Source organism: Modestobacter sp. VKM Ac-2977, from assembly GCF_026968045.1.
Lineage (GTDB): Bacteria > Actinomycetota > Actinomycetes > Mycobacteriales > Geodermatophilaceae > Modestobacter.
Map to the genome: position 1 here is coordinate 446,369 of NZ_JAPVBQ010000002.1, position 55,246 is coordinate 501,614.

59 protein-coding genes and 1 riboswitch (2 of these 60 cut by a window edge) are annotated in these 55,246 nt (G+C 74.0%); of the genes, 27 read left to right on the top strand and 32 right to left on the bottom strand.

All coding sequences use genetic code 11. The features are described 5' to 3' along the window. The 5 genes from O2V63_RS09750 to O2V63_RS09770 form a co-directional block, all read left to right on the top strand. A protein-coding gene (locus O2V63_RS09750; RefSeq protein ID WP_269167341.1) for an acyl-CoA dehydrogenase family protein crosses the window boundary here: on the top strand, positions 1-363 show its 3' end. The gene continues 813 nt to the left of window position 1, outside the view; only the last 363 of its 1,176 coding nucleotides appear in the window; its start codon lies beyond the left edge, outside the window; its stop codon occupies positions 361-363. Between the two features lie 7 nt (positions 364-370). After that, on the top strand, positions 371-1,507 hold the full coding sequence (locus tag O2V63_RS09755; protein WP_269167342.1) for an acyl-CoA dehydrogenase family protein: 1,137 nt from the start codon (positions 371-373) through the stop codon (positions 1,505-1,507). A 148-nt stretch (positions 1,508-1,655) separates the two neighbouring features. Next, entirely contained in the window at positions 1,656-2,801 is a 1,146-nt protein-coding gene (locus O2V63_RS09760) for an LLM class flavin-dependent oxidoreductase (RefSeq protein ID WP_269167343.1), read from the top strand. Further along, a complete protein-coding gene (locus O2V63_RS09765; RefSeq protein ID WP_269167344.1) occupies positions 2,798-3,418 on the top strand; it encodes an FMN reductase in 621 nt (206 codons plus the stop codon). The genes O2V63_RS09760 and O2V63_RS09765 overlap by 4 nt, the downstream gene beginning before the upstream one ends. A 102-nt stretch (positions 3,419-3,520) precedes the next feature. Continuing rightward, positions 3,521-4,372: an alpha/beta fold hydrolase gene (locus O2V63_RS09770; protein WP_269167345.1), complete on the top strand. Its 852-nt coding sequence runs from the start codon at positions 3,521-3,523 to the stop codon at positions 4,370-4,372. A gap of 29 nt (positions 4,373-4,401) precedes the next feature. On the opposite strand, the gene O2V63_RS09775 is transcribed toward O2V63_RS09770, so the two are convergent. The 6 genes from O2V63_RS09775 to O2V63_RS09800 all read right to left on the bottom strand — a co-directional run bounded on the left by O2V63_RS09775 (position 4,402) and on the right by O2V63_RS09800 (position 10,243). Further along, positions 4,402-5,541, bottom strand: a complete 1,140-nt coding sequence (locus O2V63_RS09775; RefSeq protein ID WP_269167346.1) for a serine hydrolase domain-containing protein — start codon at positions 5,539-5,541, stop codon at positions 4,402-4,404. Positions 5,542-5,650: 109 nt separating this feature from the next. After that, positions 5,651-6,880 carry a pre-mycofactocin synthase MftD gene (mftD, locus tag O2V63_RS09780; RefSeq protein ID WP_269167347.1) on the bottom strand — a complete coding sequence of 410 codons (1,230 nt, stop codon included), beginning with the start codon at positions 6,878-6,880 and terminating at the stop codon, positions 5,651-5,653. A 145-nt stretch (positions 6,881-7,025) separates the two neighbouring features. After that, on the bottom strand, positions 7,026-7,625 hold the full coding sequence (locus O2V63_RS09785; RefSeq protein WP_269167348.1) for a YceI family protein: 600 nt from the start codon (positions 7,623-7,625) through the stop codon (positions 7,026-7,028). A 150-nt stretch (positions 7,626-7,775) separates the two neighbouring features. Then, positions 7,776-8,696 (bottom strand): transglycosylase SLT domain-containing protein, encoded by a 921-nt coding sequence (locus O2V63_RS09790; protein ID WP_269167349.1) that lies wholly within the window; start codon positions 8,694-8,696, stop codon positions 7,776-7,778. Between the two features lie 16 nt (positions 8,697-8,712). Then, positions 8,713-8,861, bottom strand: a riboswitch (cyclic di-AMP (ydaO/yuaA leader). 174 nt (positions 8,862-9,035) lie between these two features. Then, positions 9,036-9,683: a class I SAM-dependent methyltransferase gene (locus O2V63_RS09795; protein ID WP_269167350.1), complete on the bottom strand. Its 648-nt coding sequence runs from the start codon at positions 9,681-9,683 to the stop codon at positions 9,036-9,038. Positions 9,684-9,688: 5 nt separating this feature from the next. Next, positions 9,689-10,243, bottom strand: coding sequence for a universal stress protein (locus tag O2V63_RS09800; protein ID WP_269167351.1), 555 nt, complete (start codon positions 10,241-10,243; stop codon positions 9,689-9,691). Positions 10,244-10,459: 216 nt separating this feature from the next. On the opposite strand from O2V63_RS09800, the gene O2V63_RS09805 reads away from it, so the two are divergent. The 4 genes from O2V63_RS09805 (at position 10,460) to O2V63_RS09820 (ending at position 13,757) form a co-directional block, all read left to right on the top strand. Further along, positions 10,460-10,852 carry a cupin domain-containing protein gene (locus tag O2V63_RS09805; RefSeq protein WP_036335220.1) on the top strand — a complete coding sequence of 131 codons (393 nt, stop codon included), beginning with the start codon at positions 10,460-10,462 and terminating at the stop codon, positions 10,850-10,852. Between the two features lie 34 nt (positions 10,853-10,886). Then, positions 10,887-11,798 carry a Dyp-type peroxidase gene (locus O2V63_RS09810; protein WP_269167352.1) on the top strand — a complete coding sequence of 304 codons (912 nt, stop codon included), beginning with the start codon at positions 10,887-10,889 and terminating at the stop codon, positions 11,796-11,798. Positions 11,799-11,806: 8 nt separating this feature from the next. After that, positions 11,807-11,947 carry a hypothetical protein gene (locus O2V63_RS09815; protein WP_269167353.1) on the top strand — a complete coding sequence of 47 codons (141 nt, stop codon included), beginning with the start codon at positions 11,807-11,809 and terminating at the stop codon, positions 11,945-11,947. Between the two features lie 73 nt (positions 11,948-12,020). Beyond that, complete coding sequence (locus O2V63_RS09820) at positions 12,021-13,757, top strand: pyruvate dehydrogenase (protein ID WP_269167354.1); 1,737 nt, start codon at positions 12,021-12,023, stop codon at positions 13,755-13,757. A 31-nt stretch (positions 13,758-13,788) separates the two neighbouring features. Here the strand turns inward: O2V63_RS09820 and O2V63_RS09825 are convergent, their stop codons facing one another. Together O2V63_RS09825 and O2V63_RS09830 are read right to left on the bottom strand one after the other, a co-directional pair. After that, on the bottom strand, positions 13,789-14,082 hold the full coding sequence (locus tag O2V63_RS09825) for a hypothetical protein (protein WP_269167355.1): 294 nt from the start codon (positions 14,080-14,082) through the stop codon (positions 13,789-13,791). 225 nt (positions 14,083-14,307) lie between these two features. Further along, positions 14,308-15,873, bottom strand: a complete 1,566-nt coding sequence (locus O2V63_RS09830) for an HNH endonuclease signature motif containing protein (RefSeq protein ID WP_269167356.1) — start codon at positions 15,871-15,873, stop codon at positions 14,308-14,310. A 231-nt stretch (positions 15,874-16,104) separates the two neighbouring features. On the opposite strand from O2V63_RS09830, the gene O2V63_RS09835 reads away from it, so the two are divergent. Beyond that, entirely contained in the window at positions 16,105-16,527 is a 423-nt protein-coding gene (locus O2V63_RS09835; RefSeq protein WP_269167357.1) for a hypothetical protein, read from the top strand. A gap of 1 nt (position 16,528) precedes the next feature. Here O2V63_RS09835 and O2V63_RS09840 read toward each other — a convergent pair whose 3' ends face one another. Then, positions 16,529-17,299, bottom strand: a complete 771-nt coding sequence (locus O2V63_RS09840; RefSeq protein ID WP_269167358.1) for an SDR family NAD(P)-dependent oxidoreductase — start codon at positions 17,297-17,299, stop codon at positions 16,529-16,531. Positions 17,300-17,360: 61 nt separating this feature from the next. Between O2V63_RS09840 and O2V63_RS09845 the strand changes: the two genes are divergently transcribed. Both O2V63_RS09845 and O2V63_RS09850 read left to right on the top strand, forming a co-directional pair. After that, on the top strand, positions 17,361-17,957 hold the full coding sequence (locus tag O2V63_RS09845) for a hypothetical protein (protein WP_269167359.1): 597 nt from the start codon (positions 17,361-17,363) through the stop codon (positions 17,955-17,957). A gap of 85 nt (positions 17,958-18,042) precedes the next feature. Continuing rightward, a complete protein-coding gene (locus O2V63_RS09850; protein ID WP_036335229.1) occupies positions 18,043-18,879 on the top strand; it encodes an HpcH/HpaI aldolase/citrate lyase family protein in 837 nt (278 codons plus the stop codon). 51 nt (positions 18,880-18,930) lie between these two features. Here O2V63_RS09850 and O2V63_RS09855 read toward each other — a convergent pair whose 3' ends face one another. After that, entirely contained in the window at positions 18,931-19,701 is a 771-nt protein-coding gene (locus tag O2V63_RS09855) for a putative protein N(5)-glutamine methyltransferase (protein WP_269167360.1), read from the bottom strand. Between the two features lie 84 nt (positions 19,702-19,785). On the opposite strand from O2V63_RS09855, the gene O2V63_RS09860 reads away from it, so the two are divergent. Together O2V63_RS09860 and O2V63_RS09865 are read left to right on the top strand one after the other, a co-directional pair. Further along, entirely contained in the window at positions 19,786-20,493 is a 708-nt protein-coding gene (locus O2V63_RS09860) for a sigma factor (RefSeq protein ID WP_269167361.1), read from the top strand. Continuing rightward, positions 20,490-21,521, top strand: a complete 1,032-nt coding sequence (locus tag O2V63_RS09865) for a hypothetical protein (protein ID WP_269167362.1) — start codon at positions 20,490-20,492, stop codon at positions 21,519-21,521. Before O2V63_RS09860 ends, O2V63_RS09865 begins: the two co-directional genes overlap by 4 nt. 6 nt (positions 21,522-21,527) lie before the next feature. Here O2V63_RS09865 and O2V63_RS09870 read toward each other — a convergent pair whose 3' ends face one another. Further along, positions 21,528-22,313: a putative hydro-lyase gene (locus tag O2V63_RS09870; RefSeq protein WP_269167363.1), complete on the bottom strand. Its 786-nt coding sequence runs from the start codon at positions 22,311-22,313 to the stop codon at positions 21,528-21,530. Beyond that, entirely contained in the window at positions 22,310-23,023 is a 714-nt protein-coding gene (locus O2V63_RS09875; protein WP_269167364.1) for a GntR family transcriptional regulator, read from the bottom strand. The genes O2V63_RS09870 and O2V63_RS09875 overlap by 4 nt, the downstream gene beginning before the upstream one ends. A gap of 164 nt (positions 23,024-23,187) precedes the next feature. Between O2V63_RS09875 and O2V63_RS09880 the strand changes: the two genes are divergently transcribed. From O2V63_RS09880 to O2V63_RS09900, 5 genes are read left to right on the top strand one after another with little or no spacing between them, the layout of a single operon-like run. Further along, positions 23,188-24,435, top strand: coding sequence for an NRAMP family divalent metal transporter (locus O2V63_RS09880; RefSeq protein WP_269167365.1), 1,248 nt, complete (start codon positions 23,188-23,190; stop codon positions 24,433-24,435). Positions 24,436-24,449: 14 nt separating this feature from the next. Further along, a complete protein-coding gene (locus O2V63_RS09885) occupies positions 24,450-25,211 on the top strand; it encodes a LamB/YcsF family protein (protein ID WP_269167366.1) in 762 nt (253 codons plus the stop codon). Beyond that, a complete protein-coding gene (locus O2V63_RS09890; protein WP_269167367.1) occupies positions 25,211-25,825 on the top strand; it encodes a 5-oxoprolinase subunit B family protein in 615 nt (204 codons plus the stop codon). Before O2V63_RS09885 ends, O2V63_RS09890 begins: the two co-directional genes overlap by 1 nt. After that, positions 25,822-26,664: a biotin-dependent carboxyltransferase family protein gene (locus O2V63_RS09895; RefSeq protein ID WP_269167368.1), complete on the top strand. Its 843-nt coding sequence runs from the start codon at positions 25,822-25,824 to the stop codon at positions 26,662-26,664. Before O2V63_RS09890 ends, O2V63_RS09895 begins: the two co-directional genes overlap by 4 nt. Further along, entirely contained in the window at positions 26,661-27,380 is a 720-nt protein-coding gene (locus O2V63_RS09900) for a hypothetical protein (protein ID WP_269167369.1), read from the top strand. Before O2V63_RS09895 ends, O2V63_RS09900 begins: the two co-directional genes overlap by 4 nt. Here O2V63_RS09900 and O2V63_RS09905 read toward each other — a convergent pair. Together O2V63_RS09905 and O2V63_RS09910 are read right to left on the bottom strand one after the other, a co-directional pair. After that, positions 27,332-28,699 (bottom strand): MFS transporter, encoded by a 1,368-nt coding sequence (locus O2V63_RS09905; RefSeq protein WP_269167370.1) that lies wholly within the window; start codon positions 28,697-28,699, stop codon positions 27,332-27,334. The genes O2V63_RS09900 and O2V63_RS09905 overlap by 49 nt on opposite strands. A 73-nt stretch (positions 28,700-28,772) precedes the next feature. Continuing rightward, complete coding sequence (locus O2V63_RS09910; protein ID WP_269167371.1) at positions 28,773-30,095, bottom strand: alpha-amylase family glycosyl hydrolase; 1,323 nt, start codon at positions 30,093-30,095, stop codon at positions 28,773-28,775. Between the two features lie 123 nt (positions 30,096-30,218). Here O2V63_RS09910 and O2V63_RS09915 point away from each other — a divergent pair, with 123 nt between their 5' ends. Next, positions 30,219-31,652 (top strand): MFS transporter, encoded by a 1,434-nt coding sequence (locus O2V63_RS09915; RefSeq protein ID WP_269167372.1) that lies wholly within the window; start codon positions 30,219-30,221, stop codon positions 31,650-31,652. 64 nt (positions 31,653-31,716) lie between these two features. On the opposite strand, the gene O2V63_RS09920 is transcribed toward O2V63_RS09915, so the two are convergent. Next, positions 31,717-34,839 (bottom strand): efflux RND transporter permease subunit, encoded by a 3,123-nt coding sequence (locus O2V63_RS09920; RefSeq protein WP_269167373.1) that lies wholly within the window; start codon positions 34,837-34,839, stop codon positions 31,717-31,719. Positions 34,840-34,953: 114 nt separating this feature from the next. On the opposite strand from O2V63_RS09920, the gene O2V63_RS09925 reads away from it, so the two are divergent. Then, a complete protein-coding gene (locus tag O2V63_RS09925; protein WP_269167374.1) occupies positions 34,954-35,454 on the top strand; it encodes a MarR family winged helix-turn-helix transcriptional regulator in 501 nt (166 codons plus the stop codon). 22 nt (positions 35,455-35,476) lie between these two features. On the opposite strand, the gene O2V63_RS09930 is transcribed toward O2V63_RS09925, so the two are convergent. From O2V63_RS09930 to O2V63_RS09945, 4 genes are all read right to left on the bottom strand, one after another. Beyond that, the gene (locus O2V63_RS09930) at positions 35,477-35,893 is read right to left on the bottom strand and encodes an ankyrin repeat domain-containing protein (protein ID WP_269167375.1); all 417 of its coding nucleotides are present in this window, start codon (positions 35,891-35,893) and stop codon (positions 35,477-35,479) included. A 43-nt stretch (positions 35,894-35,936) separates the two neighbouring features. Further along, a complete protein-coding gene (locus O2V63_RS09935) occupies positions 35,937-36,689 on the bottom strand; it encodes a dienelactone hydrolase family protein (protein WP_269167376.1) in 753 nt (250 codons plus the stop codon). 44 nt (positions 36,690-36,733) lie between these two features. After that, the gene (locus O2V63_RS09940) at positions 36,734-37,336 is read right to left on the bottom strand and encodes a hypothetical protein (protein WP_269167377.1); all 603 of its coding nucleotides are present in this window, start codon (positions 37,334-37,336) and stop codon (positions 36,734-36,736) included. A gap of 91 nt (positions 37,337-37,427) precedes the next feature. Then, entirely contained in the window at positions 37,428-37,640 is a 213-nt protein-coding gene (locus O2V63_RS09945; RefSeq protein WP_269167378.1) for a hypothetical protein, read from the bottom strand. A 74-nt stretch (positions 37,641-37,714) separates the two neighbouring features. Here O2V63_RS09945 and O2V63_RS09950 point away from each other — a divergent pair, with 74 nt between their 5' ends. Next, the gene (locus tag O2V63_RS09950) at positions 37,715-39,259 is read left to right on the top strand and encodes a helix-turn-helix domain-containing protein (protein ID WP_269167379.1); all 1,545 of its coding nucleotides are present in this window, start codon (positions 37,715-37,717) and stop codon (positions 39,257-39,259) included. Positions 39,260-39,296: 37 nt separating this feature from the next. Here O2V63_RS09950 and O2V63_RS09955 read toward each other — a convergent pair whose 3' ends face one another. From O2V63_RS09955 to O2V63_RS09965, 3 genes are all read right to left on the bottom strand, one after another. Beyond that, positions 39,297-39,818, bottom strand: a complete 522-nt coding sequence (locus O2V63_RS09955; RefSeq protein ID WP_269167380.1) for a hypothetical protein — start codon at positions 39,816-39,818, stop codon at positions 39,297-39,299. Next, entirely contained in the window at positions 39,815-40,399 is a 585-nt protein-coding gene (locus O2V63_RS09960) for a hypothetical protein (protein ID WP_269167381.1), read from the bottom strand. The genes O2V63_RS09955 and O2V63_RS09960 overlap by 4 nt, the downstream gene beginning before the upstream one ends. 79 nt (positions 40,400-40,478) lie before the next feature. Continuing rightward, complete coding sequence (locus O2V63_RS09965; RefSeq protein ID WP_269163489.1) at positions 40,479-40,943, bottom strand: PPOX class F420-dependent oxidoreductase; 465 nt, start codon at positions 40,941-40,943, stop codon at positions 40,479-40,481. A gap of 112 nt (positions 40,944-41,055) precedes the next feature. On the opposite strand from O2V63_RS09965, the gene O2V63_RS09970 reads away from it, so the two are divergent. Further along, positions 41,056-42,381, top strand: a complete 1,326-nt coding sequence (locus O2V63_RS09970; protein WP_269167382.1) for an AI-2E family transporter — start codon at positions 41,056-41,058, stop codon at positions 42,379-42,381. Between the two features lie 95 nt (positions 42,382-42,476). Then, positions 42,477-43,430, top strand: coding sequence for a proteasome assembly chaperone family protein (locus O2V63_RS09975; RefSeq protein WP_269167383.1), 954 nt, complete (start codon positions 42,477-42,479; stop codon positions 43,428-43,430). Between the two features lie 9 nt (positions 43,431-43,439). Here the strand turns inward: O2V63_RS09975 and O2V63_RS09980 are convergent, their stop codons facing one another. Further along, the gene (locus tag O2V63_RS09980) at positions 43,440-43,742 is read right to left on the bottom strand and encodes a hypothetical protein (RefSeq protein WP_269167384.1); all 303 of its coding nucleotides are present in this window, start codon (positions 43,740-43,742) and stop codon (positions 43,440-43,442) included. A gap of 39 nt (positions 43,743-43,781) precedes the next feature. Beyond that, entirely contained in the window at positions 43,782-44,123 is a 342-nt protein-coding gene (locus O2V63_RS09985) for a cupin domain-containing protein (protein WP_269167385.1), read from the bottom strand. A gap of 584 nt (positions 44,124-44,707) precedes the next feature. Here O2V63_RS09985 and O2V63_RS09990 point away from each other — a divergent pair. Beyond that, positions 44,708-45,964, top strand: coding sequence for an FAD-binding oxidoreductase (locus tag O2V63_RS09990; RefSeq protein ID WP_269167386.1), 1,257 nt, complete (start codon positions 44,708-44,710; stop codon positions 45,962-45,964). A 105-nt stretch (positions 45,965-46,069) separates the two neighbouring features. Here the strand turns inward: O2V63_RS09990 and O2V63_RS09995 are convergent, their stop codons facing one another. From O2V63_RS09995 to O2V63_RS10025, 7 genes are all read right to left on the bottom strand, one after another. Next, on the bottom strand, positions 46,070-47,737 hold the full coding sequence (locus O2V63_RS09995; RefSeq protein WP_269167387.1) for a catalase: 1,668 nt from the start codon (positions 47,735-47,737) through the stop codon (positions 46,070-46,072). Next, a complete protein-coding gene (locus tag O2V63_RS10000) occupies positions 47,734-48,204 on the bottom strand; it encodes a Fur family transcriptional regulator (protein WP_269167388.1) in 471 nt (156 codons plus the stop codon). Before O2V63_RS10000 ends, O2V63_RS09995 begins: the two co-directional genes overlap by 4 nt. Positions 48,205-48,287: 83 nt before the next feature. After that, entirely contained in the window at positions 48,288-49,169 is an 882-nt protein-coding gene (gene purU / locus O2V63_RS10005) for a formyltetrahydrofolate deformylase (RefSeq protein ID WP_269167389.1), read from the bottom strand. Between the two features lie 62 nt (positions 49,170-49,231). Continuing rightward, a complete protein-coding gene (ligD, locus tag O2V63_RS10010; RefSeq protein WP_269167390.1) occupies positions 49,232-50,143 on the bottom strand; it encodes a non-homologous end-joining DNA ligase in 912 nt (303 codons plus the stop codon). Continuing rightward, on the bottom strand, positions 50,140-51,210 hold the full coding sequence (gene ligD, locus O2V63_RS10015; RefSeq protein ID WP_269167391.1) for a non-homologous end-joining DNA ligase: 1,071 nt from the start codon (positions 51,208-51,210) through the stop codon (positions 50,140-50,142). Before ligD (O2V63_RS10015) ends, ligD (O2V63_RS10010) begins: the two co-directional genes overlap by 4 nt. A gap of 6 nt (positions 51,211-51,216) precedes the next feature. Then, complete coding sequence (ku, locus tag O2V63_RS10020) at positions 51,217-52,221, bottom strand: non-homologous end joining protein Ku (protein ID WP_269167392.1); 1,005 nt, start codon at positions 52,219-52,221, stop codon at positions 51,217-51,219. A gap of 190 nt (positions 52,222-52,411) precedes the next feature. Beyond that, a complete protein-coding gene (locus O2V63_RS10025; RefSeq protein WP_269167393.1) occupies positions 52,412-53,002 on the bottom strand; it encodes a DUF1360 domain-containing protein in 591 nt (196 codons plus the stop codon). Positions 53,003-53,179: 177 nt separating this feature from the next. Here O2V63_RS10025 and O2V63_RS10030 point away from each other — a divergent pair, with 177 nt between their 5' ends. After that, positions 53,180-53,698: a hypothetical protein gene (locus O2V63_RS10030; protein ID WP_269167394.1), complete on the top strand. Its 519-nt coding sequence runs from the start codon at positions 53,180-53,182 to the stop codon at positions 53,696-53,698. Positions 53,699-53,945: 247 nt separating this feature from the next. Beyond that, on the top strand, positions 53,946-54,344 hold the full coding sequence (locus O2V63_RS10035) for an STAS domain-containing protein (protein ID WP_036338397.1): 399 nt from the start codon (positions 53,946-53,948) through the stop codon (positions 54,342-54,344). Between the two features lie 80 nt (positions 54,345-54,424). On the opposite strand, the gene O2V63_RS10040 is transcribed toward O2V63_RS10035, so the two are convergent. Continuing rightward, on the bottom strand, positions 54,425-55,246 hold the 3' portion of the coding sequence (locus tag O2V63_RS10040) for a DNA topoisomerase IB (RefSeq protein ID WP_269167395.1). It continues 186 nt past the right edge of the window; 822 of the gene's 1,008 nt are visible here — the last part of the coding sequence; its start codon lies off the right edge, out of view; it ends in the stop codon at positions 54,425-54,427.

Consider the following 55,246-nt stretch of genomic DNA (forward strand, 5'->3'; position numbering starts at 1 on the left):
AACGGGGCCCCGCTGTCGGAGGACCCGTACATGACCGCCCGGATCGCCGAGCTGGAGAACGAGCTGCTGGCGCTGGAGCTCACCGCCCTGCGGGTGGTGGCCAACTCCGCCGGCGGTCGCCCGCACCCGGCGTCCTCGGTGCTGAAGCTGCGTGGCTCGGAGCTGCAGCAGGCCGCCACCGAACTGCTGGTGGACATCGCCGGCCCGCTGTCGGTGGCCTCGTTCGCCGACGACGAGTCCGACGTGCCGGAGTGGGCGCAGGTGGCGACGCCGTCGTACCTGAACTACCGCAAGGTCTCCATCTACGGGGGCTCGAACGAAGTGCAGCGCACCATCATCGCCGGCTCGATCCTGGGGTTGTGAGGTCACCGTGGAGTTCAGCTACGACGACGAGCAGAACGGTCTCCGGGAGGCAGTGAGCGCACTGCTGTCCCGGGCCTACGGGGACAGTGAGCAGCGCCGGCGGGTGGTCGGCACCGACCCCGGCTTCGACGAGAAGACCTGGGGCCAGCTGGCCGAGATGGGCCTGCTGGGGCTGCCGTTCGCGGAGGCCGACGGGGGCATGGGCGCCGGTCCGGTGGAGGTGTCCATCGTGGCCGAGGAGATCGGCCGGGTGCTGGCGCCCGAGCCGTTCGTGGAGGCCGTCGTCCTCGCCGGTGGGCTGGTGGCCGACCTGGGCACCGACGCGCAGCGCGCCGAGGTGCTCGGGGCACTGGCCGAGGGCACGTTGCTCCCGGCGTTCGCGCACACCGAGGTCGGCTCCCGCTGGCAGGCCTCGGCCCAGTCGGTCACCGCGACCGAGGACGGCGGCTCCTGGCGGCTGACCGGGGTCAAGGAGCCGGTGCCGAATGGCGCCCGCGCCGACCTGCTGGTGGTCAGCGCGCTCGTGGACGGCGCGACCCGGCTGTTCCTGGTGCCGGGCGACGCCGAGGGGCTCACCCGCACCGGGTACCGCAACCACGACGGCACCCGCTCGGCGAAGGTCGCGTTCGCCGGTACCCCGGCCCAGCCGCTGGGCGAGGGCACCGGCGACCAGAGCGCCGCCATCGAGAAGGCGCAGGCCCGCGCCCGGGTCGCCTACGGGCACGAGGCGCTCGGGGCGATGGAGACGGCGCTGACCACGACGGCGGAGTACCTCAAGGCCCGCAAGCAGTTCGGGGTGCCGCTGAACAAGTTCCAGGCGCTGACCTTCCGGGCGGCGGACATGTACGTCTCCCTGGAGCTGGCCCGCAGCACCGTCATGTGGGCGACCCTGGTCGTCGATGCCGACGGCGACGTGGTCGCCGCGGCCGACCGCGCCCGGCTGCAGGCCAGCCGGGCGTCGCGGCACATCGGCAAGGAGGCGATCCAGCTGCACGGCGGGATCGGCGTCACCGCCGAGTACAAGGTGGGCCACTACACCAGCCGGCTCACCGCGATCGACCACCTGCTCGGCGACGGCGACTGGGCCCTGGCCCGGCTGGCCGGCTCGGTCGCCGAGCACCAGACGGTCGACGCCCTCCAGTAACCAGCATCCGCTCGACAGCGCCCCCCGGCCCACCCGGCCGGGGGGCGCTGTCGCGTCCGGGGCCGGGAATGCACCCGGGTGCCGTACGGTTCTCCACAGCAGTAGTTGCGCTCTCAACCAGTGCGGCTCAGACGAGAGGGAGCACGAGATGCAGTTCGGGATCTTCACCGTCGGCGACGTCACCCCCGACCCGACCACCGGCCGGGCCCCCACCGAGGCCGAGCGGGTCAAGTCGCTGATCACGATCGCGCTCAAGGCCGAGGAGGTCGGGCTCGACGTCTTCGCCCAGGGCCAGCACCACAACCCGCCGTTCGTGGTCTCCTCCCCCACCACCACGCTGGGCTACATCGCGGCCAAGACCGAGAAGCTGGTCCTGTCGACGTCCACGACGCTGATCACCACCACCGACCCGGTGAAGATCGCCGAGGACTTCGCCACCCTGCAGCACGTCGCCGACGGCCGGGTCGACCTGATGATGGGCCGGGGCAACACCGGCCCCGTCTACCCCTGGTTCGGCAAGGACATCCGGGACGGCATCCCGCTGGCCGTGGAGAACTACCAGCTGCTGCGCCGGCTGTGGCGGGAGGACGTGGTGGACTGGGAGGGTCAGTTCCGCACCCCGCTGCAGGGCTTCACGTCCACCCCGCGCCCGCTGGACGGCGTCCCGCCGTTCGTCTGGCACGGCTCGATCCGCAGCCCGCAGATCGCCGAGCAGGCCGCCTACTACGGCGACGGCTTCTTCCACAACCACATCTTCTGGCCGCCGGAGCACACCGAGCGGATGGTCGAGTTCTACCGCCGCCGGTTCGAGCACTACGGCCACGGCAGCGCCGACCAGGCGATCGTCGGCCTGGGTGGCCAGGTGTTCATGCGGAAGAACAGCCAGGACGCCGTCCGCGAGTTCCGCCCGTACTTCGACAAGGCACCCGTGTACGGCGGCGGCCCGTCGCTGGAGGAGTTCACCTCCCAGACCCCGCTGACCGTCGGCTCCCCGGAGCAGGTGATCGAGCGGACGCTCGGCTTCCGCGACTACGTCGGTGACTACCAGCGGCAGCTGTTCCTCATCGACCACGCCGGGCTGCCGCTGAAGACGGTGCTCGAGCAGCTGGACATCCTGGGCGAGGAGGTCGTGCCGGTGCTCCGCCGCGAGTTCGCCGCGCTCAAGCCGGCACACGTGCCGGACGCGCCCACCCACGCCGGCCTGGTCGCCGCCGCCGGCGGCGGGCACGACAGCACCGTGCACGCCGCCGACGACGTGACCGGCCGGACCGTGGAGACGGCGGCGCAGGCATGACCACCCGCACCCTCGCCGTGGTCAGCGCCGGGCTGAGCGACCCCAGCTCGACCCGGCTGCTGGCCGACCGGCTCACCGCCGCCACGGTCGAGGCGCTGCGCGCCCGCGGGGAGGACGCCACCGTCGAGGTGGTGGAGCTCCGCGGGCACGCCCGCGACCTGGCCGACAACCTGACCAGCGGCTTCGGCAACGGGTCGCTGCAGACGGCGATCGACACGGTCGTCGGCGCCGACGCGCTGATCGCGGTCACCCCGGTGTTCTCCGCCTCCTACAGCGGCCTGTTCAAGACGTTCTTCGACGTCCTGGACAAGGACGCGCTGACCGGCAAGCCCGTGCTGCTCGGCGCCACCGCCGGGACCCCGCGCCACTCGCTGGTCGTGGAGCACGCGATGCGCCCGCTGTTCGCCTACCTGCGGGCGGTCGTCGTGCCCACCGGCGTCTTCGCCGCCGCGGAGGACTGGGCCGGCGGCGGCGTCGACCGGTCGCTGGCCGGCCGGGTCGAGCGGGCGGCCGGTGAGCTCGCCGGGCTGGTGAGCGGCCGCCCGGTGGCCACCCGGCCGGCCGACCCGTTCGCCGACCCGACCACCTCGTTCGAAGAGCTGCTGAAGGGCCGCTGATCCCCACCGCGGCTCGACATCGGGCTGGGAGCTGCCTCCGCGTCCTGGAGGGAGCTCCCAGCCCGTTCTCGTCGAGCTGCGGCCGTCGGGCAGGATCCGGGGATGACCCCGCCGACGTGGTTCACCCAGGCCCTCGCCCAGCAGCCGGAGCACCGGGACGTCGTCGTCTCGGGCGCGCGGGTGCACTACCGGGCCTGGGGGCCGGCCGGGGCGCCGGGGGTGGTGCTGGTGCACGGCGGCGCGGCCCACTCCGGTTGGTGGGACCACGTCGCGCCCCTGCTCACCGGCCGCCGGGTGGTGGCCCTCGACCTGACCGGCCACGGCGACAGCGACCGGCGCGAGGACTACGACCCGCTGCTGTGGGCGCGGGAGGTGGTGGCCGTCGCCGCCGACGCGGGACTCGACCGGCCTGTGGTCGTGGGCCACAGCATGGGCGGCTGGGTGGCGGTGACCGTCGGCGTCGAGCACCCGGGCGACATCGGCTCGGTCGTCGTCGTGGACTCCCCGCTCAACGACCGACCGCCGGACGAGCGTCGGCTGCGGGAGCGCCGCCGGCCACACCGGGTGTACCCGGACCCGGACGAGGCGCGGGCCCGCTTCCGGACCCTGCCGCCGCAGGACGTCCTGCTCCCCTTCGTCCGCGAGCACGTGGCCGCCGGCTCGCTGCAGGCCGTCGAGGGCGGCTGGACGTGGAAGTTCGACCCGGACTTCTTCGGCACCCGGCTGCGGCTGCGCGACCTGCTGCCCGGCGTCGCCGTCCCGCTGACCTTCCTGCGCTGCGAGCACGGGCTGGTCAGCCCGGAGATGGCCACCGAGATGGTCGGGCTGACCCGGGCCGGGATGCCCGTGGTCGACCTGCCCGACAGCGGCCACCACCCGATGCTGGACCAGCCGCTGGCGTTGGTCACCGCGCTGCGCACGGTGCTGGCGCTGGGCGGTGACCGGCCCCGCTGAGCCGCCGGGCGAGCTGCCGCAGGGGTGGGTCAGAGGCAGCGGTACAGCGCCCGCCAGAACCCGTCCATGCCGTCCTCCGGCCCGGCCATGCCCCGGTTGGTGAGCAGCACCGCGACGAGGTCTGCGGCCGGGTCGGCCCAGCCGGTGGTGCCCGTCCCGCCGTCCCAGCCGAACCGGCCCGGTTGCGCCCACGGCTCCCCCGGCTCGACCTGCACGCCGACCTGCAGGCCCCAGGAGCGGCCGGCGCCGAGGAAGTCGGCGGCCTCGACCCGTTGCGCCGTGGTCAGCGCTCCAGTGGTCATGGCGGCCACCGATCCCGGGCTCAGCAGCGGCCCGCCCCCGTCGGCCAGCGCGCCGAAGAAGGCCAGCACGTCCGGTGCGCTGGAGACCAGCCCGGCCGCCAGCCCCTCGAAGGCCGGCGGCACGGACGACCGCCCGTCGGCGGGGTCGAGGAGCTCGAACCCGCCACCGGCCGGCAGGTAGGCCGGGCCGAGCCGCGCGGGGTCGGTCGCCCAGAAGCCGGTGTCGGCCAGGCCCAGCGGACCGGTGACCCGGGCGCGCAGCAGGCCGTGCAGCGGGCAGTCGGCGACCCGGCTCAGCAGCACCGAGAGCACCTCGGTGCTGAGGTGGTACAGCCAGCTGGCCCCGGGTTGCGCGGCCAGTGGCAGCTCGCCCAGCCGGGCCAGGTACTCCTCCGGCGGCAGCTCCGGCGGCAGCGGACCCGGTCCGAGGCCGGCTCGGTACACCGCCTGGTCCAGCGGCGAGCCGTCCCACAGCCCACCGAACCCCGGCGTGCTGGTGAGCAGGTGGCGGACGGTGATCGGGCGGTCAGCGGGCACCGTGTCCGCGAGGGCGCCGGCCCGGTCGACCAGCACCCGCGGTTCGGCCAGCTCGGGCAGCCACCCCCCGACCGGGTCGTCGAGGTCCAGCAGCCCGTCCTCGACCAGCGACATCGTCAGCACCCCGGCGAACGGCTTGGACAGCGACGCCAGTCGGAACAGCGAGTCCGGACACACCCGGGTGGTTCCCCCCAGCTCGAGGGAGCCGCCGGTGTGCACCTCGACGTCGCCGCGGTACCGGACGGCAGCGGCGTAACCGGGCAGCCGGCCGCTCTCCACCTCGGCCTGCAGCCGCGACCAGACGGTGACGAACCGGGACAGCTGGGTCATGCCGGCCTCCTGCGTCCGAGGGACGGCGCACCCGGCGTCCGGGGACGGTGCGCTCAGCAGGGGGGACCGCGGCGGCCGGCGGAAGTCATCGCGCCGGCCGCCCGGACCCTCAGGCGGTGGTGCCCTTGCCGGAGGACCGCTGCGCCTCCGGGGCGTCGGCGCCGTCCTCGCCGAGGTGTCGCTCGAAGTGCGGCGGGACGACGAGGTCGGCCGGGCCGAGCTCGTCGATCGAGCGGTGGCCCAGGCCGACCAGGGCCGAGCCGAGCCCGTCGCGCAGCAGGTCCAGCACGTTGCCCACCCCGGCCTCGCCGTTGGCGGCCAGGCCCCACAGGTAGGCGCGGCCGATCATCACGGCCCGGGCGCCCAGGGCGAGGGCCTTGGCGACGTCGCTGCCACGCCGGATGCCGCCGTCCATCAGCACCTCGACCTGCTCGCCCACCGCCCCGACCACCGCGGGCAGCGCGCGGATCGCCGCCGGGGTGCCGTCGAGGTTGTTGCCGCCGTGGTTGGACACCGAGATCGCGGTGACCCCGGCGTCCACGGCCCGCTTCGCGTCGTCCACGCGCATGACGCCCTTGAGCATGAACGGCCCGTCCCACTGCGAACGCAGCCAGGCGACGTCGTCCCAGGAGGGCATGGGCGAGGCGCTCCACTGCCCGTAGGCCCCGAAGAAGGTGGGCGCCGGGTCACCGGGGGTCGCCACCATGTTCGGCACCGTGAGGTCCGGGAGCTTCCGGGTACGGGCGAAGTCGAGCAGCCACCGCGGCCTGGCCAGCACCTGCGGGGCGTACCTGCGGGCCGCCTCGAAGTCGATCTTCTCAGGGATGAACGGGCTGCCCCAGTCCCGGCCGTAGGCGAACGACCAGTCCAGCGTGGCGATCATGCCGACCGCGCCGGCGTCCTTGGCCCGCTGCATCCGGCCGAGCATCTCCTCGCGGGTGCCGACCCAGTACATCTGGAAGAAGGTCTGCGGGTTGGCCGCCACGACCTCCTCGATCGGCTTGCTGGCGAAGGAGGACAACCCCATCGCCACGCCCCGGGAGGCGGCGGCGCGGGCCACGGCGACCTCGCCCTCGGGGTCGACCGCCTGCACGCCGGTCGGGCTGATCATGATCGGCATGGACACCTGCTGGCCCATGATCGTGGTGCCCAGCTGCCGCTCGTTGCTCAACCCGGCGGTGTGCGGGGCGAACCCGAGCTCGGCGAAGGCGGCGAGGTTGTCCTCCGCGGTCAGCCCGCGCTCGGAGCCGGCCACCAGCGCCCCGTAGACGCCCTTCGGCAACCGCCGCTTCGCGCGCCGCTGCGCCTCCGCCACCGACTCGAACCACGCGTTCGCCACCTGCGGACCCCCTGCTGCTCACTCGTCCCGGGCGACGCCGTCGTCGCCGGGGTTGCCGTCGCGGAACCGGCCGGTCCACCGGTGGCCCACGTGGCACTGAGTGCCACCCTAGCGGCCGAGGGTGGCCTGGGACACAGTGCGCCGGTCAGGCGTCCTTGATCGCCGAGACGTCGAACTCCACCTGGATCCGGTCGCTGACCAGCACGCCGCCGGTGTCGAGGACCGCGTTCCAGGTCAGGTCCCACTCGCTGCGCTTGATCGCCAGCGCACCCTCGAAGCCCACCCGCATGTTGCCGAACGGGTCCAGCGCCGAGCCGGTGAGCGTGAAGTCGATCGAGACCGGCTGGGTGACCGCCTTGATCGTGAGGTCGCCGGTGACCCGGTAGACGTCCCGGTCGACCTGCTCGACCGACGTGGAGACGAACACCATCTCGGGGTGCTGCTCGACGTCGAGGAAGTCGGCCGAGCGCAGGTGCGCGTCCCGGTCCGGGGTGCCGGTGTCGATGCTCGCGGTCGCGATCCGCAGCTGGACGCTGCTGGCTGCCGGCGTCGCGGTGTCCAGGTGGGCGGTGCCGGAGAAGTCGGTGAAGGCACCCCGCACGGTGGTCACCATGGCGTGCCGGGCCCGGACGCCGATCCGGGTGTGCGTGACGTCGACGGTGTAGTCGCCGGTGACGTCCGCCAGAGCGCTGGTGGCGGCGTCGAAGTCCGTCGCGGCGCCCTCGGGTGCGCGGTGCTTGCCCACGGGTCAGCGCTCCTCGTCTCGGTGGTCCAACCCCTCGATCCTCCCCGATGGTCCCGCGCCGGCGCACAGGAGGGCCACCCGCGCGGGGGCCGGGACGCAGCGAGGCCCGGGTCCAGCCGGACCCGGGCCTCGCTGCGCACCACCGGTGGCTCAGTACCAGCCGGTGGCCTTCGAGTGCGACCACGCGCCGCACGGCGAGCCGTAGCGGTTGTTGATGTAGATCAGCCCCGCGTCGATCTGCCGGTACCCGTCAGAGGTCTTGGCGATCCCGGTGCTCTTCCAGGTGGAGTCCAGGAACTGCGGGATGCCGTAGGCGGTGCTGGTCGGGTTCTGCGCGTTCGGGTTCCAGCCGCTCTCCTTGCCCCACAGGCTCTCCAGGCAGGAGAACTCCGTCTGGTCACCGCCGAGCTTGCCCAGGGCGTAGTCCTGGAAGGAGCCCGAGCCGGACGAGGCGGCCGGGGCTGCGGGGGCCGCCGGGGCTGACGGCGCCCGGGCGGGACCGGAGGCGGCCGGCGCGGGCGCGCGGGCGGCGGCCCGCTGGGCGGCGGCCGCCTCCTCCGCGGCCTCGGCCTCCGCAGCGGCCTGGGCCTCGGCGGCGATCCGGGCCTCCTCCGCGGCCTGTGCCTCGGCGGCGAGGCGCGCAGCCTCGGCGGCCTGGGCGTCCAGCACGGCCTGGTCGGCGGCGGCCTGCGCCTGAGCGGCGGCGACCTGCTCGGCCTCGCGCTGGCTGCGGTTGGCGGCCAGCTGGCCGAGCCGGTCGGTCAGTCGCCCGTCGACGAGGGCGGTCGCGGTCTGCTGCGAGCTCAGGTCGAGCTGGGCGGCGACGGCGGCGGGCTCGACGGCTGCCTCGGCCCGGGCATCCGGCTCACCGCCGACGAGGACGTTCACCAGGATCGCGCCGGCGGCGGCGACGCTCAGGTACAGCGTCGGCCGGCGCAGCCCACCCGGGGGCTGGCGACGACGGGTCTGCCGGGCGGGCGGGGCGTCACCGACACCGGCCGAGTGCAGTGGGAGCACCTCGGTGGTGGGCAGCTGCTCGTCCGACGAGGACGCGGTGGTGCGACGGGACATGAAGAGAGAGGCTCCGTGGGTCTTCCGCGGCCGCCTACCGAGTCAGCTGACGGGTTCGGGCGGGAAGCGGCCCTACCCGGCCGAGCGGCTGCCCGGGCGGGATTCACCCCAGTGGTGCGGTGGGTCCCCGGTTCGCTGCGTGCAGCGACTCGGCGGCATCCGGTGCGGGCTCCCCGGGTGGGGACGAGACGTCCGACCGGACCTGGCCAAGGTAGAGGCCGTGACCCGGCCGTGACAATGCCCGGGGCCGTCTTTCGTCGCCATGTGCCACGACTCGCACCCTGCGGTGGGGCGCGATGGGAGCAGAGTGACAGCTGGGGCCGGTGGGACGGCGCAGGTTCAGGGGAGCCGCCACACCGTCGTCCGGCGCACCGCGCCCCCGGCGGCGTCGGGGACGTCGTACTCCGCCTGCGCGAGCAGGCCCTCCTTCGGGACGTACGCGCGCCCGGGGTCGCCCAGCAGCACGGTGGCCCCGCCCAGCCAGGCCGCACCGAGGAAGGGCAGCACCCGGGCGGTCATCTCGCGGTCGTAGCAGACGTCGCCGGCCAGGACGACGTCGATGGCCGGCAGCTCCTCGTCCAGCACGTCGCCGACCACCTCGATCCCGGTGACCCCGTTCACCTCGGCGTTCAGCCCCACCGCTGCGTGCGAGTACGGGTCGACGTCGCTGGCCAGCACCCCGCTCGCCCCGGCGAGCACCGCGGCGACGGCGACCAGGCCGCTGCCGGCCCCCAGGTCGAGCACCCGGCGGCCGGCGACGAGCTCGGGGTGGTCGAGCACGTGCCGGGCCAGCGCCTGCCCGCCGGGCCAGGCGGCGGCCCAGAACGGCGGGTCCTCGCCGGCGCCGCCGCCCTCGGTCTCCATCGCCTCCCAGAGGGCGACGACGTCGTCGGCGACGTGCAGCTGTACCTCGGGGACGAGCGAGGGGCGGTCCAGCCGGGTGTGCGCCCGCAGGAAGGCCGGTGGGACGGGGTGCTGGACCGCCACGCGGGTCAGTCCTCGCGCTGGCTGCGCACGACGGTGACCGGGCACGGGGCGTGCCGGGTCACCTGGTCGCTGACCGAGCCGAGCAGCAGCCCGGCGAAGCCACCCCGCCCGCGGGCACCGACGACGAGGAGGTCGGCGTCCTGGGCTGCCTCGATCAGGGACCGCACCGGGGCCGCGTGCACCACGTGACAGGTGACCCCGCCGGCCCGCTCGGCGCCGAGCACGGCCCGGACGTCGGCCTCCAGGTCGGCCTGGACCGCCTGCTCGTACTCGCCGATCGGCGGCACGTAGCCAGGCTCCCAGCTGGCCGGCTGCGGCGCGGTGGCGATCCGCCAGCCGCGGACGACGTGCAGCGGCCAGGAGGCGCGCTCGGCCAGCCCGGCTGCCCACTGCAGCGCCTCCTGCGCGCAATCCGAGCCGTCGTGCCCGACGACGACGCCACCCGCGACCACGGCGCGGGTCGACACCTCACCCTCGACCGCGGCGAGCTCGGTGGCCGCCTCGTCCCGCTCGGCCGCGAGGGCTGCGTTCTCCGGCTGGGCTCCTGACTGCTGCGTCAACGCCGTCCTCCTGTGCTCGTCTGCGTGTGCTCTGCCGGTACCCGGCACCGGACAGCTTGTCCTACCCGCCCGGTGGACGGCAGGGTCGGAGGGCCCGTCCGGCTCGTGTCGCCCGGTCGGCGGGCTCGGATCGCGCCGGAGGCCGCGCTGCTCTTCACTGATCATGGGCCGGCGCACGCCGGCAGGAGCGACTGGATCAGAGGAGGAACGGCAGCCATGGAGCACTTCACCATCGCCACCGTCGCCGAGGAGAGCGCCGACTTCCGTCGGGTGCTGTGGACCGGCGAGCACACCCAGCTGGTGATCATGACGATCCCGCCGGGTGGGGAGATCGGCGAGGAGGTGCACGAGGAGATCGACCAGATCCTCACCTTCGTCAGCGGCACCGGTCAGGCCGTCGTGGGCGGGCAGAAGAAGAACGTCGCCCAGGGTGACCTCGTCGTCGTCCCCGCCGGGAAGAAGCACAACTTCCTCAACACCGGCGTGAACCCGCTGGTGCTCTACACGGTCTACGGCCCGCCGGAGCACGCCGACAAGGCCGTGCACAAGACCAAGGAGGAGGCCGACGCCCTCGAGGAGGCCGGCAAGGACGAGCCGCCGACCAGCTGATGCCGGGTGGTGCCGGTCGGGCAGGGTGGGCGGCGTGACGACGCAGCCGGGCATCTTCGCCCTCGGCACCCCCGAGCACTGCTACCTGGAGGTCGACCTCGAGCCCGGCTGCGCCGCGGCGGACCTGGTCCGCGGGGTGGCCGGGCTCATCGGGCCGCTCTCCTCCACCGGCGGGGTCAACGTGGTCGTCGGTCTCCGGCCGGAGCTGTGGGCCGAGGTCGCCCCGGACGATGCCCCGGCGGACGCCGCGAGCTGGACCGAGGACCTCGTCGGCGCCGGCCGCTACCGGATGCCGGCGACCCAGCACGACGCCTGGGTCTGGGTCGCCGGGGGCGACCGGACCGCGGTGTTCGACAACGCGCGCGCCGTGCTCGCCGCCCTCGCCGGGGTGGCCCGGGTGGGCGCGGAGGTCACCGGTTGGCTGTACCGGCACGACCGGGACCTGACCGGCTTCGTCGACGGCACCGAGAACCCGTCGCTGCTGACCGCCGCCGAGGTCGCGGCGGTGCCGGCGGGTGAGCCGGGCGCGGGGGCGAGCATCGTGCTCTACCAGGTGTGGCGGCACGACAGCGCCACCTGGGAGAGCCTGGGCGTGCACGGCCAGGAGATGATGATGGGGCGCACCAAGCCCGACAGCGTCGAGCTGCCCGAGGACGTGATGCTGCCCAGCGCGCACGTCGCCCGCACCACTCTCGCGGTGGACGGCGAGGAGAAGCCGATCTTCCGGCGCAACGTCGCCTACGGCGGGGTCACCGACCACGGGACGGCGTTCGTCGGCTTCGCCCGCGACCAGTGGCGGCTGACCGAGATGCTCCGCCGGATGGCCGGGGCGACCGACGGTGTCCGCGACGGGCTCACCGGCTACCTGACCCCGCTGACCGGCGCGTACTACACCTGCCCGTCGATCGATGCCCTCGCCCGCTTCGCCCCGTCGGACGAGGACTGAGGCCCGTCGTGCCGGAGGAGTCGGAGCGGCCCGAGCCGGAGGGCGGTGACCCGGCGTGCTGGCTGGACCAGGTGTGCCCGGCCTGCGGCCGGCTGACCGAGCGGACGGCGGAGGGTCGCTGCGCCGCCTGCGGGGAGCCCTGGGACTGACCGTTCATGTTCAGGTCACCGGCCTCGGGTAGGAGTGCGACGAGCCGTCGACCGCCGTCCTGAGGAGCTCCGCATGGCCCACCCCACCGTCGCCGCCCAGCTCGTGCAGATGCTCCGTGCCGCCGGCGTCGAACGGATCTACGGCGTGGTCGGTGACAGCCTCAACCCGGTCGTGGACGCCGTCCGGCACACCGACGGGATCGAGTGGGTGCACGTCGCCAACGAGGAGGGCGGCGCGTTCGCCGCGGCGGCCGAGGCGCAGGTGACCGGCAGGCTGGCGGTGTGCGCCGGCTCGTGCGGACCGGGCAACACGCACCTGCTGCAGGGCCTCTACGACGCACACCGCAGCGGGGCACCGGTGCTGGCGATCGCCTCGCACATCGAGTCGCAGGAGGTCGGCATGGCCTTCTTCCAGGAGACCCATCCCGAACGCGTCTTCCAGGACTGCTCGTACTGGTGCGAGGTGGTGACGCCCAAGCAGATGCCGCACGCGCTGCGGGTCGCGATCCAGACCGCCGTCGGCAAGCAGGGCGTGTCGGTCGTCGTGCTGCCCGGTGACCTGGCCGCCGAGGAGTCCGGCGGGCCGACCGTGGAGTCGGCGATGGTGTCGCGCCCCTCCCCCGTGCGGCCGCCGGCGGAGCAGGTGCAGGCGCTGGCCGAGGCGATCAACGCCGCCGGCACGGTCACGCTGTTCTGCGGCGCCGGTTGCCGGGACGCCCACACTGAGGTGATGCAGCTGGCCGGGCACGTGCTGGCCCCGGTCGGGCACGCCCTCGGTGGCATGGAGTTCATCCAGTACGACAACCCCCACGACGTCGGCATGAACGGCCTGCTCGGTTACGGGGCGGCGCACAAGGCGACGCACGAGGCCGACCTGCTCGTGCTGCTGGGCACCGACTTCCCGTACCCGGACTTCCTGCCGCAGGCGCGGACGGCGCAGGTCGACGCGGACGCCTCGCACCTGGGCCGGCGCAGCCCGCTCGAGGTGGCGGTGCACGGGGACGTCGGGGAGACGCTCCGGGCGTTGCTGCCGCTGCTGGAGCGCAAGACCGACCGGACCTTCCTGGACGCGATGCTGCGCGAGCACGCGGAGTCGCTGGAGAAGGTGGTCGACGCCTACACCGACCGGGTGGAGGAGATGCGCCCGATCCACCCGGAGTTCGTGGCCGCGCAGCTGGACGAGCTCGCCGCCGACGACGCCGTCTTCACCGTGGACACCGGGATGTGCAACGTCTGGGCGGCGCGCTACCTGACACCGAACGGCCGGCGTCGGGTGATCGGGTCGTTCCGGCACGGGTCGATGGCGAACGCGCTGCCGCACGCCGTGGGGGCGCAGTTCGCCGCGCCGGGGCGGCAGGTGGTGTCCATGTCCGGGGACGGCGGTCTGGCCATGCTGCTCGGGGAGCTGATCACCGTGCGGCTGCACCGACTGCCGGTGAAGATCGTGCTGTTCAACAACGCGTCGCTCGGCATGGTGAAGCTGGAGATGCTGGTCGAGGGCATCCCCGACTTCGAGACCGACCACGAGCCGACGGACTTCGCGGCGATCGCCGCGGCCGTCGGCATCCCGTCGATGCGCGTGGAGGACCCGGCCGAGGTGCGCGCGACGCTGGCCGAGGGGCTCTCGCGGCCGGGGCCGGTGCTGATGGAGTTCGTGACCGACGCGAACGCGCTGTCCATCCCGCCGGCGATCACCGGGGAGCAGATCAAGGGCTTCGCCATGTCGGCGTCGAAGACGGTGCTCGGTGGTGGCGTCGGGAAGATGATCGACCTGGCCCGCGCCAACCTGCGCAACGTGCCCCGTCCCTGAGAGACGGCGACCGCGTGGGCCGCCGAGTGGATCAGGCGGCTGAGGTCCTGGCGACCTGGCTGCCGTACCAGCTGGTCAGCAGGTGCGCGCGGACCGAGCCGGGCAGTGCGCCCCAGCGGAGCAGCGCTGCGCGGGCCGGCAGCGCGCTGGCCGCGGCCAGCTGGCCCAGCTCGCGGACCCGCTCCGGTCGCGGGCTGTTCGGCCCGCGATCGTGCAGGCCGGCGGTGAGCTGGCTGTCGAAGGCCGCGAGGATGTCGGCCTGGTGCTCCGGGTCGAACCACTGAGGGCTCCGCGCCGAGCTCGCTGCGAGGTGATGACGGATCACGACGTGCTTATCGGCTCGTTGGGCCCGCGCTGTGACCCGAACAGGGCCCACTGGCTCCCCGGAACTGCGGTCCCGCCCCATTGAGCACCTGTGTCACACCCGCACCAGCAGCCGCGCTCGCCCCGCGACCGCATGATGGCTCAACTCGCCCAGCCGACCTCCCCTCGCGAGCGGTGCGAGAGGTCAGCGACTCCCCCGAGTCCGGAGCGACCGCAGGCAGTGGGGTCAGAAGGGCGGCGGGTCCTCGTCGTCCGGCGGTGGGCCGCCGCTGCCGACCAGCTGGCGGACGGCCGGTGTGTGGAGGCCCGGTGGTCGGGTGGTGCGGGTGACGCCGGAGGGTGTGGTGACGGTCAGGACGCCGTCGTCGGTCATCGTGAAGCGCCACCTGGGTGCGTGGGTCTTGAGCCGGTGGTGTCGCCGGCACAGGCAGCACAGGTTGGTGCAGTCGGTGGCCCCGCCCTCGCGGTGGGCGCAGACGTGGTCGAGGTCGGTGCGCGCGGCTGGACGCCTGCAGCCGGGATGCCGGCAGGTGCGGTCCCGGGCCCGCACGAAGCGGTACTGGGCGGGGGTGGGCGTGTACCGGTCGACTGCGGGCGGCCGGTCCAGCACCGCGCACCCACAGTCGGTGCCTGCCGGGTGGCCGGTGCTTGCCGGATGGTCGGGGCAGCCGCGGCGGGCCAGCCGTTCCAGCTCCGGGCGGGTCACCGTGGCCCGCAGCGCGCCGGTGACCGGGTCCGTGAGGTCGATGCCCAGGGTGCCGCCGGTGGGTGCCTGCAGCCCGCCGGGGCAGATCGCGTCCAATTGCGCCAGCAGCTCCCGCAGCTGCCCGGCGGTGATCGGCGCCCCGTCAACGGTGGCAGCGTCCCGGTCATCGCACGGCGCGCTGCGCCCATCACCCGCTGAGCGGGGCGCACGACCCGGCGCGGCACGACCGTGGGTGGGGCGGGTGGGCAGCGCCGACAGCGGCGCCTGAACGTGCAGATGCGTGGTCACCGGCTCCCGCGTGTTGTCCCACGGCCGCAGGATCAGGTCAGCCATCACCTGCGCGCGCAGCTGACCGATCGGCCGGTCGTCCCCGTCGGCCTTCACCATCCGCGCGTAGCTGTCGACAGTCTCCCGGCACGCCGCGGCCACCGGCATCGGCATGGCCGCGATCAGCTCGCCCATGCCGTCGGCGGCGGCCCGGGTGGTCACATCCGCACACCGCTCAGCCTGCTTCCGTCGCCGATCAGCCGCCGCCTCATCCAGCGCGATCAGCGCCGCCGCCGTCCGCTCCTGCAACCGCCGCGGCGTCTCCCCCGCCACCGCCCACCCCAGCGCCTGGGCCTCCACCTCGGCCACGACCCCCGGCTCCACCCGGCCCCCAGCATCGACCGACTGCCCGCCCAGCGCCCGCACGATCGCGTTCGCCCGCGCCGGATCGATCAGCGAATCGGCCAACGCCGCCCACGTGGCCGGCAACTCACGCACCAGCACCAGGGACCGCTCGGCCAGCACCGTCGCCGCCGTCCGCGAGACGCCCGCCACCACCGCCAGCTCATCGGCCAGGAACTCCGACACCCCCACCGGCACCCGCACCGGCCGCCAGCCCTCGGCCCCGTGCCCCGGCTGCTCCTCGGACAGGTCCCACTCCACCGGCCGACGCCGCGCCAACTCAGCCACCACCACCGCCTCATAGGCAGCCAACTGCGCCCGCACATCGGCGATCGCGCCCAACTCCCCCACCAGGCCCGGGTCAGTGAACCCGCTCGGCGCGAGCACCTCCGACAACCGGGTCCGCCGACGCGTCACCCCAACCGGCGGTGGCGGCAACTCAGCCAGCGACGCCGACGCCGAGGACCGCGGCGACACCGTCACCGCCACCCCGAACCCACCTGCCTCGAACACGCCCCGAACCTACGGCCGGGGTACGACAGTTCTGCCCGGTCACGACAAGACCCCGGCCACGGATCGACGCACCCCTGCCGACCTCCGCCGGCGCCCTGGCCGACGTCTAGGCGACCGCCCGGGCAGACTCCGGGCGTGACCTCCGACCAGGGCTACGGACCAGACCACGCGACGGCGTTCGGCCTCAGCGCACACCACGTGATGCTGGCCATCCCGGCCGGCAGCGAGGACCGGTGCCGCGCCTTCTGGGTCGACGTGCTCGGCCTCGTCGAGCTGCCCAAGCCACCGCAGCTGGCCGCTCGCGGCGGCCTGTGGGTGCGTGGCGACGGGCTGGAGCTGCACCTGGGCGTGGAGGCCGACTTCCGCCCCGCCCGGAAGGCCCATCCCGGCATCCGGGTCCACGACCTCGACGGCCTGACTGCGTTGCTCACCGACAACGGCATCCCGATCAGCTGGGACACCGAGGGCTTCCCTGGCCACCGCCGCTGCTACGCCGACGACCCGGTCGGCAACCGTCTGGAGTTCATCCAGCGCGACACGACGCCCCCGAACTGGTGACCTACAGCCCGCCGGCCACCCGCAGCACCGCGCCGGTGACGTAGCCGGCCTCCGGCCCCAGCAGCCAGGCGATCGCCGGTGCGATCTCGTCCGGCTCCCCCGGGCGGCCCATCGGCACCCGGGCGGTCACCCGCTCCAGCCGGCCGGCGTCGCCGGCGCCGGCGTGGATGTCGGTGCGCACCAGCCCCGGCGCCACCGCGTTGACCCGGACGCCGTCGTCCGCGAGCTCCTTCGCCAGGCCCATGGTCAGCGCGTCCACCCCGGCCTTCGCCGCCGCGTAGTGCACGTACTCGTGCGCCGAGCCCAGCGTCGCCGCGCTGGAGGAGACGGTGACGATCGCCCCGCCCGGCCCGCCCCGCCGCCGGGACATGACCTGCGCCGCCCGCCGGACGCACAGGACGACGCCCAGCAGGTTCACGTCGATCACCTGGCGGACGACGTCCACCGGGGTGTCGGCCAGGTCGCCGAGATGCGCCGTCAGCCCGGCGTTGGCGACGAGCCCGGTGACCGGTCCCAGCTGTTCCGCCGCGGCGGCGAAGAGCGCGTCGACGTCGTCGGGGTCGGAGACGTCGGCCCGGACGCCGACCGCCCGGCCCCCGTGGGCCTGTGCTGCGCTGACCACCGCGGCGGCCTCCTCGCGCCCCGAGCGGTAGCCGACGACCACGTCGTGGCCCTGCCGGGCGAGGTGGTCGACGGTCGCGGCGCCGATGCCCCGGCTCCCGCCGGTGACAACGGTGACCGGACGACCAGAGGGCGACTGCGGAGGGGACACCCGCTGATCCTCCCCGCCCGGTGCCGGGAGACTGTCACCCCCGCCCGGCAGACTGCTCGACGTGGAGAACAGCCCCGAGGCCGCCTACCGGCGACTGCAGCCGCTGCTGGTGGAGGTGCGCGACGCACTGCTCGGCGGCCTGACCGTCAGCCGCGAGATCCACGCGGCGCACGGCTGGCAGCCGGCCGCCGACCGGCACCTGGACCACCAGCTGGTCCGCCGGGAGGCGATGGAGCGACTGCGCCCCTACGCCGAGCACGACGACCACCCGTTCGGCACGCAGCTGGAGCTGCTCGACCCGGGCAACGAGAACCTCGGGCTGCCGATGAGCGGGTTGATCCTGCGCACCCCGACCGAGGTGCTGCGGGTGTGGCACTCCGACGACGGCGAGCTGCCCGCCGCCGACACCCAGGGCCTGCGCGACTTCTACCGGCAGGCGCCGGTCGCCCAGCAGCGCCTGCAGCTGGCGATCGACGGTGCCCCCGACCTGCGCCGGCGCGACCACCTGGCGCTGCTGTGGGCCGATGCCCGCACGCCCGGCCGGGCGCCGGAACTGGTCCGGTTCGACCTCGTCCGTCCGCGCGACTGGGCCGGGCGGCGGGTGGACGTCGACTGGCGGGTCGGCCTGCTCGACCTGCTCGGCCGGCGCGCAGCCTGACCGGCCGGCGCCGGGCACCGCGAGCGACACCCCCGGCGGGCACCCCGCGCGGCACACCCGTGAGCCCGGACACCACAATGTCCCGGTGCACAGAGGCAGGAACGTAGACCCCGGAATCGCGCGCTCGTGGCTGCTGGTCAACGGCGCCCGCACCGAGCTGTTCGACGAGGCGCACGAGTCGCGCGCCGACCAGATCGTGCTGGACATCGAGGACGCGGTCGACCCGGCCCGCAAGCCCGATGCCCGGGCCGACGTCGTCGAGTGGCTCTCCGCCCCCGGCAACCGGGCGTGGGTGCGGATCAACGACCACGCGACCCCGTTCTGGGCCGACGACGTCGCCGCGCTCGCCGGGCTGCCCGGCCTGGCCGGCGTGATGCTCGCCAAGACCGAGGCGGCCGAGCACGTCACCGAGACCTACGACCGGCTGGGCGGCTCCACCCCGGTGCTCGCGCTGGTCGAGTCGGCGCTGGGCATCGAGGAGGCCGTGCGGATCGCCTCGGCCCGCGGCGCCTTCCGGCTGGCCTTCGGCAGCGGTGACTACCGCCGCGACACCGGCACCAGCGCCGACGACCTGGCGATGGCCTACCCCCGTAGCCGCCTGGTCATCGCCAGCCGGGTCGGTGGCCTGCCCGGCCCGATCGACGGGCCCACGGTGGGCACCAGCCACCCGATCCTGCGCGAGCAGTCGGCGCTGACGGTCTCCCTGGGCCTCACCGGCAAGCTGTGCCTGCAGCTGGACCAGCTCCCGGTGATCAACGAGGTCATCAGCCCGGCACCATCGGACGTCGCCTGGGCCCGGGACTTCCTGGCCGACTTCGACGCCCGCGGCCAGGTCATCCGCGACGGCAGTGACCTGCCCCGCCTCGGCCGGGCCCGCAAGATCGAGAAGCTCGCCACCGCCTTCGGCGTCGAGCCCTCCTGAACTGATCGCGCCAGCGGCCCCCTCCTCATCAGGGAGGGGGCCGTTCGCGTCTCAGGCCTCGCGGACGGCGACGACCACGGTGGCCGACAGGTCGTCGTCCTCGACGACCCGGGTCGTCAGCCCGGCGGCGGTGCACGCGGCCCGCGTCGCCGGCGCCTGCTGCCGACCCGTCTCGATGAGCAGTGCACCGCCGGGCGCCAGCCAGTCCGGCGCCCCAGCCGCCACCCGACGCTGTACGTCGACCCCGTCGACCCCGCCGTCCAGCGCGGCCCGTGCCTCGTGGTCACGCGCCTCAGGCGGCATCAGCGCGATCGCCTCGGTGGGCACGTAGGGCGCGTTGGCCACCAGGACGTCGACCCGGCCACGGAGTGACTCCGGGAGCGGGTCGTACAGGTCGCCCGTGTACACCGCCCCGGACACGTTGCGCCGCGCGCAGCGGACGGCGACCGGGTCCAGGTCGGCCGCGTGCAGCTCGACCGACGGGACGGCGGCCGCCACCGCCGCACCCACCGCGCCGACCCCGCAGCACAGGTCCAGGACGACCGAACCCGAGGAGGCGAGCGCGACCGCCTCCCGCACCAGCAGTCGGGTGCGCTGCCGCGGCACGAACACGCCCGGCTCGACGGCCAACCGCAGCCCGCAGAACTCCGCCCAGCCCAGCACCTGCTCCAACGGCTCGCCCGCCACCCGCCGCGCGACCAGGCCGTCGAGCTGGGCAGCCGACGCAGCCGCCGCCAGCAGCAGCCCCGCCTCGTCCTCGGCGAACACGCAGCCCGCCGCGCGCAACCGGGCGACGACGGCCGGATCCGGGTCGGGGGACATCGGCGGCCAGTGTGCCGCCTCGCTGACGGGACACGATCACCCCGATACGGTGCCGCCATCGACGACGGGCACGAAGGGGTGTGCGTGGACCAGCGGCAGGACGACTTCCCGGCGTTCGTGGCCGAGCACGAGCACCAGCTGCGCGGCACGGCCCTGCTGCTCACCGGATGCCCCGTCGAGGCCGACGATCTGGTGGTGGCTGCGTTGGCCCGGACCCACCGCCGATGGCCGCGGCTCGACTCCCCGGCCGCCGCCCTGACCGACGCCCAGGAGGCGCTGGTCTCCGCCACGCTGGGCCGGACGCGTCTGCCGGCGACCGGCCGGGGCGGTGCACTCGTGGCGGGACCGGAGGCCGACGTCGACCACCGGTGGCTGCAGGCGCTCGCCGACCTGGACCCGCGCACCCGGGCGATCACGGTGCTCCGACTCCACGAGGGCCAGGACGAGGGGGCTGTCGCGACGCTGGTGGGCTGCTCCCCCGCCGAGGTCGGGTCCGCCCTCGCCGACGCGCTGGAGAGGCTGGCCCCGCTGCTGCTCGACGACCCGGCCGAACCGGTGGCCGCCCCCGCACCGGTCGCCGTCCCCGGACCGTCGGTGACGTCGGTCCCGGCTCGGCCGGTGGGGCACGACCTCGCGCCAGATGCGGCCGACCCGTACGCGATCTACCGCCGCCCGGGGACCCCCGCCCCGCGAGCGGAGCGGCGGCCGGCATCGGTCCCCGCGCCCACGCCGGTCGCCGTACCGCAACACCCGGACGACGACCCGAACGCGATCTACCGGAGACCGACGTGACCGAGGACGTCGGCCAGTCGGTCGCTGCCCGGCTGCACGAGGTCGCGGAGCGGGCCCGCCCCGCGGACGACGGCCGCACCGCCGCGCGTGCCGTTGCGGTGGACCGCCGGCGCCGGCGGCGGGCCGGACGCTGGGTCGCCGGGGCCCTCGCCGTCGTGCTCCTGGGCACCGGCGCCTCGTTCGCCCGCTCGGCGGTGACCGAGCCGGCGGCGGCCCCGATCCCGGCCCCGGTCACCAGCGCCGTCTCCGTCGCGCCGCCACCGCGGCCGGACCTGGCCGAGGCGCCCGTCCGCGGGTCCCTCGCCGACGACGAGGAGTTCCTGGCCGCGATGGCGGTCGCACCCTGGACCGGCCCGGTCGGGCCGGACGGTCAGGTCGTCGACTGGGGCGGACCGGCGCCGGAGCCGGGCACCGAGCGGGTGGTCTACGCCGCCGACGTCCCCGGCGGCCACCGCTGGGCCGTGGTGCTCGCCCGGTCGGACTCCCAGTGGACCTGGACGTGGTTCACCGGACCGCGCGGCGCCGAGCCCACGGAGATGACGCCGGTCATCGGTGGGGTACCGCTCGGGACCGACGAACCGCTGGCGCTGATGGCCTCCTCGGCGGAGGCCGGCCCGCTGGTCGTGCTCGGCGGACCCGGTCTGGAGGCCGAGTACTCCCCCAGCCTGGACCGGGCAGCCAGCGGCGAACTGGTCCGCGACTTCACCCCGCTGCCCATCGTCGACGGGGTTCCGCAGGGGGTGGTGCCGATCCCGGTCATCTGGAGCGCCGGGGAGGTGCGGATCACCAGCAGCCCGGGGCAGCCCCTCTACCCGGTGATCGACCGGCAGCCGCCGTCCTGGCCGGCGTACCCCACCGGCCCGGTCGACGAGGCCCTCGCCGCCCCGTGCCTGGAGCAGCTCGGTCTCGACGTCGAGACCGAGCAGGGCCTGAGCTGGGGCGAGTCCGCGCGGCCGCCGATGAGCAGCGCCGAGGAGGCCGCCCGGGAGCACGAGATCGCCGCCTGCTTCCGGGCGGCAGAGCCCTGAGCCGGCTCAGGGCTGCCGGTACACCGCGTCCGGGACGTCGGTGACGAACATGTGCCCCGGGGCGTGGGTGATCGCGAACGGCGGCCGGGAGGCCATCAGTGCGGCCTGCGGCGTCACCCCGCACGCCCAGAACACCGGGACGTCGCCGTCGGCGAACTCGACCGCGTCGCCGAAGTCGGGCCGGGCCAGGTCGGCGATGCCCAGCGCAGCCGGTGACCCGACGTGCACCGGCGCCCCGTGCACCGCGGGCATCCGCGCGGTCACCTGCACCGCGGTGGCCACCAGGTGCCCGGGCACCGGGCGCATCGACACCACCAGCGGCCCGGACAGCCGCCCGGCCGGCCGGCACTCCCGGTTCGTCCGGTACATCGACACGTTGCGGCCCTGCTCGATGTTGCGCACCGGCACCCCGGCGTCCAGCAGTGCGGTCTCGAAGCTGAAGCTGCAGCCGATCAGGAAGGCGACCAGGTCGTCGGTCCAGAGGTCGGCGACGTCGGTGGGCTCGTCGACCAGCGCGCCGTCCCGCCAGACCCGGTAGCGCGGCAGGTCGGTGCGCAGGTCGGCGTCCGGGGCGAGCACGGTGCGGTACGACCCGGCGTCGGTGACGTCCAGCAGCGGCACCGGCTGCGGGTTGCGCTGGCCGAACAGCAGCATGTCCCAGGCCCAGTCCCGGGGCAGCACGACCAGGTTGGCCTGCGTGCGCCCGGGCGCCCAGCCCGACGAGGGGACGGCGAGACCGGCGCGGAACGAGGCCCGGGCGGCGGCAGGGTCGGCGGCGGGGACGAGGGTCATGAGCTCTTCCCGAGTCGGTCGCGGTGGGCGGCGCGGAGCTCGGCCTCCGAGTCGTGCAGGTAGACGTCCAGCTCCTTGGCGGCCTGCTCCACCTCACCGGCCACGAGCAGGTCGAGCAGCGCGCGGTTGCGGGTGACGTAGGGCTCGTGCAGCCGCTGCGGCACGGCGAAGGCGGAGAAGGCGAGCCGGAGCTCGGCGAGCAGCCGGGCCGTCGTCTCGTCGATCCGCCGACTCCCGGCCAACGCCACCAGCTGCTGGTGGAAGCGCATGTTGGCGGTGCCGGCGGCGCCCCAGTCGCCGCGCCGGGCGGCGTCCTCACCGGCGGCGACGGCGTCGTGCAGCGGCCGCAGCCGGACGGCGTCCAGCCCCTCCAGCCGGCGGACGACGTCGCACTCGATCGTCCGCCGCAGCCGGTACAGGTCGACCAGGTCGTCCTCGTCCAGCTCGGGCACGAACACCCCGCGGTGCAGCCGGTGCACCAGCAGGCCCTCGTGGGTGAGCAGCCGGAACGCCTCGCGCAGCGTGTTCCGGCTGACGTGCAGCACCTCGACCAGCTGCTCCTCCGACAACCGGGTGCCCGGCGGCAGGTCGCCCTCGATCACCCGGGCGCGCAGCAGCTCGGCGACCCGCTCGGCGGTGCTGGAGCGGTCGAAGCTGCGCACCTCGTGCGCCACGGTGCGCAGCCAGGCGGCGTCGGTGGGCTCGGGCATGCCGACATCCTGCCGTCTCCTGATGTGTCGGCGCAGTAAATTGTCGCGCCATCCTCTTGAGGGATTGTTCAACAACTCCCTAGGTTCGGTCGCCAACGGCACCACCCCTCGGACGGCGACCCCTCGCCACCGCGGGCCCACTCGACCCCCTCCCGGGAGCAGCCATGGCAGCCGAACCGCAACGCACCCCCGCCGAGCCTTCCACCGCCCCCAACGGGCGGCTCGCCTCCAGCACCCGCTCCACCCTGCTCGGCGCGATGTTCCTGATGGCCACCTCGGCCATCGGCCCCGGGTTCATCACCCAGACGACCACCTTCACCGTGCAGCTGGGCGCCGCGTTCGCCTTCGCGATCGTCATCTCGATCCTCATCGACATCGCCCTGCAGCTGAACGTCTGGCGGGTCATCGGTGTCAGCGGCCGGCGCGCCCAGGAGCTGGGCAACCTGGTCGCCCCGGGCCTCGGCTGGGTGATGGCCGCCTTCCTGCTGATCGGCGGGCTGGTCTTCAACATCGGCAACGTCAGCGGTGCCGGCCTGGGCACCAACGCCATGCTCGGGCTCGACCCGAAGCTCGGCGGGGCGCTGTCGGCGCTGATCGCCATCGGCATCTTCCTGAGCAAGCGGGCCGGGGTGGCGGTCGACCGGATCGTCGTCGTCCTCGGGCTGGTGATGATCGTGCTGACCACCTACGTCGCGATCACCTCCGGCCCGCCGGTGGGCGAGGCGCTGCGCAACGTCGTCCTGCCCGAGGACATCGACGTGCTGGCGATCACCACGCTGGTCGGCGGCACGATCGGCGGCTACATCGTCTATGCCGGCGCCCACCGACTGCTCGACTCGGGCATCTCCGGCCCCGGCCGGGTCCGGGACATCACCCGCGGCTCGGTCACCGGCATCCTGATCACCGCGGTCATGCGGGTCGTCCTGTTCCTGGCGATCCTCGGCGTGGTCACCGGTGGCGCGGCGCTCGACCCGACCAACCAGGCCGCGTCGGCGTTCGAGCAGGCCGCCGGCGAGGTCGGCCTGCGGGTGTTCGGCATCGTGCTGTGGGCCGCGGCGATCACCAGCGTCATCGGCGCCTCCTACACCTCGGTGTCCTTCGTGACCTCCCGGACGAGGACGTCGGACCGCACCCGCTCACTGCTGGTCGTCGGCTTCATCGCGTTCACCTCGCTGGTCTACGTGCTGATCGGCACCGCACCCACGACGCTGCTGGTGTTCGCCGGGGCGTTCAACGGGCTGCTGTTGCCGATCGGGATCGCCGTCCTGCTCTGGGTGGCCACCCGCCGCACCGACCTGCTGAACGGCTACCGCTACCCGCGCTGGCTGCTGGTGATCGGCTGGGTCGCCTGGCTGCTGACCCTGTACCTGGCGGTGCGGTCGATCCAGCCGGTCATCGACCTGTTCGCGTGAGGGAGGCTGTCGACATGACCCGTGTGGACCTGAACTCCGACCTCGGCGAGGGCTTCGGCCAGTGGACGCTCGGTGACGACGACGCGCTGCTGGGCGTGGTCACCAGTGCCAACGTCGCCTGCGGCTTCCACGCCAGCGACGCCACGATCATGCGACGGGTCTGCGCGAAGGCCGTCGAGTCCGGCGTCGCGATCGGCGCCCAGGTCGGCTACCGCGACCTGCCCGGCTTCGGCCGCCGGTTCATCGACGTCGAGCCCGAGGCGCTGACCGCCGACGTCGTCTACCAGATCGGTGCGCTGGAGGGCTTCGCCCGGATCGCCGGCGACCGGGTGCGCTACGTCAAGCCGCACGGCGCGCTCTACAACGCGATCGTGCACCACGAGGAGCAGGCGGCCGCGGTGGTCGCCGCCGTCGTCGCCTACGACCGGACGCTCCCGGTGCTGGGCCTGCCGGGTTCCGCGTGGTTGCGGCTGGCCGCCGAGGCGGGGCTGACCGTGGTGCACGAGGCGTTCGCCGACCGCGCCTACACCCCGGAGGGCACGCTGGTCTCCCGCCGGCTGCCCGGTGCGGTGCTGCACGACCCGGCCGAGATCGCCGCACGGTGCGTGGCGATGGCCGCCGGCGAACCGATCACCGACGTCGAGGGGGGCGAGCTGACGCTGCAGCCGGGGTCGATCTGCGTGCACGGCGACACCCCGGGCGCGGTGGAGATCGCCCGGCAGGTGCGCGCGTCGCTGACCACGGCGGGGGTCGAGCTGGCCCCCTTCGCCGGCTGATGCGCCTGCTCCCCAGCGGGAGCGCCGCCCTGCTGGTCGAACTGGACGGGCTGGACGACGTCCTGGCGCTGTACGCCGCGCTCAGCGCCGACCCGCCGCACGGCGTGGTGGACGTCGTCCCGGCCGCCCGCACGGTGCTGCTGATGACCGACCCCGCGGTCACCACCCTGGCCGCGGTCGCCGACGCGGTCCGGACGACGACCCCGCGGCCGGACACGCGGGCCGTCGGCGACACCGTCGAGCTGCCGGTGCACTACGACGGCGCCGACCTGGCCGAGGCCGCCGAGCTCCTCGGCCTCACGCCGGACGAGCTGGTCGAGCGGCACACCGGGGCCGAGTGGACGGTGGCCTTCTGCGGCTTCGCCCCCGGCTTCGGCTACCTCACCCAGCCCGGCGGGCAGTGGGAGGTGCCCCGCCGGGCGAACCCGCGCACCGCGGTGCCGCCGGGGTCGGTCGCGCTGGCCGGGGAGTTCAGCGGCGTCTACCCGCGCGAGTCACCGGGTGGCTGGCAGCTGATCGGGCGCACCGACGTCGCCGTGTTCGACCTGGCCCGCGAGCCGGCCGCGCTGCTCCGGCCCGGCACCACGGTGCGGTTCGTGGCGGTACGCCGGTGAGCCTCACCGTGCTGGCCACCGGGCCGCTCACCACCGTGCAGGACCTCGGCCGGCCCGGGCAGGCAGCGTTGGGCATCGGCCGCTCGGGCGCCTGCGACCGGGCGTCGGCCGCACTGGCCAACCGGCTGGTCGGCAACCGCGCCAACGCCGCGGTGCTCGAGGTGACCTTCGGCGGGCTCACCCTCCGCGCCGAGGCCGACCTGCTGGTGGTCACCACCGGCGCGCGCTGCCCCGGCGCCCCGCACGCCGCACCCACCCTGCTGCGCCGGGGACAGGAGCTGCGGCTCGGCCCACCGGCCAGCGGGCTGCGCACCTACCTCGGGGTCCGCGGCGGCATCGCCGTCCCACCGGTGCTGGGCTCCCGGGCCACCGACCTGCTGGCCGGGCTCGGCCCGGCGGTGATCGCCACCGGTGACGTGCTCCCGGTCGGCGAGCCGGTCGACCCGGCCCCGGGTGTCGACCTGGCGCCGGTGCCCGAACCCACCGCCGGCGAGCTCACCGCCACCGTGCTGCCCGGGCCGCGCGCCGACTGGTTCGGTGACGCCGGCTGGGCGGCCCTCACCGGGCAGGCCTGGACGGTCACCAGCGAGAGCAACCGGGTCGGCCTGCGGCTGGACGGCGCACCGCTGGAGCGGCTGCGCGCCGGGGAGCTGCCGAGTGAGGGGATGGTGCGCGGGGCGCTGCAGGTGCCGCCGTCCGGGCTGCCGGTGCTGTTCCTCGCCGACCACCCGGTGACCGGCGGCTACCCGGTGATCGGGTACGTGACCGACGCCGACGTCGACGCGTGCGCCCAGCTCCGCCCCGGCCAAGCGCTGCGGCTGCGCCCGGGCCGACCATGACCCCCGACGAACCCGTCGAGCTCGGGCGCGCCTCCGGGCCGCACGGCGAGGTGGTGCTGCGCCGGCGCGGGCCGGTGACGGAGCTGGTCGTCGACGGCGTCTTCGCGATGGACGACGTGGACACCAGCACCGAGCGGGCGCTGGCGGTCGAGGCGCTGCGCCGCTGCGCGGGCGACCGGCTACGGGTGCTGGTCGGCGGGCTCGGCCTGGGCTGGACGGCAGCCACCGTGCTCGCCGAGAACCGGGTCGCCGCCGTGGAGGTCGCCGAGCTCCAGCCCGCGCTGGTCGGCTGGGCCGGCGCCGGTCTGCTGCCCGGGCTGCCGGAGCTCCCCCGCGACCGGCTGGAGCTGCACACCGCCGACGTCGCGGTGCTGCTGGCCGAGCGGCCGGGACGGTACGACGCCGTCCTGCTCGACGTGGACAACGGCCCCGACTTCCTGGTGCACCAGGCCAACGCACCGCTGTACGAGGAGGCCGGGCTCGGCACCGCGCTGGCCGCGCTGCGCCCGGGCGGGGTGCTGGCCATCTGGTCCGCCGACCCGGCCCCGGCGCTCGCCGACCGGCTGGGCGCACTGCCGGGGGCGGCCGACGTCGAGCACCTGGTGCTGCCGGTCGAGCGCGACGGCCGGCGGTTCGACTACGCGATCGTGCTCGCCCGCCGGGGCGCTCAGCGGTCGGCCGGGGGCCCGTCCGGCCGCTCGTCCGGCCGGGAGTAGGCCGACGTGCCGCGCAGCCGGGCGCTGACCGCGGTGACCAGGGGCACCATGACGACGCCGTCCCGGGCCATCCGTGCGCGCAGCTGGCGGCGGTGGGTCAGCACCCCGAACAGCCCGATGGCCCAGAAGACGTACTGCACGGCGAACGCCGCCCGGAACGCGTCCAGCGAGTAGTCCGTGGAGCTGCCCGGGGTCATCGCGTCGAGCACGAACCCGATCGCCAGGATCGTGCACAGCGAGGCGAAGAAGCCGCCGACGTTGACGAAGCCGGTGGCGCTGCCCGACCGCTCGACCGGGTTCTCGGTGCGGGCGTAGTCGAAGCCGATCATCGACCCGGGGCCGTTGGTGCCCAGGACGACCACCAGCACGACCAGCAGCCACAGCGGCGCCGGGCCCGGCCACAGCAGCACGACGGTCCAGATCGCCGCGGTGACGCTGAGGATGCCGAAGACCAGGTTGGAGCGGCGCAGCGGCCACTGCCCGACCAGCCGGCCCAGCAGCGGACCGAACGCCATCCCGACCAGCACCAGCAGGGTCAGCAGGCCGGCCGCCGTCCCGGGTTCCAGCCCCTGGCCCACGGTCAGGAACGGGTACCCCCACAGCAGCGCGAAGACGGTGCCGGAGAACTGGGTGACCAGGTGCGTGTAGAGCCCGATCCGGGTGCCCGGCTCGCGCCAGGCGGCCGCCAGGTTCGCCCGGACGGCGGCCATGTCGGCGACGGTCGGGGCGGGCGTGCCGGGCGGGGCGTCGCGCAGCGCCACCAACACCAGGATCCCGACCAGCACGCTGACCGCGGCGGCACCCAGGAAGGTGGGCGTCCAGCCGGCGGTGTGCAGCAGCGCGACCAGCGGGTAGGCGGCCACGATCTGACCGACCTGACCGAGGATCCCGGTCAGCTGGGTGACCACCGGGACGGTGCGCCCGGGGAACCACAGCGGCACCAGCCGGAGCACGCTGATGAAGGTCATCGCGTCACCGGCGCCCACCAGCACCCGGGCCGCGACCGCGGTCGGGACGTCGCTGGCCAACGCCAGCACCAGCTGCCCGGCCGCCATGGTGACCGCACCGGCGACGATCATCTTCCGGGAGCCGAACCGGTCCAGCAGCACGCCGACCGGCACCTGGAGGCCCGCGTAGACGGCCAGCTGCAGCACCAGGAACAGCGAGATCGCCGACGCGCCGGCGGAGAACCGCTCCTGCGCCTCGATGCCGGCGACGCCGAGGGACGCCCGGTGGAAGATCGCGACCGCGTAGGCCACCAGGCCGATCAGCCAGATCACGTAGGCGCGGGAGGGCGTCCGGACGGCTGGCGAGGTCACGTACAGGGACGACGTCGTGCCGCCGCCCGTCCTTCCCGGATCCGGGTGTGCAGTTGCTCACCCAGGGAAACGATCACCCGGCCAGGATGGCCCACCCGTGCCCCGGGAGCGAGACGGCCGCGCGGTCGGTGCCCGGCTGCCGCACGGCACCGGCCCCGGCCAGCAGCTCCCCCGCCCCGCTGGCCGGCAGCGTCTCCTCGCCGTCGCCCAGGTTGAGGGCGACGACCAGTCGCTGCCCGTCGCCGGTCACGGCGTAGCTGAGCTGCCGGTTGTCCCGGTGCAGCGGCGTGACGCGGGCGGTGTGCAGCCAGCGGTGCCGGCGGCGCAGCCCGATCAGCTCCTGGTGCAGCCGCCGGGTGGGCTCACCGAAGGGCGCCAGCTCGTCCGGGGACTCCGGGAAGGTCGGCCGGACGGCGTCGTCCCCGCCGGCCCGGTCCTCCTTGACCCCGGTGAAGGCCTGCTCGTCGCCGGCGTAGACCGACGGCGTGCCGCCCACGGTGAACAGCACCGCCAGCGCGTGCGGCAGGTGCGCGACGTCGTCGAGGCGGCTGGCGATCCGGGTGACGTCGTGGTTGCCGACGAAGGTCAGCGGCACGAACGTGTCCAGGAACCCGTCGTGCCGGCCCAGCGCGTGTGCCAGCTCGTGCAGGTTGCCGTCGTTGAGCGAGCTCCAGATCGCCTTCCACAGCTCGTACTGGGTGACCGCGTCCATCGTCGACTCCCGCACCACCTGCGCGTAGTCGCCGTGGATGACCTCACCGACCAGGTACGCGTCGGGGTGCTGCTCGCGGACCCGGGGCAGCACGGTGGCCCAGAACGAGGTCGGGACGGCGTAGGCAGCGTCCAGCCGCCAGCCGTCGGCGCCGCGGTCCAGCCAGTGCGTCATCACCTCGGTCACCCAGTCGGCGACCACGGGCGAGGAGTGGTCGAGCGCGACCAGCTGGCCGTGGCCCTCGAAGGTGTCGTACTCCGGGACGACGCCGGGCTGCCAGCCGTCCGGCCAGCGCAGCCGGAACCAGGCTGCCGAGGGCGCGTCGGGCCCCCGGTCGACGACCGCCTGGAACGCCGGGTGCTCGCGGCCGACGTGGTTGAACACCCCGTCGAGCAGCACCCGCAGGCCTCGCTCGTGGGCGGCCGCGACCAGATCGTCGAAGTCGGCGTCGTCACCGAGCCGCGGGTCGATCCGACCGTGGTCGACGGTGTCGTAGCCGTGCGTGCTCGAGGCGAACACCGGCCCCAGGGCCAGGCCGTTGGCGCCCAGCTCGACCGCGTAGTCGAGCCAGGCGGTGAGCCGGTCCAGCCGGTGCGTCACGACCTCGGTCGCCTCGCGCTCAGCGCCCACGAAGCCCAGTGGGTAGACGTGCCACCACACCGCGTCCTGCACCCAGTCCGGCATCCCGCTCCCTCGTGATCGACCTGCACCAGCACCGCCGACGCTACCCACCGCTCCGCGGGCGGGACGCCGCTGGGCGGAAGAGGGACCCCCTCTCCGGTGCAGCACGCAACTACCGTCGCCGACGTGAGCGCTCCTCCCGCGTCGCCGGCCCGGCCGGCCCTGGTGCCGGTGCTGGTCTACCTCGCCATGCTCGTCGCGGTCATCAGCAGCCTCGGCGCCCCGCTGGTCCCGGCGATCGCCGCGGCCAACGACGTCTCGATCACCAGCGCGCAGTGGTCGCTCACGATCACCCTGGTGGTCGGTGCGGTGGCCACGCCGGTGATCGGACGGCTCGGCGACGGCCGGCACCGCCGCACCGTGGTGCTCGTCGTCCTCACCGTGGTGCTGCTGGGCAACGTGCTCGCCGCGCTGCCGCTGGGGCTGGGCTGGCTGGTCGCCGGCCGCGGGCTGCAGGGGCTCGGGCTGGGGCTGACCCCGCTGGCGATCGCCACCGCCCGCACCGCGCTGACCGGTGAGCGTTCCCGGTCCACGGTCGCGGCGCTGTCGGTCACCGTCGCCGCCGGCGTCGGGCTGGGCTACCCGCTGACCGGCGCGATCGCCGAGTTCGGCGGGGTGCACGCCGCCTTCTGGTTCGGCGCGGGTGCCAGCGTGCTGGCCCTGGCCGCCGCCGCGCTGGTCTACCCGCCCTCGCCCGACGTGCCGCCCCGGCGGCTGGACGTCGCCGGGGCGGTGCTGCTCGGCATCGGGCTCGCCACCGGGCTGCTGGCCCTCGGCGAGGCCGGCACCTGGGGTTGGACCTCACCCTCGGTGCTGGGGCTGGCCGTCGTCGCCGTCCTCGCGCTGGTCGCCTGGGCGGTGTGGCAGCTGCGCGCCGAGGCCCCACTGGTCGACCTGCGGCTGGCCCGCGGCCGGGTCGCCGCGACCGCGCACGGCGCCGCCCTGCTCGTCGGCCTGGCGAACTACCTGCTGCTGTCCTCGGTGCCCCGGCTGGCGCAGACCCCCGAGTCCTCCGGCTACGGCTTCGGCACCTCGATCGTGGTGGCCGGGCTCATCCTGCTGCCGTTCTCCGTCGCCAGCTTCCTGGCCAGCCGGGTCGGCCGGCCGCTGGACCGGGCCGCCGGGCCGCGGGTGGTGCTGCCGGTCGGCGCCCTCGTGCTCCTGCTGGGCACCGTGCTGTTCGGCCTGGTCCGCGACGAGCTGTGGCAGCTGTTCGTGGCGATGGCGGTCGCCGGGTTCGGCGTGGGCCTCACCTTCGCCGCGCTGCCCGGGCTGGTCGTCGGTGCCGTGCCGGCCGGGGAGACCGGCAGCGCGATGAGCCTGAACCAGGTGCTGCGCTACGTCGGGTTCGCGCTGGGCAGCGCGCTGAGCGCCACGGTGCTGGAGGCGCTCACCCCGGCCGGGGCGGACCTGCCGCCGTCCAGCGGCTACACCGCGCTGGCCGCGATCGGCTGCGGGGCGTGCCTGGCGCTGGCGGTGCTGACCGCCTTCCTGCCCGGCCGCCCCCGCGCCGAGCACCCGGCGGCCACGCCGTCCTCCGTCTCCCCCGCCCCCGAGTGAGCAGTTCCGGTCGCCGACACGCGCGGACACGCCGCCGCCGGCGACCGGAACTGCACAGCGGGCGTCAGGCCGGCTGCAGCTCCTCCGCCGCCGGCTCCGGCTCCGCCGCACCGGCCCGCTTGGCCGCCCGCCGCTCGCGGCGGGTCTCCAGCGAGGTGTAGAGCACCGGCACGAGCAGCAGGGTCAGCAGCGTGGAGCTGATCAGGCCGCCGATGACCACCAGTGCCAGCGGCTGGGAGATGAACACCCCGCCGCCGGTCAGCCCGAACGCCATCGGGGTGAGGGCCAGCACCGTGGCCGCCGCCGTCATCACGATCGGCCGCAGCCGCTTGCGGGCACCCTCACTGACCGCCTCGGCCAGCGGGCGGCCCTGCTCCCGGTACTGGTTGACCAGGTCGATCAGCACGATCGCGTTGGTCACCACGATGCCGATCAGCATCAGCACCCCGATCAGCGCCGGCACGCCCAGCGGGGTGCCGGTGACCAGCAGCATCAGCAGCGCACCGGTCGCGGCGAACGGCACCGAGACGAGCAGGATGAACGGCTGGGCGAGGCTGCGGAAGGTCGCCACCATCACCAGGTAGACGATCACCACGGCGATCACCAGGGCCAGGCCGAGGTCGGCGAAGGCCTCGCCCTGGTCGGCGGCGACGCCGCCGATCGACACCTCGGCGCCGGCCGGCAGGTCCAGCCCGTCGATCGCTGCCTGCAGCTCGGCGGTGAGCGCCCCGAGGTCGGTGCCGGCCGGGGTCGCCGAGACGGTCGCGCTCCGCTCGCCGTCGACCCGGCTGATCGAGCTGGGCGCCTGCTCCTCCTCGATCGTCGCCAGCTGGGTCAGCGGCACCAGGCCCCCGGCCGTCGGCAGGACGACGGCGCGGAGCTGCTCCACGGTCTCCGGGGCCTGCACCGGGTCCAGGTAGACCGGCGTGCTCGCGTCGTCGACGTCGATCTCCCCGAGCGGGACGGCGTTGGTCAGCCCGGCCAGGGTGCGGGTCACCTGCGCCTCGGTCAGCCCGGCCTCGGCGGCCGCGACCGGGTCGACGTCGACCCGGACCACCGGCAGCCCGGCCGACAGGTCGTTGGTGACGTCGGTGGCCCCGGGCACCTCGGACACGGCCTGCTGCACCTGGTCGGCGGCCTCGGCCAGCACGTCGGCGTCCGCCGCCTGGACCAGCACGTCGACCGTCGAGCTGCCGAACCCGGAGCCGGCGGCGGCCACGGTGACCTCACCGACGTCCTCGAGCTCCTGGGCGACGTCCCGGATCTCCGCGCGGGTCTCCTCGGGGTCGCCGTCCTCGGCGAGGGTCAGCGAGAACGTCGCCGTCGGCGTGCCACCGCCACCGCTGAACGCGGCGAACCCACCGGCCGAGCCGACCGTGGTCTGCACGGTCTCCACCCCGGCCACCTCGCCGAGCGCGCTCTCCAGCACGCGAGCCCGCTCGTCCTGCGCGGCCAGGCTGGTACCGGCCGGGTAGGCGGCGGTGACGGTGACGGTGTCCTCACCGGCGTCGCCGATGAAGTTGGTCTGCAGCAGCGGGGTGAGCGCCAGGGTGCCGACGAAGACGGCCAGCGCACCGGCGACGGTCCAGCGGCGGTGGGCCAGCACGCCGCGCAGCGCCGGGACGTACATCCGCTGCAACCAGGTGCGCCGCTCCGCCGCCTCGGCCGCCTCCCGCTCGCGGGCCACCTCGGCGGTGTCCTCGCGGTCGGTCTCCGGCGCCTTCAGGAACGCCGAGGCGATCACCGGGACGATGGTCAGCGAGACGACCAGCGAGGCGAGCAGGGCGATCGCGACGGTGAGCGCGAACGGCCGGAACAGCTCGCCCACCAGGCCCCCGACCAGCGCGATCGGCAGGAACACCGCCGCGGTGGCGATGGTCGAGGAGGTGATCGCCCCGGCCACCTCACGGACCCCGCCGAGGATCGCCCTGGTGCGCGCCTCCCCGTAGGACAGGTGCCGCTTGATGTTCTCGATGACCACGATGGAGTCGTCGACCACGCGGCCGATCGAGACGGTCAGCGCACCCAGGGTGAGGATGTTCAGCGAGAAGCCGGCCACCTGCAGCCCGATGAAGGTGACGCACAGCGACACCGGGATCGAGACGGCCGAGATCAGCGTGGACCGGACCGAGGCCAGGAAGACCAGGATCACGATGAGGGCGAACAGCAGCCCCAGGCCGCCCTCGGTGGCCAGGCCCTCGATCGACTCCTCGATGAACGGCGCCTGGTCGAACACCACGGCCACCGTGCTGCCCTCGCCCAGCAGCTCCCGCACCTGCGGCAGCAGGTCCTCGACGGCGTGCGAGATGTCGACGGTGTTGCCGTCCGGGGTCTGGGTCAGCCCGACCGAGAGGGCCGGCTGGCCGTCGACCCGGGAGTAGGACGTCGCCGGCGCCTCCCCCAGCTCGACGGTGGCGACCGCGCTCAGCGGGGTGACCGCGCCGCCGGCACCGGTCAGCGGGAGGGCGCGGAGCTCCTCGACCGAGGTGAGCCGGTCACCGGCCTGCACCGAGAGGGTCTGCTCGCCCTCGGTCACCGTGCCGGCGGGCAGCACCACGCCGTTCTCCTCGAGCACGGTGGTGACCGCTGCCGCCGAGATCCCGGCCGCCGCGAGGGCGCCCGGGTCGAGGGCGATCTGCACCCGTGGCTCGCTGGCCCCGGTGACCGTCACGTCGCGGACGCCCTCGACCTGCTCGAACAGCGGGACGACGGCGGAGTCGATCCGGTCGGACAGCGCGGCGGTGTCGCCCGGCGCGGCGATCGCCAGCTGCACGACGGGCAGGTCGGCCAGCGACCCGGCGAGCACCTGGGGCTCGACGTCGGCCGGCAACTGGGCCTGCACCCGACTGACCGCGGTCTGCAGCGCGGCGGTGGCCCGGTCGATGTCGGAGCCGTACTCCAGCTCGACGGCGACCGTCGCCAGCCCGGTGCTGGCCGTGGAGGTCGTGGCGACCACGCCGTCCACGGTGCCGATGGCCTGCTCCAGTGGCTGCACGACCTGGCGCTCGACCACGTCGGGCGAGGCGCCGGGCTGGGTGGCGACGACGGCGGCAGCGGGGATCTGCAGGCTCGGGATCAGCTCCTGCTTCAGCGAGCCCGCCGAGATCAGCCCGAACACCAGCACCGCGATGGTGGCCAGCGCCACCAGGGCTCGGTTCCGCAGGGACAGGACGGCGAGACGGGACACGCGTTCCTCCACGGCCGGGGCCGGTGTCGGGAGTGGACCCGGTCAGCTTGCACCGAGTAGTTAGCTTCGAACAAACTACCGGTGAACGCCGACACTCCCCAGGAGGAGGTGCGCATGACCATCGAGACCACCGTGCCCGACCCCGACGACGTGCCCGACGACTGGCCCGAGGGCTGGCGCGACCTCCCCGCCGAGGTGCTGGCGGTGCTGTGCCTCGGCGCGCAGATCGGCGACTACAGCATGCGCCGCCGCCTCGGCCCGCTGCTGGACACCCCGCTCACCCTCCAGCAGCTCCGCGGGCTGACCTTCCTGGTGATCGAGGAGTCGATGCCCCCGCAGCACCTCAGCGAGCTGCTGGAGGTGAGCCCAGCCACCACGACCGGCCTGGTCGACCGACTGGTCCGCGCCGGCATGGTCGACCGGACCGCGGACAGCCGGGACGGCCGGGGCCGGGTGCTCACGCCCACCCGGGCCGGGGTCCGGGTGGTCCGCCGGCTCATGGCGTCGGACGTGGAGACCGACGCCGCCGTCCTGCAGGCACTGCGGCCGGCCGAACTCGCCGCGCTCCAGGAGGGTCTCTCCGGCGTCCTGCGGGTCCTGCGCGACCAGGACTGATCGGGCGGTCCCACGCGGCCGGTCAGGCGGCGGAGCCCTCCAGCAGGGCGGTCATCTCCGGCAGGTCGAAGAACTGTGCGGTCGCCCGGGCACTGGGCTGGCCGTTGTCGGGGTCGGCGCCGGCGGCCAGCAGGAGGCGCACCGTGTCGGCCGACTGCTTGAAGACGGCGGCGGCCAGGGCCGTCTGCCCGCGGTCGTTGGCCCGGGTGTGGTCCGCTCCACGCTCCAGCAGGGCGGCCACCGTCGACGCCCGGCCCTGGTAGGCGGACAGGATGAGCAGGGTGTCGCCCTTGTCGTTGGTGAGGTTGGCCGGCACCCCGGCGTCGAGGTAGGCCGCCAACTGCTCGGTGTCGCCCTCCCGCGCCAGGTCGAAGACCTTCGCGGCCAGGGCGATGACGCCGGGGTCGATGGGCTGCTGGGACGGCTGCGGGTCGGTCACGCCACCGAGCGTAGGGGCCCGGTGTCGTCCTCCGGCCGCCCGCTCAGGAGCCGCTCACCCGATCGGTGAGGGCGAGCACGTGCCGCCAGGCGTCCTCGCAGGCCTCGGCCCACTCGTCGAACGACCGGTCGAAGAAGGAGTGCGGTGCGCCCTCGTAGACGACCTCGTCCACCTCGGCCCCGGCCGAGCGCATCCGGGCGGCCAGCTCCCGCTGCTCCTCCACCGGGGTGGCGCTGTCCGCCCCGGCGATGATCATCACCACCGGCTTGCGAGCGCCGTCCGCGGCGTCGCCCACCAGGCTGGGCCGGCCGTAGAAGCCGGCGCTGCCGGCCAGGTCCAGGTCGCCGGCCGACTGCCGCCAGGCGTGGCTGCCGCCGAAGCAGAACCCGACGGTGACCACCGGCAACGCCGGGTCGGTACGGCTGCGCAGGTACTCGATCCCGGCGGCGGTGTCCGCGTCCACGCCGGCCGGCGTGGTCTGCGGGATGTGCGTCTGCCAGTCGAAGTCCTCCTCGCGGGTGCCGTTCTCGGCGATCCCCGCCGTGCGGCCGAACCAGTCCACCGCGACCGCGGCCAGCCCCGCCTCGGCGAACCGCTCTGCCAGGGCGACGTAGTAGGGGTGCAGGCCGCGGATGTCGGGCAGCAGGACGACGCCGGCCCGCGGCGTGGTGGCCGGCGCGGCGTAGGCGGCGGAGAACCGGTTGCCGTCGGCGGCGGTCAGCGTGAGGGTGCCCCGCTCGGCGACGGCCCCGACGGTGGGCGGCGCGGGTGGGCGGCTGTCGTGGTCGTGGCACATGCGGACGTGTCTACCGCCGCGCTCGGCCCCGCGCAGCGGGAGCGTCAGCCCTGGTCGCGCGTGGCCCCATCGGCGTCGCCGCCACCGCCGTCGCCGTTGCCGTTGTCAGCGGCGAGGTCGGGGGCGGTCGGGTCACCACCGAAGACGCTCGCCGCCACGTCGCGACGCACCTCGGTGACCCAGTCGTGCTGGCGGTTGGCCTGCCGGATCAACCGGTCGAGCAGGTCGGCGTCGATCCGGCTGTCGACCGAGGCCGCGATCCGCAGCGTCTCGAAGCCGCTGCGCTTGCCCCGTACGGCGGAGGCGAGGAACTCGAACTCGACCAGGTCGCTGGACGGGGACCGGGTGAGCAGGTGCCCGTTCAGCTTCGCCCGGCTCGCCTTCTCCGCCACCCAGCTGGCCACCTGCTTGTACTGGCGCACCGGGAAGCCCAGCGCCCCGGCGACCCCGGTGATCGCGGCCTTCTCCTCACGGAGTTCGTCGAGCAGCTGGCGGAGGGGCTGGTCGTACTCGGTCCCGCGGTGCACCCCGATCATCCGGGAGACCAGCTCGATCCCACCGGCGGCCGCGGCGAGGTGGTCGTTGACGTAGACCGCCAGCAGCGCGGGGTGGGACACGGAACCGGTCGGCACCGGGGTCTGGGACACGGGGTTCTCCTCGCAGGTGGGGCCGGGGTCCGGCTCCCCCATCATGTCCAGCGGCCACCGGTTCGACACCCCGCGTCCTCGGACGGGTGGCTCAGCGGCGGTTCCGCCGACTCCAGCTGGTCCAGGAGTTGTCCCGGACGAACGGGCTGAGGACCTCGGCGTCCCGGCGGCCCTCCCGGACCTCGTACCAGACATCGGAGTGGTGCTGGGACCGGGCCCCGCGCCGCCGGGCCGAGTGGTCCAGCCACCAGGCCACCGCGAGCAGCAGGGTGAGCACGGCCCCGACCGCGATCCAGAAGACCATGACTCATCCTGACGGACCGGCGGACTGCGTGCCAGAACCGTCCGGATCTCATCTGTGACATACCGTGGTCGACGATGACGCTGACCGAGGACACGACGACCCAGTCCCTCCGCCAGATCGGTGCCCTGGTCCGGGACGCCCGGCGGCACCGCGGGCTCACCCAGCTGCAGCTGGCCGAGCGGCTGGGCACCAGCCAGAGCGCGATCGCCCGGATCGAGCAGGGCAACCAGAACCTGACCCTCGAGTTGCTGGGCCGACTGTCGGCGGCGCTGGACAGCGAGCTGATCAGCGTCGGCCGCTCCGGCCCCACCCACCTGCGCGTCCGGGGTGGCACGCCGCTGTCGGGCAGCGTCACGGTGAAGTCGTCGAAGAACGCAGCGGTCGCGCTGCTGTGCGCCGCACTGCTCAACCGCGGCCGGACGACGCTGCGCAACGTCTCCCGCATCGTCGAGGTCGACCGGATCCTCGACGTGCTCACCTCGATCGGCGTCTCCGCCTCCTGGGACGCCGCCGGGCGGGACCTGACCCTCGTCGTCCCCGAGCAGCTCGACCTCTCCGCGATCGACGCCGACGCGGCCCGTCGCACCCGCAGCATCATCATGTTCCTGGGCCCGCTGCTGCACCGGGCCGAGGACTTCCGGCTCCCCTACGCCGGCGGCTGCGACCTCGGCACCCGCACCGTCGAGCCGCACATGATCGCGCTGCGCCCCTTCGGGCTCGAGGTCGAGGCGCACGCCGGGGAGTACCGGGCGACCGTCGCCCCGCCGGTCGCCCGGGACCGGACGATCGTGCTGACCGAGCGCGGGGACACGGTGACGGAGAACGCACTGCTGGCCGCCGCCCGGCACGACGGGACGACGACGATCCGCAACGCCAGCCCCAACTACATGGTCCAGGACCTCTGCCTGTACCTGGAGCTGCTGGGCGTGCGGATCGAGGGCTTCGGGTCCACCACCCTGGTGGTCACCGGCAAGCCCGTGCTCGACGCCGACGTCGACTACCCGCTGTCGGAGGACCCGGTCGAGGCGATGAGCCTGCTGACCGCCGGGATCGTCACCAGCTCGGAGCTGACCGTGCGCCGGGCCCCGATCGAGTTCCTGGAGATCGAGCTGGCCATCCTCGCCGAGATGGGGCTGTCCTTCGACCTGTCGCCGGAGTACCCGGCCGACAACGGCCGCACCCGGCTGGTCGACATCACCCTGCACCCGTCGCAGCTGCGGGCGCCCATCGACAAGGTGCACCCGATGCCGTTCCCGGGGCTCAACATCGACAACCTGCCGTTCTTCGCGGTGATCGCCGCGACGGCCACCGGCAGCACGCTGATCCACGACTGGGTCTACGACAACCGGGCGATCCACCTCTCCGACCTGACCCGGCTGAACGCCGACGTGCGACTGCTCGACCCGCACCGGGTGCTGGTGGAGGGGCCGACCCGCTGGTCGGCGGCGGAGATCGTCTGCCCGCCGGCCCTGCGCCCGGCGGTCTGCATCCTGCTGGCGATGCTGGCGGCCAAGGGCGACTCGGTGCTGCGGAACGTGGACATCATCGCCCGCGGCTACGAGCAGCTCTACGAGCGACTGGTGGAGATGGGCGCCCAGATCGAGGTCTTCTCCGACTGAACCCCTCCACCAAGATGGCCATTGTGGTGGGAGAGGTTCAGGTGCGGAGGAGGACGGCGACGCCGACGCAGCCGAGGGCCCAGAGGCCGCTGGCCAGCGTGCCGATGATGAACCGCTCGGACGCCACCGGGGCCTTCAGCTCGTTGAACCGCCCCAGCCCCTTCACCGCGATCAGGACGGCCAGCCCCTCGGCGAACCCGGCGAGCACGGTGACCGCGATGGCGGCGCGCTCCAGCACGCCGATCCAGGCGCCGCCCCGGAGCACCTCCGGGTCCGAGGCGCGCCGGCGCCCCGGCACCCGGTCGGGGTCGGCGGCCCGGAGGACGGCGGTGGCCACCGGCCCCCCGCCCAGCGCCGCGGAGGCGACCGCGAGCAACTGACCGCCGACCTCCACCCAGTCACCGACCCGCCCGGCCCGCCAGGCCAGCGCGGCGGCGGCGCCCAGCAGCAGCACCAGCAGCACCCCGCCGAACCGGCTGCCCCGGCGGTCGGTGTGCGGGGTCAGGGCGGCTCCGGACACGGCCAGGACGCCGAGGACCACCAGGGCGGCGACGCTCATCCCGCCGCCCGGGCCAGCAGGCGCGCCGCCGCGGGGTGCAGGTCCCGCTCGACGTCCCACAGGCCTGCACCCAACCGCTGCCCCACCGCCTGGCGGGTGACCCCCAGCTCGGTGGCCGCCTCGGCCTGCGTGCACCCGCCCTCGACCAGCTCGATCGCCTCCCATGCCTGGTCGCTGCGCCGCTCGACCAGCGCACCGAGAGCGGTCAGCACCGCCTGTGCATCCGCCGCCGGCTCGGGGGCCATCCCCCGCACGGCGATCCGGACGGGACGGCGCTTGGCCGCCTCGACGGCGGCGCGGGCCGCGACGAACGCCGGGCCGGACCCCGCCCGGGTGCTCCCCGGGAGTGGCGTGTGCACCGGGCCGGCCCCGATCCCGATGCTCCACCCGCCGTCGCGCACGAGCCGGCGCACGACGTCGACCACCACGACCGGGTCGTCGAGCAGGCCCTGGACCTCGTCACCCGCGGTGCGCTCGAAGCGCAGGACGGTCGGCACCCCGCTGAGCGCGGACAGCACCTCGGGAACCCGGTCCGGGCTGCGGCGGCTGTCCCGCTGGTCGACCGTCAGCACGAAGGGCATGGCGCAAGTTCAGCAGCTTGCACAGCCCAGAGCAAGTTCCTGCCCTTGTCGCGGCGGCGTGTCGGCCGGTGGCGCAGGGTCAGGACGAGGCCGGTGCCGGCGGGAAGCCGCCGGTGGCCACCGGCCCCCAGCGTTCGATCGTGACGCGGAGCAGCGACTTGCCCTGGCGCTGCATCGCGGCGCGGTACTCGTCCCAGTCGGGGTGCTCACCGCTGATCGACCGGAAGTAGTCGACCAGCGGGTCGAGCGCGTCGGGCAGGTCGAGCACCTCCGCCTGGCCGTCGACCTGCACCCAGGCACCGTCGAAGTCGTCCGAGAGGACGCAGAGGGAGACCCGGGGGTCGCGCCGGGCGTTGACCGCCTTCGCCCGCTGCGGGTACGTGGAGACCACCACCCGCCCCTGGTCGTCGACGCCACAGGTCACCGGGGACAGTTGCGGGCTCCCGTCGCTGCGGTGGGTGAGCAGGAGGGCCTTGTGCCGGGGGCGCAGGAAGGCGAGCAGCCCGTCGCGGTCGACCCGGTCGGCGGTGGCGGTCTTCGGCATGCCGGCAACCTACGACGCGCCTCCGACGACCCGCGCGGTGACGGGAGCCGGCGCCGCACAGATCACGTCCGGCCGAACGGTGGGACGCGCGCTGGTGTGTTGGGATCAACGCATGCCCGACGAACGCCACGCCGAGAACGCCGCCGAGACAGCCGACGACGAACGCGGCGAGAGCACAGGTGCGAGCCGGGCCGACACCGGATCCGAGACGGGGACCGGGGCTGAGGCCGGGACCTCGACCGACGAGCACGAGGTCGCCACCACCCGGGCGCCGATCCCCGGGCCGGAACGGGCCCGGCGCCTGCAGGCCGCGAGCCGGCGGGTGGCGATCGCCTCGGCCGAGCTGATCATCATCGTCCTCGCCCTGCTCATCCTCGGGCGGGTCATCGGCGAACTGTGGGTGATCCTGCTCCCCGTCGTCCTCGGGCTGCTCTTCACCACCGTGCTCTGGCCGGGCACCCGCTTCCTCCGTCACCACGGCTGGCCGCCGGCACTCGCGTCGCTGGTCGTGCTGCTGCTCTTCCTCGGCGCCTTCGGCGGGATCATCGCCGTCATCGCCCCCCAGGTGGTCGGCCAGGTCGAGGAGGTCGCCGACGGCGTGACCCAGGGCCTGGAGCAGGTGCAGGAGTACCTGGCCGGTCCGCCGTTCAACGTCGACGACGACCAGGTCGGCAACGCCGTCGACTCCATCGTCGAGTCGGTGCAGAGCAACGCCCAGAACATCGCCGGCTACGCCGTCACCACCGCGACCACGATCGGCGGCCTGCTGATCAACCTCGTGCTCGCGCTGGTGCTGACCTTCTTCTTCCTCAAGGACGGCCCGAAGTGGGTGCCGTGGCTGGCGGCGCAGACCGGCCCGCAGGCCGCCCCGCACGTCGCGGCGCTGTCGCTGAAGACCTGGCGCACGCTGTCGGAGTTCATCCGCCAGCAGGCCATCGTCGGTTTCGTGGACGCCTTCTTCATCGGCGTCGGGCTGCTCGTGCTCGGCGTGCCGCTGGTGGTGCCGCTGGCCGTGCTGACCTTCTTCGGCGCGTTCATCCCGATCATCGGTGCCTTCGTCGCCGGTGGATTCGCCGTCCTCATCGCGCTCGTCGACAGCGGCCTGACCACGGCGCTGATCGTGCTCGGGCTGATCATCGTGGTGCAGCAGATCGAGGGCAACGTGCTCCAGCCGATCCTGCAGGGGCGCGGGCTCAACCTGCACGCGGCCGTGGTGATCCTGGCGGTGACCGCCGGCGCCAGCCTGGCCGGGATCATCGGGGCGTTCCTGGCGGTGCCGGTGGCCGCGCTGATCGCGGTCGCCTACCGCTACGGCCGAGACGTGCTCGACGGCAACAACCCCGAGATCGCCGACGACGGCACCCGCGGGCAGCTGACCCGCGATGCCACGGGCACCCACCTGGTGCGCGAACCGGCCGACACCACGCCCGGCAGCTGACCGACCTCCCCCGGCGGGAGGACGATGGGAATGCACCGGCCGTCCGCGGGGCTGGTGCCCACGTGCAACCCGACCAGCCGTCAGGAGGACGTCCCGTGCCCCAGCGACCGGAGGACCTCGTCGAGGTGCTCGCCGAGGCCGAGCCCTTCCTCGCCCGCGAGGCGGCGGTGGCCACCCCCGAGGAGCGCCGGGGCCTGGTGCTCGTCCACCACCTGGCCGGCGACTTCGACGCCGCGCACGCCGGAGCACTGACCGGCGCCCACCTGCTCGACGCGCTGCCGAACCGGCTCATCGCCCGCTTCGACGCCGACGCTCTGGTCGACTACCGGGGCCACCGGCCACGGATGACGTTCTCCGGCGACCGGTACGTCTCGATCGCCTCCCCGGAGATCGGGCTGTACGCCCTGGAGGACGACGCCGGGACGCCGTTCCTGCTGCTGCACGGTGCCGAGCCCGACTACGCCTGGGAGCGGTTCGTCGCCGCGGTGCTGCAGCTGGTCGACCGGCTGGGCGTGACCTCGGCCGTCGCGTTGCACGCCATCCCGATGCCGGTGCCGCACACCCGCCCGGTGACCGTGACGGCACACGCGACACGGCGGCAGCTGATCGAGTCCTATCCCCTGTACTGGGGCGAGATGCGCATCCCCGGGAGCGTCGGTGCGCTGCTGGAGCTGCGGCTCGGGGAGGCCGGCGTCGATGCGCTCGGCATCGCCGCCCACGTGCCGCACTACCTGACCCAGGCCACCTACCCGGCGGCCTCGCTCACCCTGCTCGAGCACCTGACCCAGCTCACCGGCCTGCTCGTGCCGACCGAGACGCTCCGTGAGGCGGCCGAGGCGCATCGCACCGAGGTCGACGAGCAGATCGCCCGCTCCAGCGAGAACACCGCAGTGGTCAGCGCCCTCGAGGAGCAGTTCGACTCCTTCACCGCCTCCCGCGAGGAGACCGGCCTGCTCGGGTTCGGTGGCGAGATGCCCAGCGGCGACGAGCTCGGCGCGCAGATCGAGCGCTTCCTCGCCGAGCAGGACGGCGACCGCCCCGCCGACTGACGCCCCGGCTCAGCCGGTGAGCACCCGGGCGACCGCCAGCGCGTGTGGGTCGGCCGGCGTCGCATCGGCGGCCGAGCGCAGCCAGGCGGCCAGCGGGCCGGCCACCGCTGGGGTCAGGGTGACGATCCACTCCGCCGTGCGCGCCCGGGCCTCGGCCACGTGCTCGGTGCTCCCATCCGCCCAGCGGGCGATGACCTCCGGCCGGGACGCCAGCAGGCCGCCGACGGTCCAGCTGCCGCCGGTGGTCCGCGCCGCCAGTGCGTCGAGGTGGTCGGCGGCGGTGAGCAGCACCGCGACGTCCGGGTCGTCCATCGACTGTCCTTCCGCGCGCACGGGCACCTGACGGCGCGTTCAGGCCGGGAACTTCGCCACCGTCAGCAGGACGACGGAGTCCTCCAGCGCCTCCAGGGCGTGCCGCTCGGCCGGGATGGCCAGCAGTTCCCCCTTGCCCAGCTCCTGGGGGGCGGCGGTGGAGGTGAGCCGGACCCGCCCTTCCAGCACCAGCAGGGTCGCCTCGCCGGGGTTCTCGTGCTCGGCCAGGCTCGCACCGGCGCGCAGCGCGATCGCGGTCTGCCGCAGGGTCGTCTCGTGGCCGCCGTGGACCGTGTGCGCCGCCCGACCGCTGCTCGCGCCGGCCGCCGTGCCGGCCAGGTCACGGGCCATCCCCCACACGTCCTGCCGCTCTGCGTTCATGTGCGTCCTCTCCACGTTCGGGAACCTCGGACGCCGGCCCTGCCCACGCCCAGTGCCGGGCCTGGACCCGGCATCGCCCCGGACGATGCCCGCCACCTGCGGGGGGTGGCAACCCGCTGATCTGCCTGGTCGTCCCCAGTGCCCGACGGCACGTCGTGGCGGGACCTTCGACTCCGTACCTGGCGGCCGACTCCGTGCAGTGGGCAGCGGACGCGCATCCGATCGGGTGCACGTGGTCCACCGCTGGACGGTTCCGTGCCGCCGCTGCTGATGGGCATGGCCTACGGGTGGGTCGGCAACCACCGGCCGGGGCTGGTCCTGCTGGCGGTCGCAGCGCTGATCGCCGCCGGCTACACCGGGGTGCGGATGCGCGCGGTGGGTCAGGAGCGGACGGGCTGGCCCCGGCTCGGCCGGCGGCCGGCGGGACCCCCGCACCGGCTCCCGCAGGATGTCGCGCCGCTGGTCCCCTGGGGCGATGACCTAAGACCTCCTGCGAAACCGGGCGGCCCCCACCAGACTCGGGGATGCCTCCGGCCGCCGGACCCGATGGTGGGCGGAGCACACCCAACCGCAAGGAGCCTGCATTGCTGTCCGATCGCTCACGTCCGGTCATCGAGGCGACCCTGCCGGTCGTCGCCGAGAACATCGAGGAGATCGCCCGACGCTTCTACGCGCACCTCTTCGGCGCCCACCCCGAGCTGCTCGACGGCACGTTCAACCGCGGCAACCAGGCCGAGGGCACCCAGCAGGTGGCCCTGGCCGGTTCGGTCGCCGTCTTCGCCAGTGCACTCGTCAAGGACCCCGAGCAGGTGCCCGAGCACCTGCTGGCCCGGATCGCGCACAAGCACGCCTCACTGGGCATCACCCCCGCGCAGTACGACGTCGTCCACGACAACCTGTTCTGGGCGATCGTCGACGTGCTCGGTGACGCCGTCACCCCCGAGGTGGCCGCGGCCTGGGACGAGGTCTACTGGCTGATGGCCTACGCGCTGATCAACATGGAGCGCGGCCTGTACAGCTCCCGCGGGGTGCGGCCGGAGACGGTCTGGCGCGAGTGGGAGGTCGCCGAGAAGACCGAGGAGACCGCCGACGTCGTCACCTTCCGGGTGAAGCGGATCGACGACCGGCTGGTCAAGACGTCGCTGCCCGGTCAGTACGTGTCGGTGAAGATGCAGATGCCCGACGGCGTCCACCAGCCGCGGCAGTACAGCCTCACCCGGGCCGACGACGGCGAGCACCGCCAGTTCTCGGTCAAGCGGGTGCGCGGCGGCGACAAGCCCGACGGCGAGGTCTCGAACCTGCTGTGCGACCAGGTGCAGGTCGGCGACGTGCTGACGATGTCGCTGCCGTTCGGGGACGTCGTCCTCGACGACTCCGGCCGCCCGGTGGTCTTCGCCAGCGCCGGCATCGGGATCACCCCGATGGCGGGGATGATCTCCCACCTCACCGCCGCCGGGTCACGACTGCCGATCACCCTGCTGCACGCCGACCTCGACGAGAGCTCCTTCGCACTGCGCGGGCAGGTCAGCGCCGACGTCCAGCAGCTGCCCGACGCCTCGCTGCACGTCTGGTACGAGAACGGCGCGGACAGCACGCTGCCCACCGACGGCGTGCACGCCGGGATGATGGACCTGGCCGCGGTCGACCTGCCCGACGGCGCGGCGTACTACCTGTGCGGCCCGCTGCCGTTCATGCGTGCGGTGCGCAGCGCGCTCATCGACCGGGGCGTGCCGGGCCGGGACATCCAGTACGAGGTGTTCGGCCCCGACCTGTGGCAGGCCGACCTGGCCACCGAGCCGACGCCGGACGCCGCGGCCCACCCGGTCGCCGCGCAGGCCTGACCGACCCGGCACAGCACTGCGGGCCGCGCCCGGGGAGTTCCCCCGGTCACGGCCCGCAGTGGTCTGACGGCGCGGGTTCAGCCCGCGTGTGTCACTGAGCCGATGTCACTTGGCCAGGACGACGTGCTCGTTGGGCACGCAGTGCGTCATCGTCAGGCCCGAGACGTCGCGGGGGCCGTTCTTGCCCAGGTTGGCCGCACGCTGCAGCTCCGCCTCGGTGAGCGTCTGGGTCTGCAGCGGCGGCATGCCCCGGACGTCGTCCGCGCTGATGCCCAGGCCGTCACCGACCCGCTGACCCAGCTCGTCCTCGACCATGAAGAGGTGCCACATCATCCGCTCCTGGATCGGCCGGTCGCACTGCGACAGGTTGGCGATCAGGTTGGCGACGAGATCGTCCTTCTCCCACTGCTCGGACAGCAGGTAGCGCTGGCCGGCCTGGGTGTAGTCGTCGGTGCGCTCGATCCGCTTGCGGGTGAGCCGGCCGGTGATCTCCGGGCCCTGCTCGTCGTGCGTGGGGTACTCGGCCTCACGCAGGCCGCCCAGGATCGACGGCTCGTAGTTGACGTGCGGGTTCTGGCCGGGGCCCAGGTCCACGCCGTAGGCCATCGCCCCGTCGCGCTGGTTGGTGGCGACCTTGACGCCCTTGGGCTGGTTCACCGGCAGCTGCAGGTAGTTGGGGCCCACCCGGTAGCGCTGGGTGTCGGAGTAGGAGAACGTCCGGCCGACCAGCATCTTGTCGTCGGAGAAGTCCAGCCCGTCGACGAGGACACCGGTGCCGAAGGCGATCTGCTCGCTCTCGGTGAAGAAGTCCTGCGGCGTGCGGTTCAGCGTCATGGTGCCGACCTTGCGCAGCGGGAACTCGTTCTCCGGCCACACCTTGGTGTCGTCCAGCGGGTCGAAGTCCAGCTCCGGGTGGTCGTGGTCGTCCATCAGCTGGACGTGCAGGTCCCAGGAAGGGAACTCGCCGCGCTCGATGGCCTCGTAGAGGTCCTTCGTGTGCACGCCCAGCTCGTTGCCCTGCGCGACCGCGGCGTCGGCCTCGGTCCAGGACTTGACACCCTGCTTGGGCAGCCAGTGGTACTTGACCAGCTTGGTCTCACCGGCGGCGTTGACCCACTTGTAGGTGTTCACGCCGAAGCCCTGCATGGTGCGGTAGCTCGCCGGCAGGCCACGGGGGCCGAGGACCAGCGTCATCATGTGCAGCGCCTCGGGCGACTGCGACCAGAAGTCGAAGACCCGGTTGGCGACCTGGCGCTCGAAGGTCACCGGGTCGGGCTTCTGCGAGTGGATGAAGTCGGGGAACTTGATGGCGTCCCGGATGAAGAAGACACCCAGGTTGTTGCCGACGAGGTCCCAGTTGCCGTCCTCGGTGTAGAACTTCACCGCGAAGCCGCGCGGGTCACGCGCCGCCTCGGAGGAGTCCCGGCCACCGGCGACGGTGGAGAAGCGCAGCGCGACCTCGGTCTCCTTGCCCTTCTCCTGGAAGAGCTTGGCCCGGGTGTACTTGCTGATCGGCTCGTCACCGACGGTGCCGTCGGCCACGAAGACGCCGAACGCAGTGGCGCCGCGGGCGTGCACGACGCGCTCCGGGATGCGCTCCCGGTCGAAGTGGCTGATCTTCTCCAGGAACTGGTAGTTCTCCAGCGTGGCCGGGCCACGCGAGCCCACCGTGCGCTGGTTCTGGTTGTCGTAGATCGGGTGTCCCTGACGGTTGGTCAGGACGGCCCGGTCCGCCTCACTGGCGGCAGGTCCCTGCGATGCGACGTCGGTCATGCTGTCACTCCCTCTTCGATTGCACTGTTCGTCCCGTGCACGTGCGTCCTGCGCGCGACCTGACAGCCGGCGCAGAGTCCCCAGAAGACGACCTCGGCCTCGTCCACGGCGAAGCCCGCCGCGTCCGAGGGCTGCAGGCAGGGGGCCTGGCCCACGACGCAGTCGACGTCGGCAATCAGCCCGCACTCCCGGCAGACCAGGTGGTGGTGGTTGTCGCCGACCCGCAGCTCGTACAGCGCCGGCCCACCGGCCGGCTCGATGCGGCGGGCGATGCCGCTCCCGACGAGCGCCTTGAGCACCCCGTAGACCGCCTGAGGGGATATCGAGGGGTGGACGGTGCGCGCGGCGGTGGCGATGGTGTCGGCGTCGACGTGCGGGTGCTCGGCGAGCACGCCGAGCACGGACAGCCGCGGCCGCGTGACACGCAGCCCTGCCGTCCGCAGCTGCTCGGTCCAGGTCGTCTCCATCAGCAACGAGTCAACCCCGTTGTCTTGAATGAGTCAAATCAAGAGCAGGTGAACTCCGCCTGTCGAGGGAGGGCCGCCGGGGCTCAAGCGAAGACGATCGTGCGGTCGCCCTCGACGACGACACGGTCCTCCACGTGCCAGGTGACCGCCTGGGCCAGCACCTGGCGCTCGACGTAGCGACCGATCCGGCGCATGTCCTCGACGGTGGCGCGGTGGTCGACCCGGGCCACCTCCTGCTCGATGATCGGGCCGGCGTCCAGCTCCGCGGTCACGTAGTGCGCCGTCGCCCCGATCAGCTTCACGCCGCGGTCGTGGGCGGCCCGGTACGGGTTCGCGCCGACGAAGGCCGGCAGGAAGCTGTGGTGGATGTTGATCAGCCGCTCCGGGAAACGGCTGCAGAAGTCCGCCGAGACGATCTGCATGTACCGGGCGAGCACGACCAGGTCGACGTCCCCGATCAGCTCCAGCGCCCGCGCCTCCGCGGCGTCCTTGGTGTCGGGGGTGACCGGGACGTGGTGGAACGGCACGCCGTGTGCCCGGGCGACGGGCTCGAGGTCGGGGTGGTTGGAGACGACGGCGGCGATCTCGGCCCGCAGGTCACCCGCGTCGACCCGGTAGAGCAGCTCCTGCAGCACGTGGTCGGCCTTGGAGACGAAGACCGCCAGCCGTGGGGTGCGCGCGGCCTCGGTCAACCGCCAGGTGAACTGCCACTCCCCCGCGAGACCGGCGAGGGCCTCCTCCAGCTCGGTGCGGCGGGTGGCCAGGTCGTCGAGGACGAACTCCAGCCGCAGGGTGAACGTGCCGCCGGACGGGTCCGAGGAGTGCTGCTGGGACTCGGTGATGTTCGCGCCGGCCTCGGCCATCAACCCGGAGAGCACCGCGACGATGCCCGGCCGGTCGGGGCAGCGGACCACCAGCCGCCCCAGGTCGGCGGTGGAGGGAGCACGGCGATCGGGTCCAGACACGCCCGGAATGGTCCCAGGGGTCGCCGCGTCCCCCGCCGGGCGGGTCGGTGGGGGCGCGTCCGTCAGGGCAGGACGGCGCGGGTGCGGTCGGCGACGTCGAACAGGTCACCGTGCTCGGCGACCCGGGCCAGGACGTCGTCGGTGCGGAAACGGACCGACTCCGGGTCGCCGCCCTCGCGCAGCGCGTCGACCTCGGCCCAGCGGAGCGGGGTGGAGACGGTGGCGAACGGCCGGGCGCGGAGCGAGTACGGCGCGACCGTCGTCTTCGCCGTGTTGTTCTGGCTCCAGTCGAGGAGCACCTTGCCCGGTCGCAGCGCCTTCTCCATCCGCCAGACGACGTCGTCCGGGCTCTGCCGGGTGAGCTCCTGGGCCAGCGCCTTGGCGTAGCGACTGGGGTGCTCCTTGTCGGCGCACTCGATCGGGGCGTAGACCTGCAGCCCCTTGGACCCCGACGTCTTCACCACCGGGTCCAGCCCGTCGGCGACCAGCCGCTCGCGCAGCCGGTGCGCCACCCGGGCGCACTCGACCACCCCGGTGCCCGGGCCCGGGTCGAGGTCGAGCACCAGCAGGTCGGGCAGCAGCGCCGTCCCGGCCTCGTCGACCTGCCACTGCGGCACGTGCACCTCCAGCGCGGCGAGGTTGGCCGACCACGCCAGGTCCGGGACGGCGGAGAGCAGCACCATGTCCAGCGTCTCCCGGCCACGCGAGGAACCGGGCGAGGGCACCGTCACCGTCTGCACCCAGTCGGGGGCGTGCCGAGCGTTGTTCTTCTCGAAGAACGCCTGCCCGTCGACGCCGTTCGGCCAGCGGGTGAAGGTGACCGGCCGGTGCGCCACGTGCGGGAGCAGCACCGGCGCGATCCGCACGTAGTAGTCGATCACCTGCGCCTTGGTGAAGCCCACCTCGGGGAAGAGCACCTTCTCCAGGTTCGAGACCTCCAGCTGGCGGCCCTCGATCTGCACCCGCTGCCTCACGGCTCGACCACCACGTCGGCCGGCGCCTGGTCCGTGCGCAGCCCGCGCCAGGACGGGTGCCGCAACCGACCCTCGCGGGTCCACTCGGTGAAGACCACCTCACCGACCAACGTCGGCTCGACCCAGTGCGCGTCCCGGGTCACCTCGCGCGGCAGTGCATCGGCGAACGGGGCGGACGCCCGCAGGGTGAGCAGCGGCTCGAGGTCGGCCAGCGCCCTCGCCGTGAAGCCGGTGCCGACGTGCCCGGCGAAGACCAGCCGGCCCTCCTCGTCGTGCACCCCGAGCAGCAGGGAGCCGATGCCGCCGGCCCGCCGTCCGGCCCCGGGGCGCCAGCCACCGACGACGACCGACTGGGTGCGGAAGTTCTTGACCTTGCGCCACTCCGGCCCGCGGCCCCCGGGCCGGTAGACCGAGTCCAGCCGCTTGGCGACGACCCCCTCCAGCCCGTTCTCCAGGCTGGCCGCCTGAACCTGCTGCCCCACCCCGGCGGCGTTGCCGGGGAACCAGGGCGTGGTCACCCAGCGGTCCGAGCCCAGGCCGAGCGCGTCCAGCCGGTCGCGGCGGGCGGTGTAGGGCAGCCCGAGCAGGCTCTCCCCGTCCAGCGCCAGCAGGTCGAAGACCAGGTAGCTGACCGGGGCGGCCACCGCCAGCCTCGTCACCTCCGGCCCGGTGCGGTGCATCCGGCCCTGCAGCAGCCCGAAGTCCGGCCGGCCCCGCGCGTCCAGCGCGACGACCTCGCCGTCGACCACGGCGTCGCGGCCGGCCAGGGCCGCCGGCAGCGGGCCGAGCTCGGGGTACCTGGCGGTGACGTCGTTGCCGCTGCGCGCCCGCAGCCGGACCCGCCCGGAGCGCACGTGCGCCAGCGCCCGGACGCCGTCCCACTTGAACTCGTAGCCCCAGCGCAGGTCGCCGTCGGCAGGGAGGTCGCCGACGGCGGCCAGCATCGGCGGCAGGTCCTCGGGCACGCCGTCAGCAGCGACCACCGGCAGCGGCCGCCCGGCCGGCTCGGCAGCGCGGGTCGGGTCCGGCTCGGCCCGACGGGGGGCCAGCGGGTCGGCGGCGGCCACCCGGGGTCAGGCGGTCTTGCGCGGACGGGCGGCGCGCTTGGCCGGCTTCGCCGGGGCGTCGTCCTCCGCGGCCGCGGCCTTCTTCGGCGCCGCCTTCCGGGCGGGGGCCTTCTTCGCCGGGGTCTTCTCCCCCGCGGCCGCCTTCTTGGCCGGCGCCTTGCGAGCCGTCGTCTTCGCCGCCGGCGCGTCGTCCCCGCCGTCGTCCGTGGCGTCGTCCACCTCGGCGGCCGGTGAGCTGCCGCCGGCCCGCTCGACGCTGCGTCGCAGGGCGCTCATGAGGTCGACCACCGCACCGCCGCCGTCGTCGGCGGCCTCCGGTACGGCCTGGACCTCACCGCCGGTCTGCTTGGCCTCCAGCAGGGCGGCCATCGCCTCGCGGTAGTCGTCGGTGAACTGGGTCGGGTCGAAGTCCCCGGCCATCGTGGAGATCAGCGACTCGGCCATCGCCAGCTCCTGCGGGCGGACCGGCACCTCCTCGTCGAGGAAGCTGAAGGCAGGCCGGCGGATCTCGTCGGGCCAGCGCATGGTGTGCAGCACCAGCACGCCCTCCCGCACCCGCAATGCCGCCAGCGACTCGCGCTGCCGGATGGCGATCTTGGTGATCGCCACCTGGCCGGCGTTCTCCAGCGCGGTGCGCAGCAGCACGTAGGGGCGGGTCGCGACGCCGTCGGGCTCCAGGTAGTACGTCTTCTCGAAGTGGATCGGGTCGATCTGCTCCTGGTCGACGAACTGGAGCACCTCGATCTCGTGCGTGGTGCCGAGCGGGAGCTGGTCGAAGTCCTCGTCGGTCAGCACGACCAGCTGGCCGTCGGGCAGCTCGTACCCCTTGCCGATGTCGCCGTACTCGACCTCTTCGCCGTCCACGGAGCAGACGCGCTTGTACTTGACCCGGCCACCATCGGTCTTGTGCACCTGGTGGAAGCGGATGTCGTGGTCCTCGGTGGCCGAGTACAGCTTCACCGCGATGCTGACCAGGCCGAAGGAGACCGCGCCCTTCCAGATCGACCGCACGACTACCTCCTCGCCCCGGGGCCCGCGACCCCGCCTCGACAAGATCAGAGGATAGGTGTCCCGGCGGGTGCGCGGCAGCCCGAGACGGTGACGCACCGCAGCGCCCCACCCGGTCGAGGGAGCCGGCGGCCTGCCAGTTCCCGGCCCCACTGGCACCCGACGGCCACGCAGCGTGACGCCGGGCTCGCGGTCAGACCTCCTGACCGGTCAGGCTCCCGGCCTCCTCGCCGTCGTCGGACTCCAGCCCCCCGTTCTGGATGGCGTCGTAGACGAACTGCAGGACGTCGGAACCGGCCACCATCGTCATGGTCAGCGCGGCCAGCCGGGTCGCCCGCGGCGCGGTCACGTACCCGAGCACGAAGCCCGTGCCGACCCACTGGGCCATGCAGAACGGACAGGTCAGCAGCTCCCCCACGGCGTGCTTGACGCCCCCGTGCTCGCGCACCTCCTCGGCGACCTCGGCCTCGCCCGACGTCCCCTGGTAGCTGACGAACGGCGCGCGCACCGGGGCGGTGACCGGGTCCTTGGCGATCCGCCGGGCCAGCCGGAAGGTGCCGACGGTCAGCAGGACGGCGTCCCCGAGCGGGATCCGGCTGGGCAGCTCGCGGCCCGACACCCGGATGGCGGTGGCCGCCGCCCCCACCAGGCCCAGGTAGACGCTCATCGCCCCCAGGTCCGCGGCCAGCGGCCGGGCCTCTCCCTGCGTGTACTCCTCCTGCTGGGTGCGTGCCCAGCGTCGGACCGGTCGCCCGAGCCGCTGGACCTCGTCTGTGATCGCCATGTTCGCGGCGGTACCCGCGGCACCCGGTGCCATGCGGCGGGCGGGAGCTGGATCACGCATGCCCGGCAGAGGGTCGGGTAGGGCCGGACCACGACGCCGGTCACCCGACCGGCTCCCCCCGTCCACCGGACGGACGAGCGCGCCCACCGCCCAGGCGCGCAGAACGGAGGAACTCCCATGACCGACCCGGACCGCGCCACCCGCGACTCCGCCCTCAACGACGCCGAGTTCCCCGACGACGAGCGGGGGCTCACCGGGACGGCGGACGGCGCCCGTGGCGACGTCGGCCCCGAGGGGCAGACCGCCCGGGACGTCTTCCCCGAGGACAACAGCATCCCCGAGGTCTCCCAGGACGACAGCCCGACCATGGCCCGCGCCGAGGACCCGGAGTTCGCGCCCGAGCCCGGCGACCGCCAGCACCAGGCCGTGGACTTCGGGACGACGGCACGCGAGCAGGCCGAGGGCGAGTCGCTGAGCGGCCGGCTGGAGCGGGAGGTCCCCGAGGACGCATCCGACGTGCGCCCCGCCGAGGACCCCGACCGCGCCGTCGCCCAGCTGGACCAGGACGAGGACACCGACCGCCTCAGCGACTCGGGCACCAACCGCACCGGCGACGACGTCGAGGCGTTCGCCGACGCCCCGGTCGGCGGTGAGGGGCCGGAGGAGAGCGCGGTCCACGTCGTCGAGGGCACCTGACCCTGCCGTGGCGGGCCGGGCCGACCGCCCCGCCGGCCCGACGCGCGCTGAGTTGGTGCCGCGATCATGACGCGACTAGGTTGGGCGCCACGGTTGAGCAGCCAGCCGTGGCCTGCCCGAGAGCTCCTCGGGAGGCGTTCCGGAACCTCGGTGTCCCGGGCCGTGTCGGGCCGGACGGTGTACCGCAGTACATTGTCCGGGCACCCGCGTGCCCGCCAGGCATCGCCGCTGAGAGGAGCTGCAGTCCGTGACCTCATCCGACTCACCCGCCGAGGGCTCGCGCGACGTGTCAGCCCCGGCTGACACGAACGACGCCCCCTTCGACGACGTGATCACCCTGTCGACGTCCACCGACGACGACGGCACGGTCACCGTGACGGTCGTCGGCGAGGTCGACACCTTCACCGCGCCCGTGCTGCGCGCGTCGCTGGACACCCAGCTCGAGCAGCAGCCGACCGCCCTGGTCGTCGACCTGTGCGGTGTCCAGTTCCTCGGCTCGGCCGGCCTCGCCGTGCTCGTCGAGACCCAGAAGTCGGCGCGCTCCCGCGACGTCGGCCTGCGGCTGGTGGCCAACACCCGCGCCGTGACCCGGCCGCTCGAGGTCACCGGCCTGATCGACCTGTTCACGATCGCCGAGAAGGCCTGACGCCAGGTCCTCGACCGGTACGACGACGGCGCTCCACCTCCGGGTGGGGCGCCGTCGTCGCGTCCAGGGGTCTGCTCAGCTCAAGCGCTGAGCAGGGAGCAGACCGCCGCCTCGATGGTGCGCTGCGCCGTCCGGTCGTCGGGGGCGCCGGCGGCCTCGGCCAGCGCGCCGGCGACCGTCTCGCCGTGCTCGTACCGGTCGACCACCCGGGGGTCGACGTAGCTGGTCCTGCACACCGTCGGGGTGTTGCCCAGCTGCTCGGAGACCTTGACGTAGGCCTCCCGCACCGCACGCTTGCGTGCCGTCTGGCTGCGCGGGGTGGGCGTCTCGGCCAACGTGGCGGCCATCATCACCGTCGCCGTCCAGGTGCGGAAGTCCTTGGCGGTGATCTCGGCCCCGCTGACCTCCTTGAGGAAGGCGTTGACCTCGTCGCTGGTCACGTCGTGCCAGCTGCCGTCCGCGAGCCGGTAGCCCAGCAGCTCCTGCCCCTCGTCCTGGGGTCGTTCCAGCAGCTGCCGGACGACGGTGGCGGTGGGCCGGTCCAGCAGCTCGACCTCGCGGTCGATGCCGCCCTTGGCGGTGTAGTGGAAGAAGACCCGCTCCCCGCGCACCGACACGTGGTCGCGGCGCAGCGTCGCCAGCCCGTAGGTTCCGTTGTCCTCGGCGTACTGCTCGCTGCCCACCCGGAAGGCGCCGAGGTCGAGCAGCCGGACGGCGCAGGCCAGCACCCGTTCGCGGTTGAGCCCGCGGGTGCGCAGCGCCGCGGCCACCTCGTCCCGGACGTCGGGCAGCTGGTGGGAGATCTCCAGCACCCGCTCGTGCTTGGCGGCGTCCCGCTTGACCCGCCACTCGTCGTGGTACCGGTACTGCCGCCGGCCGGCGGCGTCGGTGCCGACGGCCTG

Excerpts from the sequence above, each read along its gene's own strand:
- O2V63_RS09760 (WP_269167343.1), top strand. The coding sequence starts at position 1,656 with ATGCAGTTCGGGATCTTCACCGTCGGCGACGTCACCCCCGACCCGACC.
- O2V63_RS09765 (WP_269167344.1), top strand. The coding sequence starts at position 2,798 with ATGACCACCCGCACCCTCGCCGTGGTCAGCGCCGGGCTGAGCGACCCC.
- O2V63_RS09770 (WP_269167345.1), top strand. The coding sequence starts at position 3,521 with ATGACCCCGCCGACGTGGTTCACCCAGGCCCTCGCCCAGCAGCCGGAG.
- O2V63_RS09775 (WP_269167346.1), bottom strand. The coding sequence starts at position 5,541 with ATGACCCAGCTGTCCCGGTTCGTCACCGTCTGGTCGCGGCTGCAGGCC.
- O2V63_RS09790 (WP_269167349.1), bottom strand. The coding sequence starts at position 8,696 with ATGTCCCGTCGCACCACCGCGTCCTCGTCGGACGAGCAGCTGCCCACC.
- O2V63_RS09805 (WP_036335220.1), top strand. The coding sequence starts at position 10,460 with ATGGAGCACTTCACCATCGCCACCGTCGCCGAGGAGAGCGCCGACTTC.
- O2V63_RS09820 (WP_269167354.1), top strand. The coding sequence starts at position 12,021 with ATGGCCCACCCCACCGTCGCCGCCCAGCTCGTGCAGATGCTCCGTGCC.
- O2V63_RS09855 (WP_269167360.1), bottom strand. The coding sequence starts at position 19,701 with ATGTCCCCCGACCCGGATCCGGCCGTCGTCGCCCGGTTGCGCGCGGCG.
- O2V63_RS09870 (WP_269167363.1), bottom strand. The coding sequence starts at position 22,313 with ATGACCCTCGTCCCCGCCGCCGACCCTGCCGCCGCCCGGGCCTCGTTC.
- O2V63_RS09875 (WP_269167364.1), bottom strand. The coding sequence starts at position 23,023 with ATGCCCGAGCCCACCGACGCCGCCTGGCTGCGCACCGTGGCGCACGAG.
- O2V63_RS09880 (WP_269167365.1), top strand. The coding sequence starts at position 23,188 with ATGGCAGCCGAACCGCAACGCACCCCCGCCGAGCCTTCCACCGCCCCC.
- O2V63_RS09885 (WP_269167366.1), top strand. The coding sequence starts at position 24,450 with ATGACCCGTGTGGACCTGAACTCCGACCTCGGCGAGGGCTTCGGCCAG.
- O2V63_RS09890 (WP_269167367.1), top strand. The coding sequence starts at position 25,211 with ATGCGCCTGCTCCCCAGCGGGAGCGCCGCCCTGCTGGTCGAACTGGAC.
- O2V63_RS09900 (WP_269167369.1), top strand. The coding sequence starts at position 26,661 with ATGACCCCCGACGAACCCGTCGAGCTCGGGCGCGCCTCCGGGCCGCAC.
- O2V63_RS09910 (WP_269167371.1), bottom strand. The coding sequence starts at position 30,095 with ATGCCGGACTGGGTGCAGGACGCGGTGTGGTGGCACGTCTACCCACTG.
- O2V63_RS09925 (WP_269167374.1), top strand. The coding sequence starts at position 34,954 with ATGACCATCGAGACCACCGTGCCCGACCCCGACGACGTGCCCGACGAC.
- O2V63_RS09935 (WP_269167376.1), bottom strand. The coding sequence starts at position 36,689 with ATGTGCCACGACCACGACAGCCGCCCACCCGCGCCGCCCACCGTCGGG.
- O2V63_RS09945 (WP_269167378.1), bottom strand. The coding sequence starts at position 37,640 with ATGGTCTTCTGGATCGCGGTCGGGGCCGTGCTCACCCTGCTGCTCGCG.
- O2V63_RS09950 (WP_269167379.1), top strand. The coding sequence starts at position 37,715 with ATGACGCTGACCGAGGACACGACGACCCAGTCCCTCCGCCAGATCGGT.
- O2V63_RS09955 (WP_269167380.1), bottom strand. The coding sequence starts at position 39,818 with ATGAGCGTCGCCGCCCTGGTGGTCCTCGGCGTCCTGGCCGTGTCCGGA.
- O2V63_RS09960 (WP_269167381.1), bottom strand. The coding sequence starts at position 40,399 with ATGCCCTTCGTGCTGACGGTCGACCAGCGGGACAGCCGCCGCAGCCCG.
- O2V63_RS09965 (WP_269163489.1), bottom strand. The coding sequence starts at position 40,943 with ATGCCGAAGACCGCCACCGCCGACCGGGTCGACCGCGACGGGCTGCTC.
- O2V63_RS09970 (WP_269167382.1), top strand. The coding sequence starts at position 41,056 with ATGCCCGACGAACGCCACGCCGAGAACGCCGCCGAGACAGCCGACGAC.
- O2V63_RS09980 (WP_269167384.1), bottom strand. The coding sequence starts at position 43,742 with ATGGACGACCCGGACGTCGCGGTGCTGCTCACCGCCGCCGACCACCTC.
- O2V63_RS09985 (WP_269167385.1), bottom strand. The coding sequence starts at position 44,123 with ATGAACGCAGAGCGGCAGGACGTGTGGGGGATGGCCCGTGACCTGGCC.
- O2V63_RS09995 (WP_269167387.1), bottom strand. The coding sequence starts at position 47,737 with ATGACCGACGTCGCATCGCAGGGACCTGCCGCCAGTGAGGCGGACCGG.
- O2V63_RS10000 (WP_269167388.1), bottom strand. The coding sequence starts at position 48,204 with ATGGAGACGACCTGGACCGAGCAGCTGCGGACGGCAGGGCTGCGTGTC.
- O2V63_RS10025 (WP_269167393.1), bottom strand. The coding sequence starts at position 53,002 with ATGGCGATCACAGACGAGGTCCAGCGGCTCGGGCGACCGGTCCGACGC.
- O2V63_RS10030 (WP_269167394.1), top strand. The coding sequence starts at position 53,180 with ATGACCGACCCGGACCGCGCCACCCGCGACTCCGCCCTCAACGACGCC.